General features: G+C 64.3%; 49 protein-coding genes and 2 pseudogenes (1 of these 51 cut by a window edge). 16 read left to right on the forward strand and 35 right to left on the reverse strand.

The window, feature by feature from the left end; all coding sequences use genetic code 11:
- On the reverse strand, window positions 1-253 hold a 253-nt coding region (locus tag JF290_RS00005), incomplete at its 3' end, for a transposase (protein ID WP_199023206.1).
- A 111-nt stretch (window positions 254-364) separates the two neighbouring features.
- Between JF290_RS00005 and JF290_RS00010 the strand changes: the two are divergent.
- Window positions 365-1,096, forward strand: a pseudogene (locus JF290_RS00010) (IS5 family transposase).
- A gap of 33 nt (window positions 1,097-1,129) precedes the next feature.
- Here JF290_RS00010 and JF290_RS00015 read toward each other — a convergent pair.
- From JF290_RS00015 to JF290_RS00030, 4 genes and pseudogenes are all read right to left on the reverse strand, one after another.
- Window positions 1,130-1,679 (reverse strand): annotated as a pseudogene (locus JF290_RS00015) (IS5 family transposase); the annotation flags it as partial.
- Between the two features lie 448 nt (window positions 1,680-2,127).
- Window positions 2,128-2,418: a DUF6522 family protein gene (locus tag JF290_RS00020; RefSeq protein ID WP_233155066.1), complete on the reverse strand. Its 291-nt coding sequence runs from the start codon at window positions 2,416-2,418 to the stop codon at window positions 2,128-2,130.
- On the reverse strand, window positions 2,400-2,633 hold the full coding sequence (locus JF290_RS00025) for a hexameric tyrosine-coordinated heme protein (RefSeq protein WP_199022667.1): 234 nt from the start codon (window positions 2,631-2,633) through the stop codon (window positions 2,400-2,402). The genes JF290_RS00020 and JF290_RS00025 overlap by 19 nt, the downstream gene beginning before the upstream one ends.
- 5 nt (window positions 2,634-2,638) lie before the next feature.
- Window positions 2,639-2,974 carry an Rrf2 family transcriptional regulator gene (locus JF290_RS00030; protein WP_199022668.1) on the reverse strand — a complete coding sequence of 112 codons (336 nt, stop codon included), beginning with the start codon at window positions 2,972-2,974 and terminating at the stop codon, window positions 2,639-2,641.
- Between the two features lie 87 nt (window positions 2,975-3,061).
- On the opposite strand from JF290_RS00030, the gene JF290_RS00035 reads away from it, so the two are divergent.
- From JF290_RS00035 to JF290_RS00060, 6 genes are all read left to right on the forward strand, one after another.
- Window positions 3,062-3,517, forward strand: coding sequence for a group III truncated hemoglobin (locus tag JF290_RS00035; protein WP_233155068.1), 456 nt, complete (start codon window positions 3,062-3,064; stop codon window positions 3,515-3,517).
- Window positions 3,518-3,537: 20 nt separating this feature from the next.
- Window positions 3,538-4,026, forward strand: a complete 489-nt coding sequence (locus JF290_RS00040) for a hemerythrin domain-containing protein (protein WP_199022669.1) — start codon at window positions 3,538-3,540, stop codon at window positions 4,024-4,026.
- On the forward strand, window positions 4,019-4,357 hold the full coding sequence (locus tag JF290_RS00045; protein ID WP_199022670.1) for a carboxymuconolactone decarboxylase family protein: 339 nt from the start codon (window positions 4,019-4,021) through the stop codon (window positions 4,355-4,357). The genes JF290_RS00040 and JF290_RS00045 overlap by 8 nt, the downstream gene beginning before the upstream one ends.
- Window positions 4,354-4,734 (forward strand): DUF488 domain-containing protein, encoded by a 381-nt coding sequence (locus JF290_RS00050; protein ID WP_199022671.1) that lies wholly within the window; start codon window positions 4,354-4,356, stop codon window positions 4,732-4,734. Before JF290_RS00045 ends, JF290_RS00050 begins: the two co-directional genes overlap by 4 nt.
- A complete protein-coding gene (locus JF290_RS00055; RefSeq protein WP_199022672.1) occupies window positions 4,731-5,108 on the forward strand; it encodes a hypothetical protein in 378 nt (125 codons plus the stop codon). Before JF290_RS00050 ends, JF290_RS00055 begins: the two co-directional genes overlap by 4 nt.
- A gap of 553 nt (window positions 5,109-5,661) precedes the next feature.
- Window positions 5,662-6,342 (forward strand): GntR family transcriptional regulator, encoded by a 681-nt coding sequence (locus JF290_RS00060; RefSeq protein ID WP_199022673.1) that lies wholly within the window; start codon window positions 5,662-5,664, stop codon window positions 6,340-6,342.
- Between the two features lie 9 nt (window positions 6,343-6,351).
- Here the strand turns inward: JF290_RS00060 and JF290_RS00065 are convergent, their stop codons facing one another.
- The 6 genes from JF290_RS00065 to JF290_RS00090 form a co-directional block, all read right to left on the reverse strand.
- The gene (locus JF290_RS00065) at window positions 6,352-7,224 is read right to left on the reverse strand and encodes a dioxygenase family protein (RefSeq protein ID WP_199022674.1); all 873 of its coding nucleotides are present in this window, start codon (window positions 7,222-7,224) and stop codon (window positions 6,352-6,354) included.
- A gap of 11 nt (window positions 7,225-7,235) precedes the next feature.
- Complete coding sequence (locus tag JF290_RS00070; protein WP_199022675.1) at window positions 7,236-8,540, reverse strand: TRAP transporter large permease; 1,305 nt, start codon at window positions 8,538-8,540, stop codon at window positions 7,236-7,238.
- Complete coding sequence (locus JF290_RS00075; protein WP_199022676.1) at window positions 8,537-9,088, reverse strand: TRAP transporter small permease subunit; 552 nt, start codon at window positions 9,086-9,088, stop codon at window positions 8,537-8,539. Before JF290_RS00075 ends, JF290_RS00070 begins: the two co-directional genes overlap by 4 nt.
- Before the next feature lie 32 nt (window positions 9,089-9,120).
- Entirely contained in the window at window positions 9,121-10,194 is a 1,074-nt protein-coding gene (locus JF290_RS00080) for a C4-dicarboxylate TRAP transporter substrate-binding protein (RefSeq protein WP_199022677.1), read from the reverse strand.
- A gap of 111 nt (window positions 10,195-10,305) precedes the next feature.
- Complete coding sequence (locus JF290_RS00085) at window positions 10,306-10,968, reverse strand: malonic semialdehyde reductase (protein ID WP_199022678.1); 663 nt, start codon at window positions 10,966-10,968, stop codon at window positions 10,306-10,308.
- 2 nt (window positions 10,969-10,970) lie between these two features.
- A complete protein-coding gene (locus tag JF290_RS00090; RefSeq protein ID WP_199022679.1) occupies window positions 10,971-11,852 on the reverse strand; it encodes a fumarylacetoacetate hydrolase family protein in 882 nt (293 codons plus the stop codon).
- Between the two features lie 101 nt (window positions 11,853-11,953).
- Between JF290_RS00090 and JF290_RS00095 the strand changes: the two genes are divergently transcribed.
- Window positions 11,954-12,340: a YciI family protein gene (locus tag JF290_RS00095; protein WP_199022680.1), complete on the forward strand. Its 387-nt coding sequence runs from the start codon at window positions 11,954-11,956 to the stop codon at window positions 12,338-12,340.
- A 335-nt stretch (window positions 12,341-12,675) separates the two neighbouring features.
- Here JF290_RS00095 and JF290_RS00100 read toward each other — a convergent pair whose 3' ends face one another.
- Window positions 12,676-15,111, reverse strand: a complete 2,436-nt coding sequence (locus JF290_RS00100; protein WP_199022681.1) for a GcvT family protein — start codon at window positions 15,109-15,111, stop codon at window positions 12,676-12,678.
- A 145-nt stretch (window positions 15,112-15,256) separates the two neighbouring features.
- On the opposite strand from JF290_RS00100, the gene JF290_RS00105 reads away from it, so the two are divergent.
- The 3 genes from JF290_RS00105 to JF290_RS00115 all read left to right on the forward strand — a co-directional run bounded on the left by JF290_RS00105 (window position 15,257) and on the right by JF290_RS00115 (window position 17,184).
- On the forward strand, window positions 15,257-16,222 hold the full coding sequence (locus JF290_RS00105; protein WP_199022682.1) for a LysR substrate-binding domain-containing protein: 966 nt from the start codon (window positions 15,257-15,259) through the stop codon (window positions 16,220-16,222).
- Between the two features lie 103 nt (window positions 16,223-16,325).
- Window positions 16,326-16,793 carry a VOC family protein gene (locus tag JF290_RS00110; RefSeq protein ID WP_199022683.1) on the forward strand — a complete coding sequence of 156 codons (468 nt, stop codon included), beginning with the start codon at window positions 16,326-16,328 and terminating at the stop codon, window positions 16,791-16,793.
- 34 nt (window positions 16,794-16,827) lie between these two features.
- Window positions 16,828-17,184, forward strand: coding sequence for a DUF1428 domain-containing protein (locus JF290_RS00115; RefSeq protein WP_199022684.1), 357 nt, complete (start codon window positions 16,828-16,830; stop codon window positions 17,182-17,184).
- Between the two features lie 226 nt (window positions 17,185-17,410).
- Here the strand turns inward: JF290_RS00115 and JF290_RS00120 are convergent, their stop codons facing one another.
- From JF290_RS00120 to JF290_RS00135, 4 genes are all read right to left on the reverse strand, one after another.
- Window positions 17,411-18,613, reverse strand: a complete 1,203-nt coding sequence (locus JF290_RS00120; protein WP_233155069.1) for a CaiB/BaiF CoA transferase family protein — start codon at window positions 18,611-18,613, stop codon at window positions 17,411-17,413.
- Window positions 18,610-19,386: an enoyl-CoA hydratase/isomerase family protein gene (locus JF290_RS00125; protein WP_199022686.1), complete on the reverse strand. Its 777-nt coding sequence runs from the start codon at window positions 19,384-19,386 to the stop codon at window positions 18,610-18,612. The genes JF290_RS00120 and JF290_RS00125 overlap by 4 nt, the downstream gene beginning before the upstream one ends.
- Before the next feature lie 99 nt (window positions 19,387-19,485).
- Window positions 19,486-20,169, reverse strand: a complete 684-nt coding sequence (locus tag JF290_RS00130) for a GntR family transcriptional regulator (RefSeq protein ID WP_199022687.1) — start codon at window positions 20,167-20,169, stop codon at window positions 19,486-19,488.
- 9 nt (window positions 20,170-20,178) lie between these two features.
- Entirely contained in the window at window positions 20,179-22,995 is a 2,817-nt protein-coding gene (locus JF290_RS00135; protein ID WP_233155071.1) for an FAD-binding and (Fe-S)-binding domain-containing protein, read from the reverse strand.
- A gap of 197 nt (window positions 22,996-23,192) precedes the next feature.
- On the opposite strand from JF290_RS00135, the gene JF290_RS00140 reads away from it, so the two are divergent.
- The 5 genes from JF290_RS00140 (at window position 23,193) to JF290_RS00160 (ending at window position 27,808) form a co-directional block, all read left to right on the forward strand.
- Window positions 23,193-24,380, forward strand: a complete 1,188-nt coding sequence (locus JF290_RS00140; protein ID WP_199022689.1) for a pyridoxal-phosphate-dependent aminotransferase family protein — start codon at window positions 23,193-23,195, stop codon at window positions 24,378-24,380.
- A 62-nt stretch (window positions 24,381-24,442) separates the two neighbouring features.
- A complete protein-coding gene (locus JF290_RS00145; protein ID WP_425503899.1) occupies window positions 24,443-25,393 on the forward strand; it encodes a TRAP transporter substrate-binding protein in 951 nt (316 codons plus the stop codon).
- A 108-nt stretch (window positions 25,394-25,501) separates the two neighbouring features.
- Complete coding sequence (locus JF290_RS00150) at window positions 25,502-26,044, forward strand: TRAP transporter small permease (protein ID WP_199022691.1); 543 nt, start codon at window positions 25,502-25,504, stop codon at window positions 26,042-26,044.
- On the forward strand, window positions 26,044-27,324 hold the full coding sequence (locus tag JF290_RS00155) for a TRAP transporter large permease (RefSeq protein ID WP_199022692.1): 1,281 nt from the start codon (window positions 26,044-26,046) through the stop codon (window positions 27,322-27,324). Before JF290_RS00150 ends, JF290_RS00155 begins: the two co-directional genes overlap by 1 nt.
- 64 nt (window positions 27,325-27,388) lie before the next feature.
- Complete coding sequence (locus JF290_RS00160; protein ID WP_199022693.1) at window positions 27,389-27,808, forward strand: GlcG/HbpS family heme-binding protein; 420 nt, start codon at window positions 27,389-27,391, stop codon at window positions 27,806-27,808.
- 411 nt (window positions 27,809-28,219) lie between these two features.
- On the opposite strand, the gene JF290_RS00165 is transcribed toward JF290_RS00160, so the two are convergent.
- The 19 genes from JF290_RS00165 to JF290_RS00255 form a co-directional block, all read right to left on the reverse strand.
- Entirely contained in the window at window positions 28,220-33,574 is a 5,355-nt protein-coding gene (locus JF290_RS00165; protein WP_199022694.1) for a hypothetical protein, read from the reverse strand.
- On the reverse strand, window positions 33,561-36,908 hold the full coding sequence (locus tag JF290_RS00170; RefSeq protein WP_199022695.1) for a hypothetical protein: 3,348 nt from the start codon (window positions 36,906-36,908) through the stop codon (window positions 33,561-33,563). The genes JF290_RS00165 and JF290_RS00170 overlap by 14 nt, the downstream gene beginning before the upstream one ends.
- Window positions 36,905-38,719 carry a hypothetical protein gene (locus tag JF290_RS00175; protein ID WP_199022696.1) on the reverse strand — a complete coding sequence of 605 codons (1,815 nt, stop codon included), beginning with the start codon at window positions 38,717-38,719 and terminating at the stop codon, window positions 36,905-36,907. The genes JF290_RS00170 and JF290_RS00175 overlap by 4 nt, the downstream gene beginning before the upstream one ends.
- Window positions 38,716-39,657, reverse strand: a complete 942-nt coding sequence (locus tag JF290_RS00180; protein ID WP_199022697.1) for a hypothetical protein — start codon at window positions 39,655-39,657, stop codon at window positions 38,716-38,718. Before JF290_RS00180 ends, JF290_RS00175 begins: the two co-directional genes overlap by 4 nt.
- 9 nt (window positions 39,658-39,666) lie before the next feature.
- Window positions 39,667-41,406: a coiled-coil domain-containing protein gene (locus tag JF290_RS00185; protein WP_199022698.1), complete on the reverse strand. Its 1,740-nt coding sequence runs from the start codon at window positions 41,404-41,406 to the stop codon at window positions 39,667-39,669.
- A 3-nt stretch (window positions 41,407-41,409) separates the two neighbouring features.
- Window positions 41,410-42,351 (reverse strand): hypothetical protein, encoded by a 942-nt coding sequence (locus tag JF290_RS00190; RefSeq protein WP_199022699.1) that lies wholly within the window; start codon window positions 42,349-42,351, stop codon window positions 41,410-41,412.
- Between the two features lie 18 nt (window positions 42,352-42,369).
- Complete coding sequence (locus tag JF290_RS00195) at window positions 42,370-42,825, reverse strand: hypothetical protein (RefSeq protein ID WP_199022700.1); 456 nt, start codon at window positions 42,823-42,825, stop codon at window positions 42,370-42,372.
- A 9-nt stretch (window positions 42,826-42,834) separates the two neighbouring features.
- Window positions 42,835-44,151, reverse strand: coding sequence for a hypothetical protein (locus tag JF290_RS00200; RefSeq protein WP_199022701.1), 1,317 nt, complete (start codon window positions 44,149-44,151; stop codon window positions 42,835-42,837).
- Window positions 44,148-45,887: a baseplate J/gp47 family protein gene (locus JF290_RS00205; protein ID WP_199022702.1), complete on the reverse strand. Its 1,740-nt coding sequence runs from the start codon at window positions 45,885-45,887 to the stop codon at window positions 44,148-44,150. Before JF290_RS00205 ends, JF290_RS00200 begins: the two co-directional genes overlap by 4 nt.
- A gap of 91 nt (window positions 45,888-45,978) precedes the next feature.
- The gene (locus JF290_RS00210) at window positions 45,979-46,461 is read right to left on the reverse strand and encodes a GPW/gp25 family protein (protein WP_199022703.1); all 483 of its coding nucleotides are present in this window, start codon (window positions 46,459-46,461) and stop codon (window positions 45,979-45,981) included.
- A 96-nt stretch (window positions 46,462-46,557) separates the two neighbouring features.
- Window positions 46,558-46,959, reverse strand: a complete 402-nt coding sequence (locus JF290_RS00215; protein ID WP_199022704.1) for a PAAR domain-containing protein — start codon at window positions 46,957-46,959, stop codon at window positions 46,558-46,560.
- 12 nt (window positions 46,960-46,971) lie between these two features.
- Window positions 46,972-47,661, reverse strand: a complete 690-nt coding sequence (locus JF290_RS00220) for a hypothetical protein (RefSeq protein ID WP_199022705.1) — start codon at window positions 47,659-47,661, stop codon at window positions 46,972-46,974.
- A complete protein-coding gene (locus tag JF290_RS00225) occupies window positions 47,661-48,683 on the reverse strand; it encodes a hypothetical protein (RefSeq protein WP_199022706.1) in 1,023 nt (340 codons plus the stop codon). Before JF290_RS00225 ends, JF290_RS00220 begins: the two co-directional genes overlap by 1 nt.
- A 136-nt stretch (window positions 48,684-48,819) precedes the next feature.
- Window positions 48,820-49,515 carry a hypothetical protein gene (locus JF290_RS00230; protein WP_199022707.1) on the reverse strand — a complete coding sequence of 232 codons (696 nt, stop codon included), beginning with the start codon at window positions 49,513-49,515 and terminating at the stop codon, window positions 48,820-48,822.
- Window positions 49,515-50,831, reverse strand: a complete 1,317-nt coding sequence (locus JF290_RS00235) for a hypothetical protein (RefSeq protein WP_199022708.1) — start codon at window positions 50,829-50,831, stop codon at window positions 49,515-49,517. Before JF290_RS00235 ends, JF290_RS00230 begins: the two co-directional genes overlap by 1 nt.
- Window positions 50,832-50,861: 30 nt before the next feature.
- Window positions 50,862-51,242, reverse strand: a complete 381-nt coding sequence (locus JF290_RS00240) for a hypothetical protein (RefSeq protein ID WP_199022709.1) — start codon at window positions 51,240-51,242, stop codon at window positions 50,862-50,864.
- Between the two features lie 22 nt (window positions 51,243-51,264).
- Window positions 51,265-53,553 (reverse strand): phage tail sheath C-terminal domain-containing protein, encoded by a 2,289-nt coding sequence (locus JF290_RS00245; protein WP_199022710.1) that lies wholly within the window; start codon window positions 53,551-53,553, stop codon window positions 51,265-51,267.
- Between the two features lie 760 nt (window positions 53,554-54,313).
- Complete coding sequence (locus tag JF290_RS00250) at window positions 54,314-56,854, reverse strand: calcium-binding protein (RefSeq protein WP_199022711.1); 2,541 nt, start codon at window positions 56,852-56,854, stop codon at window positions 54,314-54,316.
- A 266-nt stretch (window positions 56,855-57,120) separates the two neighbouring features.
- On the reverse strand, window positions 57,121-57,406 hold the final stretch of the coding sequence (locus JF290_RS00255; protein WP_199022712.1) for an HlyD family type I secretion periplasmic adaptor subunit. 1,091 nt of this gene lie beyond the right edge of the window; the window shows 286 of its 1,377 coding nt (coding positions 1,092-1,377); its start codon lies beyond the right edge, outside the window; it ends in the stop codon at window positions 57,121-57,123.

Raw genomic sequence — 57,406 nt, forward strand, 5'->3', positions numbered from 1 at the left:
AGTACGCCGTTGCTTTTTTTAGGATGTCACGCTCCTCAATGACACGGGCCAGCACCCACTTCAGCCGACGGTTCTCGGCCTCGTGATCGACGCCCGTCTTAGGAACTGGGTCCGCGAAAAGCTTCATCCATTCATACAGAGAATGCGTGCTCACGCCCAAGCGCCGGGAAACCTCCCCCACCGGATAACCGCGCAAAGTGATCTGACGCACCGCATCGCGCTTGAACTCGTCGCTGTTGTTGCTTGTTCCAATGGTCGCCTTCTCGGCTCAAAGTTAGGCGGCGAAGCGTCTATAAAAATAGGGTCTGGACCCATTGATTTTCTATTGAGAGCATGATTCACGGCTCGAAAACGAGCGGTGAACATGTCTGATCTATTCTTGTTGAGCGACGCGCAGATGGCGCGTCTGAAGCTCTATTTTCCGAAATCCCACGGTAAGCCACGCGTCGATGACCGACGTGTGTTGAGTGGGATTATCTTTGTCAATCGCAATGGCTTGCGCTGGCGCGACGCACCGGCGGCATACGGACCGCATAAGACGCTGTACAACCGTTGGAAGCGTTGGAGCGACAAAGGCATCTTTGCCCGGATGATGGCGGGTCTGGCGGCCGGGCATGGCGAAGAGAAGACCGTGATGATTGATGCAACGTATCTCAAAGCCCACCGAACAGCGACAAGTCTGGGCTTGAAAAAGGGGGGCGTGGACGCCTGATCGGACGGACCAAAGGCGGCATGAACACCAAGCTGCATGCCATTTGCGACAGTCAGGGACGACCGCTTGATCTGTTCGTGACCGCCGGACAGGTGAGCGATTACATCGGGGCCCGCGCTTTGCGCTGCTCGGGGATCGCGGTTATGATGCCGACTGGTTCAGAGAAGCTTTGCAGGACAAAGGGATACGCGCATGTATCCCGGGCCGAAGACAACGCAAGAAACCCGTCAAGTACGACAAGCGGCGCTACAAACGCCGCAACTGCATCGAGATCATGTTCGGCAGACTCAAGGAGTGGCGACGTGTAGCGACCCGATACGCAGGTGCCCAAAGGTCTTCCTGTCAGCCATCGCACTCGCGGCCATCGTGATCTACTGGCTTTGAAACTCAATGAGTCCAGACCCTAGGGCCAACTCAGTCTTTCGATGTTTCTCTGAGCCATTCAGCGTCATAGCCTCGATCACCCAACAGCCAATTGACCTATGTTTGGCCCGAGACGAGAGCCCGAGAGCCGATGTAATCACTGACCTGACCGGCGGTTACGAAGAAGCTCAGTGGGCGTCCAGCGCTGTCACAGATCGCGTGAAGCTTGGTGTTTATCCTGCGCTTTGTCCGCCCGATCAGACGGCCACGTCCCCCTTTTTCAGCGCAAGGCTCGACGCCGTGCAGTGGGCTTCGAGGTAGGTCGCGTCGAGCATGACGGTCTTCTCTTCACCGTGATCTGCGGCCGAACCGATCAACATCTCGGCAAAGATCTCCTTATCGCTCCATCGCTTCCGGCGATTGGACAGCGTCTTGTGAACCCGTATTCCCTGGGCGTATTGCGCAGCCGTAAGCCATTGCGATTGATGAAGATAATCCCATTCAGCACACGCCTGTCATCAACACGAGGCTTGCCATGAAACTTCGGAAAGCAAGATGCAAGCCGCGCCATCTGCACGTCACTCAACCAGAATAGATCTGACATGTTCACCGCTCGTTATTCGAACCGTGAATCACGCCGCATAACATAATTCAATCAGCCCTGATTCAAAGCAGCTTGGTCGATGTCCTACAGCCAATTCGAGGCCAATTTTAAGAGTGGTGTGGCCGGTAGCGCTTTTATCGTCGGCCACTTTGCTGAACTGCAGGTTAGCAAGACCGGGTCCGTCACGAACATTTGGGACACCACACGCGTCTCATCGGTGCATACCCCGCTGTTCTTCGTGGGATTCCGAATGTGCGCGATCCGGCAATTGGAAGCGGCATTTGGATCGGAGGCATGATGCCGATCGCCCTGCAAGGTTCCGTTCGGATCAAGAGCATGCAACGAAACGCTGGACGATCGAACACAAGCATCTCGACGGTCAATCGCGCAACTTGATCGACGGGGATTGTGGAAGACACGACCCGATCAATCTGTCAGCGCCTTCGCCTTACGAACCGGAGGTCGGCGATTTCGTCTTGATCGGAAAGATCGCTTTCTTGAGAATCTCCCCTGTTTCGTCGACGATAAACCGGCACGCGCGATCCCTGTGGTGGAAGGTCAGTCGCCAACAGCCGGCGTCCTCCTCGACGCCGGTCTCGCAGCGGGAAGTGATGGCGCCATCGCGCATCCTCACTTTGATCTCTTCCTGCGAAAGTCCGAACGTATCCGCCAACAGAGCGGCGTCGACGACGAAATCGCCGTTCTTTCGCTCAATCTTTGTCATGGGGTCTCGATCCAATAATTGTTGGCAGCCGCCACGGTGGCGAAATGCGTCGCCACGACCTGGCTCGAGGCGATAAGGGCATCCGCGTCTTTCGCGTAGACTGGGCGAAGCTTGTCGCGAACGTCCGCATCCGGTTGGGTCATCTTGATCGCGACGCGTGCCATTTTCACGGCGAGGTCATAACCCTCTTGCGGGGTCTCGGTCTTCAATGTGGTCAGCCAAGTCGTCATGTCATCTACCTTTCTGTTTTGGTGTGTGTTTTCGCGATGAAGAAATTTGGGGGCGAATTCAGCCGGTCATATCGTACACGCGGCTGCCTTTCTTCAAGCAGGCTCACCACGGCGCCCAGCCGGATCTCTGACGCCGGGTTGTCAAGAGCTGCACCTCCAACACTGCGACGGCGCGTATCGATCAGACCGGCGCGGGACAGGCGTTGCATGATCTGGACCAGATGATTGCATGACAGCCCGAACTCCTCGGCAAGGTCTGCGGTCGAGAAGGCAGGAGACGGCGCACTCGGCATGCGCATCAACATGCGCAATCCGCGGTCGGTGAAGGACGCAAGGCGCATCGCTGTGACGGTTCCACGCAAAACGGTATTTACAGTACCTATTAGCAGACCTAGTCTTCATTGCAAGATTTAAACCAAGAGGCCTCCATGCCCGTTCGCGACCCGTCCTTGAAAATAGTCTCCGCCCGGCCCGAGATGACGGCGGCGATCATGGGCGAAACGGGTCTGGACGAGCAACTCCTGCGCGATCTCGTTCACTCCTTCTACGAAAAGGTTCGTGATGATCCGGTGCTGGGCCCAATTTTCGATGCGCGCATCGAAGATTGGGGGCCGCATCTTGACCGCATGGTGGCGTTCTGGTCCTCGGTCGCGCTGATGACGGGACGCTACCATGGACGACCGGTGCCCGCACACACGCCTCTGCCTATCGAAGGCGCGCATTTCCGCCGCTGGCTGGCGCTGTTCCGGGAGACGGCACACGAGATCTGCCCGCCCGCCGGTGCTGCCCATGTCATAGAGCGCGCTGAACGTATCGCCCGCTCGCTCCACATTGCCGTCGAGCAGGCGCAGGCTTCTCCCGACGCCATTCCAATACTTCGCTGATAAGATAAAAGGATGTCCAAATGTCTGATGCTGTCCCGACCGACGACGCCTGCGAACTGACGCGCCATATCGAGACACGTTACCATGCGCGTCACCGCCAACAGCTGCCGCCGCTCGCCGCCATGGCCGAGAAAATCGAAACCGTGCATGCCGGTGACGATCATTTGCCCATTGGGCTGTCGGACCTTTTGCGCCGCATGATCGGCGAGATGGAGGTGCACATGAAGAAGGAAGAGCTGATCCTCTTTCCTGCCATCCGCAAGGGCGGAAGTCCGGGCATCGAGAACCCGATTGCCGCAATGCGCGCCGACCATGACGATCATGCGACCGAGGTTGCGGAAATTCGTCAGCTGACTGGAAACCTCGCATTGCCCGACGGCGCCTGCCGCACCTGGATCGCGCTCTATGCCGGGCTGGAAGAATTCATCATCGACCTCGAGGAACACATGCGGCTCGAGAACGATGTGCTCTTTCCGGTGTTCGAGACCCGGAGCGCGAACGATGTCTGATCTTCGCTTTCCGCAGGCAACGCGCGGCCATTCCGAGAGGCGTCACGGTCTGGCACCGGAGGCCGACGATGCTTTCCGAACCTTTTCAAAAGCAGTGTTCGCCGAGGGAGCGCTCGACTCGCGCACCAAGCAGATCATCGCTGTCGCCGTCGCCCACGTCACGCAATGTCTGTGGTGCATCGATGGCCATGTGAAGGCCGCCCGGCGCTCAGGCGCCACTCAAGAGCAGATCATGGAGGCAATCTGGGTCGCGGCCGAGATGCGCGCAGGCGCAGCCTTTGCCCATTCGATCAAGACGCTGGACTTTATGGAGGATGACGCAGCGGGATGACGAACGCGCCGGACATCGACATCGCACGGGTCTATGACGATCCGGATGCGACCTGCGGCGCGCGGCTGCTGGTCGATCGTGTCTGGCCCCGCGGAATCAGCAAGGACGATCTCGACCAGGACGACTGGATAAAGGAGGTCGCCCCGAGCACCGAACTGCGCAATTGGTTCGGTCACGATCCCGACAGGTGGAGTGAATTCCAGCGACGCTATCGGGGCGAACTGGACGACAACAAGGAGGCCGTGGAAAGCTGTCTGGCTTGGTGCCGAAAAGGCCCTGTTGTCCTGCTCTACGGCGCGAAGGACCGCGATCACAACCAGGCCGTGGTGCTGCGCGAGTTTCTGCGCGAGAGACGGTCCTCTGAGGACGTAACGTGACGGAGGATCCGAAACCCGCGCGGCGCATCGCGACTGACCGGCCCTTCGCGGTCAACCTGATCCCTGCGGCCACCGCCCCGCACCTGCTCGACGCCCAGATCACGTGCTGCTTCGACCTTGGCGTAAACGCGTTCTCATTCTTCTGGGATGTGGTGCTTTCGGCGGTAAAGCGCGCGAAGCAAGCCGTTGCATTGTTTGAGTACAGCGCTCCTCGGTCACCCCGGCCGACGCGCTTCAGTCGACGGTTCTCGGCCTCGGGGTTCACCCCTGGCTTTGGCGTCGGCCCTCCGGAAAGCTTCAGCCACTTGCAGTTAGAACAAGTCCTGACATCAACCGTCGAGACGCCGATCGCACCGGATACCCGCGCACCCTGATCTTATGCACCTCGTCCCGATTCAACTCGCGGGTGTCTTTGGTTGTCCCAATGTCGTCCTCTTCGCCTCAAAGCGTGGCGCCCAGCCTGTTTCACAACGGCCGAACATGACATCGCCGTGAGCACCTATGCCTTCAAGAACGACAAGACAGTTTCGTTGTGCTTCAAACGCCCTCCAATCCTTGTCATCTTGGCGTTCGCCTTATCCCATACACTTGAATTTCTGCACGACTGATTTGCACAATGGATTCCGGGTATCAGTTGTCTCCTCGCAAAGCGCATAAGCTGTTGTGACGATTGCATTGGGTTGGGCGCGAGCGCCAAGGAGGTCTGGGTTGCGTAGCGCCCGCCTTCTGCTCCAAGCTTTAAAAAATCCTCGGTCCGTAGCGGAAAAATATCGATTTTCTTTCTGTTGGGAGCATATATCGTAAAAGAGTGATTGGAAGACAGCTTTTTCAGCCCCGGATTTCCGGCGTGAAAACTGGGACTACATCATTTCAAGTCGGGACTGGCGATGCCGCCCGGAGCGATGACTTCGATCGACGGGAGAGCGTATGAATATTATTCCAAACGATGCCGAGCCGACGGAAGGGTCGGCGACGCACCGCGCCTATCTGGAATTGCGCGAGATGATCGTGACCGGACAGCTCAAACCGGGCGAGAAACTCAAGATCGACGTTTTGCGCAAACTGCTCGACACCGGGGCCTCTCCCATTCGCGAGGCGCTCAGCCTGCTCACGTCCGACAACCTCGTCGAACGGATTGATCAGCGCGGGTTTCGCGCCGCCGAAGTCAGTGCCGAGAATTTCGAAGAGATCCTCATGCTGCGTTCCACCCTCGAGGATCTGGCCCTTCGTGAAAGCATCGCCAATGCCACGGACGCGTGGGAAGAATGCGTAGTGCTTGCCCATCATCGCATGCAACGCGCCAGTGACACCGGTCCCAAGAGCTTCGAGCCATTGCACAAGGCCTTTCACATGGCGCTGCTGGCGAACGCGAAATCGCCGATCCTGCTGAAATTCTGCTCGCAGCTCTACGATCTCAACATCCGGTACCGCTTCTTGGCGGGCAACACGCTCAACTACAAGAAACGCGACGTCAGCGAAGAACACGCCGGCGTTCTGGAGGCGGTTGTCGCGCGCGATCCGGACCTGGCATCGAAACGATTGCTGCACCACTACCGGTTGACCGGAGAATTCCTCGCCGGTTTGATCGGCAAGGGGTTCTCGAAATGATGCTCCCGGTCAGGCTTGCCTGACCAGCGTCAGGTCGAATTCGACTTTCAGGTAGGGCTCATCGACCTGACCGGACAGTTCAAACCCTGCTTCGGGGAAACTGCCTGCGGGCATCTCCTGGTAGGACATGACCAGATCCTTTCGCACGCCAAAGACAGTGTCCTGATCGAGATAGGGATCATCTGCCGCGAAAACCTCGGTCACCAACGGTTTGAACCCCTCAGCCTCGACGATGAAATGCAGGTGCGAGGGGCGCCACGGGTGGCGGCCGCAGGCGCGCAGGATGTCTCCGACCGGGCCATCGGAGGGCACGGTGTATTCCACCGGACGCACAGAGGTGAACCGATAGCGGCCGTCGGTACCGACGGTCTGGATGCCGTGGAAGGAATAGGTGTCTTGATCGGGATCCTGGCTTGAATACAGCCCGTTCGGCGCGGTCTGCCAGATGTCGAGTGTCGCCCCCGGAATCGGAGTGCCGTCGGGATCGCGGATCGTGCCTTGGACCAGCAGCACCGTGTCGTCGAAATCCTTGCGCAGATCGCCACCAAGGGGCAGGGGCGGGGAGCCGGTGATGTGAAACGGCCCCAGCACCGACGACGACGTGCCTTCGGGGTGCGAATGCAGCATGTCGACCAGCGACGACAGGCCGAGCACGTCGGACAGCAGCACGAATTCATGCCGCTCCTTGTCCGAGATCTCGCCGGCCGCTTCGAGAAAGGCGATGCCCGTGTTCCATTCATCATGGGTCAGGTTCACCTCGCGGGCGAAGTCGTGCAGATGCCGCACAAGGCTGCTCAGAACTTCGCGCAGGCGCGGGTCCATGTCGGGGCTCATGTAGCCCATGAAGACATCGGTGATGTTGTCCTTTGTGACGTCGCGCATGAGATCACTCCTTAGATGAGGGCCAGACTTAGGATCGGGAATTCAATCAGGATGAGGAGGACGATCAGCATCACGAAGGCGAAGGGCAACGCCCCCATGAACACGTCCTTGAGCGAGATGCGGTCGTCATCGATGGTCGACTTGATGACGAAACACGATATGCCCAGCGGTGGCGTCAGCAGTCCGATTTCCGCTCCGACCACTGTGATGATCCCGAACCAGATCAGCGACATGTCGAGCGCCTCCGCCAATGGCAGAAACAGCGGTACGACGATCAGGATGATCGACGCGGTGTCCAGAAGCGTGCCGAGAAATAGCATGAGCAACACGTAGAGCAGCATGACCGTCCAGAACGACGCGGAACTGCCCGCCAGCAGGTCTTCGAGTTGGTTCGGCAGTCCGGCAAGCCCCAGCATCCGGCTGTAGATCGACGCGGCGGTGATCAGGAACAGGATCGCCGCCGTGATGTGGCCGGTTTCCAGCAGCGCATGCCAGAACGCCTTGAGCGTCATGGACTTGCGGAAGAATGCGATGATCAGGGCGACCAGCGCGCCCGCGGCACCTGCTTCGACGGCGGTGAGCCAGCCGGTGTAGATCCCGCCCAGAACGACGGTGATCAGGAAGAGGGTCGGCAGCGTCTTGGAGGCTATCTCGCCGCCCGACATCCATTCAGTGTCGTCAACGACCCGCCCGCCGACGAAGCCCGGGGTGAAACGCCCCATGACCCAGATGGCCGTCACATAGGCGATGGCGAGGAGTATGCCCGGAATGACACCGGCGAGGAACATGTCGCCGACGGATTGTTCGGCCACGAAGGAATAGATGATCAGCATGGCCGAGGGCGGAATGATCATGCCCAGAACCGACGATCCGGCTACGACGCCCACCGCGAAACGCGGGTTGTAATCCTGCGCCATCATCTGGGGGACCGATACCTTGGTGAAGACCGAGGCCGAGGCGATGGACGATCCGGTCACAGCGGCAAACACGGCGTTCGCGCCCACGGTCGCCATGCCGATCCCACCCTTGACCTTGCGGAACCGCATGGTCATGACCTCATAGATGTCGCGGCCCAATCCGGCCTTGGACACGATCAGCCCCATGAAGGTGAAGAGCGGGATGGTGGCAAAGCTGTATTCCATCGCGCTGTCGCCAACGGCAACCTTCAGCAGGTTTAGCGCCAGGGTGAAATTGTTCCGCATCAGCCAGATCGACACGAAGGAAACCATGCCGAGCGCGATCGGGATATAGACGCCCGAGTAGATCAGAAAGACGATGGCCACGACCGAGATGAGGCCGATCTCGATGGGGGTCATTGCGACGTCTCGTCATGTTCGGGCGTGCGGACCAGTTCCGAGCGGTCTTTCCCCGCGATCACCTTGAGCACGAAGATCAGGCAGGACAGCGCCGTGCCCAGCGTGATGACCAGCTTCACCGGCCACCACGGCAGGGTGAAGAGACCCCGCACACCGAAGTAATCCTGCGTGTTCCACATATGAAGAAACTCGGGGAAGGTGATATAGGCGATCAGACCCATGAAGATGGCCGAGAGCGCGTTGATGATGCGCCGCATGTTGGCGGCGACCCTGGGGCGACGTCCCTCGACGACATTCAGAAATCCGTCGGATCGTGTCAGCCGGTCCACCCGAACGACATCGGCCAGTTGCAGAAACACGATCAGGACGACCGAGAACTGCACTATCTCGTAGGTGCCCTTGATCGGGGCCGAGAATACGCCGCGCGCGATCACGTCGACATTCAGGATCACGACCAACGCCAGCACAACGAGGGTGCCCAGGGCATTGGACGCGATCGCAAGGGTATTGGCGATCCGGGACACGCCGGCAACGGCAGATTTGAGCATGGTTCAGGCCTCTTCCGGATCGCCGTTCGGGATTATTCCGCTGTCCAGTCGCGGACGCCGTCAAAGCCCGCATCCGACAGCTTGCCCAGATAGGCCGCCAGCATCTCGGTGCCGGGTTCGCCGCTGTTGTTCAGCGTTTCAGCCCATTCCTTCGCGATGTTCGGCATGCCGTTGGCCCACGCGGCCCGGTCTTCGTCGGAGAGTTCGACAATCGTGCCGCCTTGCTCGACATAGGTGTTCCGCGAGGCTTGGGCGAGGTCCATGGCGATGCCGGCCACGTGGTCGCGATAGTCGATGGCGACGGCCTGCAACACCTCCTTGACCTCGTCCGGAAGCCCGGCCCAATAGTCGGCGTTCACGGTCACGGTCTTGGTGTTGACCGCGCCCAGATCGGCTTCGAGCATGAAGGGCGCCACTTCGGCGATCTTGAAGGTCGAGGCCGCTTCGGGCCACAACATTGCACAATCCGTGAGTCCGGTCTGAACCATGTTGTAGAAATCGGTCAGGCCCCCGCGCACGCCGGCGGCGTCCTTGATCCCCTCAAGATAGCGCAGGTTCACGCCGGCGCCGGCGATCTTCTTGCCTTCCAGATCGGCGACAGAAGACACTTCGGACGAGCAGAATACCTGGTAGGTATCAAGGACGACGCCGGTCGCCAGGTAGACCTGGTTCTGGGCTTTGAATTCGTTGTTCATCGCCGGAAACTCGCGGGCGATCTCGTCCACGGCCTTGGCCACCGCACGCGCATCGGAGGACACGAATGGCGTCGACCCGGCGATCCCCTGGCTGGGCAGTTTGGACGAATGGAAGATCGTTGTGACGATGCCGATATCGCCAAGGCCAAGCTGGATACCTTCGAGAACCCCGCGCGGTTTCACGATGGAACCGCCATAGTTCTCCTGCCATTCCATCTCGAAATTGCCGGTTTCGGCAAGGCGGCGGTTGACCTCGGGGATGAAGAAGTTGGTGAATTCCTCGACCCAGAGCGCGCGCGCCGGGTAGCCGTCGATCACCACTGCCGAGATCTTTTCCTGCGCCACGGAAGGCAGCGCCACTGCGGTTGCCATCGCCGCGCCGAAAAGGCTGCGTTTCATCATATGTTTCATGTATTTCCTCCCAGAAAGTCGGGCCTTAACGCCCGGTTTGTTTTGTTCAGTCAGGCTTCATTCCAGTGCAGGTTCGCGCGGTCGTTGCGTCCTCCCTCGACTGCGTATCCCTCAGATCACCTCACACACATCGTCGAATTCGAAACGCGGAAGTTTTTGAAACAGCGCGGTTTCGTCCGCGTAGCCGATGTTGCACAGGAAGTTCGATTTCCACCCGTTCTCCGCAAAGAATTCTTCATCCACGATGGCGTTTGAAAACCCGGACATCGCGCCGACATCCAGCCCCATCGCGCGTGCGGCGATCATGAAATACGCGCCCTGAAGCGTGGAGTTTCGAAACGCGGTGTCATGTGCGTACTTTTCCTTGCCCTCGAACAGGGGTTTGCGGTCCTCGTGCGGGAACAGGAAATCCAGCCGCTGCCAGTAAAGCGGATCCCAAGCGATGATCGCCGTCACGGGGGCGGCCCGCATCTTGTCGATGTTCTTGGCCTTGAGCGATTTCGCCAGACGATCCTTGCCCTCGTCACTGCGCACGAAGACAAAGCGGGCAGGGCAGGTGTTCATGCTGGTGGGGCCCTGGATCGTGATGTCGAACAGGGTATTCAGCATCTCGTCGCTGACCGGTTTGTCGGTCCAAGCATAGTGCGAGCGGGCATCGCGCAGGATCACGTCGATGGAGTCGTCATCCAGGTGCGGCTTGCGCGCCCGCAGACCGCGAACCGCATCTTGGGCGCTCTGGCGCAGGTCGGTCATGGCGTCCTTTCCATCCGTCATCGTCAGGCCACCGTTCTGGTTGCCGCGGTGTCTTCGTCGATCACGGGGCTCGCGCAGATGCCGATGCCTTCGATCTCGATCTCGATGGTTTCGCCCGGGCGCAGCCAGCGCGGATCGGGTTTCTTGGCGTGGCCGACACCCGGAGGTGTGCCGAGCGCGATGTGATCGCCGGGATGCAACGTCGTGTATTCCGAGATGATCGCGATGGTGCGCGCGACGCCCCAGATCATGTTCGATGTGTTGGACGATTGCAGGATCTCGTCTCCGACACGGCTTTCGATCTTCAATCCGCTCGCGCCTTCGGGCACTTCATCCGGCGTCACGACGATTGGCCCCACGGCGCCCGTGTCGTCGAAGTTCTTGCCGGGCGTCCACTGGTGCGTCTTGCGCTGGTAGTCGCGGACCGAGCCATCGTTGAACACGGTGTAGCCGAAGACGTGGTCAAGCGCCCCGTCCTCGGGAATGTGACGCCCACCCTTGCCGATGATCAGACACAGCTCGGCCTCGTAGTCGAGCTTTTCCGAACAGGCCGGACGCACCATTGGCGCGCCTGCGGCCATCAGCGAATTGTGACCGCGCATGAACAAGGCGGGATAGTCGGGAATGTCATAGCCGCCTTCCTTGATGTGCTCGACATAATTGAGGCCAAGGCAGATGAACTTGCCCGGAACGCCGATCGGTAGCGCTGGCACGATGTCGGACAGAGCCACGGTCTCACCCTTGCCAAGCGCGCCCTTGGCCCGGTCCAAAAGCTCGGGAGACGCGGTGAGCGCGGACAGGTCGCGCCCGATCTCCGGCACGGCGAAGGTGAGATTGGTGGCCTGGTCGCCCTCCACGGCGAAGACACTTTGCACGTCTCCGACGGTGCCAACGAGAAAACGCATATCAGACTCCTCAAACTCTGTGTTGATCGACTCGTGTTTTGGCGATAAAGAAGCATCAAGTCAAATAAAATCGATATTTTGAAATACAACGGGAGACCGACATGCCAAGCTGGGATGACTACGCTGCCGAGGCTCGCGGGCGGGGGGGCTTGGCCCATGAACTCTACATGGTTCTCTCCACGCCCGCAGGCGATGCCGCCAAGGTCAAGGACACCCTGCCGGCGCATCTGGCCTATCAGGCAGAGCTTGAAGCCCGCGGTGCCTTGTTCCTCGCGGGGCCGGTTTCGGACGAGACGGGTAATCTCATGCAAGGCACCGGCCTGATCATATACCGCGCCGGTTCGTTTGACGAAGCCCGCGCGCTGGCTGAGGCGGACCCGATGCATGCCGAGGGCGCGCGCAATTTCGTTCTGCGGCGCTGGCTGATCAACGAAGGGTCTCTGTCGCTTTCCGTCGCGCTGTCGGCACAAAACGTGAAATTCGGCTGAGTTAGGTTCTCAACGCCGTTTTCGTCGTGACATGCTCGACAGGATCTTCGTACGAAGGCGTTTGCTCGGGGCGGTGAGGACCGTTCGATAAGAGTGTGCATGTCACTCGGGTTGCCGAAGGGCGGGTGTAGGGGATCAAGCAGGCCCAGGCCCTGTTCGGTCGCTATTCGTATCGGCGAAGCGATCATGAAGCAGCCGGAGATTCTTGCAACCGGGCGACCCATTGTCTGCTCCCTGACTGATCATTCGCTACCGAACGACACCCAGTTCGGTCGGATGGAGACCCGACGCAGAACCCGAAATGTCTCCCGGCGTTGCCCCGCGGGTTCAGTCGTTCAGCTCCTCATCCGCGCAAAACTCGGGTCATAGGGCGACGGTGCCATGACCTCGGCAGCGACGAGGTCTCCATACATGTCCAGCTGCACCCGGCTTCCGACAGCCGCGAGGGATGGATTGACGAAGGCATAGGCGAGGTTCATCTGCACTCGGTGACCCCAATCGGCGGAGGTGACGGTGCCCACGACGGTACCGCCCTGCATCAGCGAGGCACCGCCCCGCGCCGGTGCGTGATGCGCGTCGATCCGGAGCGTGACGAAGGACTTGCGCGGCCCGTCTGCCCTGCGCTTTGTGAGGGCTGTCTTCCCGACGAAATCGGCTTTGTCTATCTTCACGAAACGGCCGAGCCCGGTCTCGAACGGGTCGAACTCCGTGATCAGGTCGGACTTCCAATGCAGGAAGCCCTTTTCCATGCGCATCGACTCGACGGCACGGGCGCCGAACAGTTTCAGACCCTCCGTTTCGCCCGCTTTCCGCAACGCCAGCCAGGCGGCGTAGGCAGATGCGTTGGGGACGTGGATTTCATAGGCCAGTTCTCCGGAAAAGCTCACGCCCATCACCGTCGCGGGGGCGAAACCGATGAAGCATTCCCGCACCGAAAGCCAGGGAAACGCCTCCTTTGACCAGTCGCCCCGGGCGCAGGCCGACAGCACCTTGCGGGCCTTCGGCCCGGCCAGGACGAGACTCGTGTAATCGTTGGTCAGGCTGCGCAACTGCACGTCTTCGCCCGCCACCAGATGTGCCGCCAGCCAGTCCATGTCGTGATATTCGCTCGCCGCCGCCGATCCGTACCAAACCCGGGCAGGCCCACGGTCGGATTGTGGCAGGTTGGCCACCGTCGCCTCGGCCTTGATGCAGCCGTATTGGTTCAAGAGGTATCCCAGCCCGACGCGGCCGTCGCGCTTTGTGACGGTGCCACAGATCATCCGGTCAAGGAAAGCGTGGCGGTCGGCGCCGGTGATCTCGATCCGGTTGAACCCGTTGACCTCTGTCAGGCCGACGTTCTCTGCGACGTTGCGCACTTCGGCTCCGACAACGTCGAAGGCTTCGTCGAAATCGAACGTGAGGCTGGGGTGAAAATCGGGCGAAGGTTTGATGTAGTCCACGCGTTCCCAGCCATTCACAACCGTGAATTCAGCGCCCTCGGCCGCCAGAACGGGCGTCAGGGGCGTGGTCTTGGCGGGCCGACCGGCGGGACGGTGTTCATGAGGGAAATGAAAGCGGAATTCGTTCTGGTAGTCTTCGATCGCCTTCAGAGCGGTCAGTTCGACATTCGCGTGCCCAGAAAACCGGCGGGGGTCGATGACCCAGGTGTCATAGCAGGCTTCGCCATGGACGATCTGCTGGGCCAGCAGCCAGCCGTGACCGCCGCCTTCGCCCAGCCCCGCGCGCAGGCCGATGATGCAAAAGGCGTTCCGCTTGCCAGGGATCGGGCCAACGAGCGGCGCGCCGTCGATGCTGTAGGTGATCGGGCCGTTGACGACCGTATGAATGCCCACCTCCTGTAGCACGGGCATCCGCTTGAAGACATTTTCCAGCACCGGAATGATCCGCTCCAGATCGTCGGGGCAGAGCGCATTGACAAAGCCCGGGTCGATCCCGTCCATCCCCCAGGTCTTGCAGTCCTGCTCGTAAAACCCCACGAGCAGCCCCTGCTTTTCCTGCCGGGAGTAGAAATCGTCGATCGGGCAGCGCAACAGCGGTACGCGTTTGCCGAAATCGGTGATCGCCTGGATCGGCTCCGTCAGGAAGTACTGGTGCTCCATCGAGGCGACGGGGTGATGCACCCCCATCATCGCGCCGACCTCGTTCACCCGGTAGCCGCAGGCATTCACCACGATGTCGCAGTCGATTTCCCCGTGGTCTGTATGCACCGTCCAGGTGTCGTCCTTGTGCTGGGTCAGGGCGGTCACCGGGGTGTTGCGATAGATCTCGGCCCCCGCCTTGCGCGCGCGCCGCGCCAGCGCCTGGCACAGTTGGGCGGGGTCGATGTCGCCATCCATCCCGTCCCAGAGACCGCCCAACAGGCGGTCGGTCGAGATCAGCGGATGGCGGCGGGCGCATTCCGCCGCGTCAAGAATCTCGTACTCCACGCCCATCCCCCGCGCCATCGACGCAAAATGCCGATAGCCTTGCATCTGCTCGGGCGTATTGGCCAGCCGGATGCCGCCGTCGCCATGATGGTAGTTGATCGGGTACTCGGGGTCGGCGGCCAGCTCCTGATAGAGCTTGATGGAATGCGACTTCAGCCCCACCATGGTCTGGGTCATCCCGAAGTTCGTCACCTGCGCTGCCGAGTGCCAGGTCGTGCCGCTGGTCAACTCGTTGCGTTCGACAAGAACGATGTCCGTCCAGCCTTCCTGCGTCAGGTGGTAGAGCGTGGAACATCCCGCGATGCCCCCACCGATCACGACGACCTTGGTTCTGGATTTCATCTGATGCCCCTATCTGGATGCGGATATCGACCGGCGGGCCATCGCGGAGACTCGCTGCCGCGGTGCAATCAGATTGACAGAGAGTGCTTCCATGGAAAAACAGTTTAAACGGCGGTATATAATCTGAAAAACACAGGTTATGATCATGACCCTTTCCGTGCGCGCGATGCGCTACGTTCAGTCGGCCCTACAACTCGGTAGCATCGCCGCGGCCGCAGAGGCGATGCACGTCGCCCCCTCGGCCATCGCCACGGCACTGAAGCAGGCGGAGGACACCTTCGGCGTGGTCCTTGCGACGCGGGCGCGGGCGAAGGGGATCTTTCCGACTCGGGCCGGCCGCGACGTGCTGCGCCGCATCGACGACCTGTTGGAGCGATACGACAGCCTGCTGTGTGACGTGGCCGACCTGAAATCCGGACTCTCCGGCACCTTGGCGATCGGCTACAACGCCCCGATCGCACCGGCTTTCCTTCCGGCGATCTGCGCACCGATGCTGGCCGCGCATCCCGATGTGGCGTTGTCCTTTGTCGAAGGGGACAATACCTCCGTTCAGAAGGGCCTTCTGGACGGGCGGTTCGACGTGATCCTTTTCGTTGCCGACCTGCCAAATCCTCAGATCGCGACGCGACCGCTGATCCACGCGCCGACCTATTGCCTGTGTCCGGCGGACCATCCCTTCGCGGCAAGCGGGGCGGTGCCGGTCAGCCAGATCGCGGGCGAGCCGCTGATCCTTTTGGACCGACCGGCCGCGCGGGGCTACTACATGGAGCTGCTGGAACAGAGCGGCGAGACCTTCCGCATCGTGGCCACCGCAAATTCGACCGAGATGGTGCGCTCGCTCGTTGCTGCCGGGATCGGGGTGTCGCTGCTGAACATGCGCCCCCGTGACGTGCCGCCCTACGCAGGCTCCGAGGTCAGATGCCTGCCGGTATCCGGCGCATCTTCGGGAGTCACTCTGTCTCTTGGGTTCCCGCCGGGACCGAAGCGCCGTTTGGTGCAGATGTTCGTCGACGGTTGCGCGGATTTCTTGCAGGGGCCGAAGGGAGTCGAGTTGATCGTGCCAAATCAATTGCGGGAACTGCCGACCGGATCAGAACTCCGCCCCCAGTGACCGAGGTGCTGCCGGCAAATTCAACGTAATCAATGACACAAAAAATCTGGTATGTTGTTTGCCATGGCAGATGCGGTCGCCCAGGTTTCATGAGGAAAAAGACATGGAGTTCAATGCGAAGGTCCGCACCTGTCTCGGCTTCAACGGCAACGGCCATGAAGCCGCTGATTTCTATGTCTCGCTGCTGCCCGACAGCAGTATCGAGAACACCGTGCACCCCGACCCGGATGGTCCTCCGCTCGTGATCGAATTCACCTTGGGGGGCGCACCCTACATGATCTTGAATGACGGGCCGCCCTTCATCCCGGGACTCGCGGCGTCGATCTCGGTTCTGACCGAGGATCAGGACGAGACCGACCGGCTTTGGACCGCTCTGACAGAGGATGGCGGTGAGGAGAGTTACTGCGGCTGGCTAAAGGACCGCTGGGGCGTGTCTTGGCAGATCGTGCCGAAAATCATGCCCCGCATGCTCGCCGATCCCGACCGCGCCGCGGCGAAACGTGTGATGCAAGCGATGAGGCAGATGGGCAAACTGGACATCGCGGCGCTGGAGGCCGCATCTCGCGCTTGAATGATCGTCGCGCCCGCAACTAAGGAGAAACCCAATGAGCTACATTCAGGGAGTACTGATTGCCTGCCCCACCGACAGAAAAGACGCCTATCGCGATCTGGCTGAAAGAGCGGCGCCGATTTTCGCGGACTACGGAGCGACCCGGATCGTGGAATGCTGGGGTGATTCCGTCCCCGACGGCAAGGTCACCGATTTCAAACGCGCGGTGAAGGCGAAGGACGACGAGACAGTCGTGTTCTCGTGGATCGAATGGCCTGACAAGGCAACCTACGAGGCCGCCGCGCAGAAGATGGAAACCGACGAGCGTTGGCAAGACATGCCCGAGATGTGCTTTGATGGGAAACGGATGATGTGGGCCGGCTTCGAACCGATATTCGAGTGGGGCGGCTAGGCAAGCTTCGCGACATATGCCTTCGGCCTATCGAAACGCAAACCAGTTCGGGTTTGATGTCCCGATCCCGGTCGAGGCCGTTGCCGACCTCGGGTTCCCTTGTCACTTCTCCCAGTCAACCCGACGCCCGACGATTTCGGTCGTGCGTCAACCGCAGCCGTGTCCACCATGGATGCGCAAAACCCATGGGCACAAACCTGGGGCGCCGCTGTTTCGCGCGGACATGTCACGCGACGATCAAGGTGCCTTGCTGTGTCAGTGCGTCGATCTGCGTCTGTGAATACCCATGTTCCGACAAGACTTCCGGCCCATGTTGGCCGAGGGTCGGGGCCGGGCGCACAACCCCGCCAGGCGTGTCGCTGAATTTGATCGGCAATCCTATGGCCTTGACCGCACCCGCGACAGGATGGTCGGTTTCGACGATCATGTCCCGCGCAAGCGCCTGAGGATCGCGGTGCATTTCGCAGATATCCATCACCGGTCCGGCGGGCAGACCGGCCGCTTGCATACGGACCATCCAGTCGTCCGTGTCCCGCTGTTCGAGGTGGCTTTCGAGGAGCGGGACCAGCTCCTGCAGATTGTTTATTCGGTCGAAGTTGCTGGAAAATCGCGGATCCTCGGTCAATTCGGGTGCTTCGATCACCTCAAGCAGACGCAACCAGTTGCGTTGGTTGGCAGCTCCGATGTTGATCCACCCATCTCGGGTCCGAAACGATTGATACGGTGCGTTGAGCGGATGGGCGGATCCCATCGCGCCGGGAGCCTCGCCCGTGGCAAACGCAATCGCCGATTGCCAGTAGGTCAGCGAAATTCCGGCCTCGAAGAGCGATGTATCGACCATCTGGCCTTGCCCGGTGGCCCGCGCATGGGAATATGCCGCCACGCAGCCCAAAGCAGCAAGAAAGCCTGCGGTGATGTCGGCGATCGGCGCACCCGGTTTGACGGGTGGGCGTCCAGGCCCTTCGCCGGTGATCGACATGAGGCCGGACATGCCTTGGGCGATCAGATCGAACCCGCCGCGTTCGGCATAGGGTCCGGTCCGACCGAAGCCCGAGACCGCGCAGTACACGAGCTTTGGGTTGGTCTTGCGCAGAGTTTCATAGCCGAGGCCAAGCCGCTCCATCGTGTCGTGGCGATAGTTTTCGATCACCACATCGGCGCTGTCGAGCAACTTGCGGAGGACCTCGATGGCATCGGGGGTTTTCAGGTTCAAGGCAATGCCCCGCTTGTTGCGGTTCATCATCATGTAAGCCGCGCTCTCACCGTTGATATCCGGTGGCAGGAAGCGGCGACTGTCGTCGCCATCGGGTTTCTCGACCTTGATGACGTCAGCGCCCATATCGGCCAGCATCATGCCACAGGCCGGGCCAGCCATGATATGCGCCAGCTCGATCACCTTCATTCCTGCCAGAGGGCCTTGTCCGCTCATGTCCCGCTCCATTCTGGCTTGGATTTCGTGAGGAAGGCCTCGAGCCCGTGTTTGAAGTCATTGCTCATGTAGCAGAGCGCAATCAGGTCGGCGTCTTGTGCGGCAAGTGCTGCCCGGTTGCGGCGCATCGCTTCTTTGGTGGCGCGCAAGGTCAGCGGGGCCATGGCTGCCAGATGCTCGGCCAACGTCTCAGCCCGTTCCATGAGCGTGTCCTCATCCGGCAAAACCTGGGAGACGAGGCCGGCGGCCAAGGCCTCTTCCGCTCCCATCAGGCGGGCCGTGAAGATCATCTCGCGCACGCGTCCCGCGCCGATCAACTCGCTCAGGCGGGCCAGATTCCCCGCGTTCAGGCAATTGCCAAGCGTGCGCGCGATCGGGAAACCGAATTTCAGCTGGGCGCTGCTGATCCGGATATCGCAGGCCGCCGCGATGGACGCCCCTCCACCGGTGCAGGCTCCATGGATCGCCGCCACCGTCGGGACAGGACACTGATCGACCGCAGTCAGGACCCGGGTGATCTCGTCCTCGTAGTCGAGCGCATCCTGTTCGGTCTCGAAAGCGCGGAACTGAGTCATGTCAGTGCCCGCCGCGAAAGCCTTGCCCCCGGCACCCTTGACGACCATCGCCCGCACCGATCCGTCGGTGGGAACATCGGCGCAGAGGCGCGCGAGGTCCTCGTACATGCCAAATGTGATCGCATTGCGCGCTTCGGGGCGATTGAACGTAACCCAGAGTGTCGTTCCGCGCTGCTCGGATATGAGTTCGTTGGTCATCTGTCGTCTGTCCTTCCTGGAAGCGCCAAAATGCTGCTGAGATAAAACGTCTGCATCAGGGCCACACCCTGCGGTCTTGCCTATTGACGTGGCCGCATGTCAGCTCTGGTCGGAGTGTTCGGGTTTGTCCGACAGCGCTTTGATATGGGCCGCGTATTTGTTCATCATGTGCATCTTCATGAGTCGACCCAACCCGTCTGCGTCGCGCTCGCGCAGCTTGTCCATCATCTGCTCATGCTCCTGAATGGCCTGCGCCCAGCGTTCGTCGGACAGGTTCACCATGAACCGCGCGCGGCGGACGCGGGCGGCAAGCAGGCGATGGTGCGATTCCAGGATGTCGTTCCGTGCGCCCTCGATCAGGGCGGCGTGGATGTCCTGATTGGCCTGAAAATACGATTTGATATCCCGCGCGTGGAAGGCTTTGACCATCGCCTCGTGACGCTTTTCAATACTTGCGATCCCGGCATCGCTGAGATTCTTGCAGGCCAGTTCACCAGCGAGTTGTTCAAGCATCGCGATCACGGGGAATGTCTTTTCAAGCTCTTCGGGGGTCACCTCGGCCACGCGGGCGCCACGGTTGGCCTGCAACACCACCAGCCCCTCGGACGCCAGCACCTTCAACGCTTCGCGCAAGGGTGTTCGCGACACGCCGAAGGACTCGCATAGGTCTTTCTCCGGCACTTTTTCGCCCGGTTTCAATGCGTCTTCGACGACAAGGTTGCGTAGCCGTTCAACCAATTCTTCGTGCAGTGTCGGGCGTTTGATGCGTTTCGTAAGGTTCATGTCCGCATCCTATCCATCAATGGCCTGATCCAGCAAGCGCGCGACATGCATCGCGCGGCGGGCCGTGCCATCGGCGATCTGGTGGCGGCACGAGGTCCCATCCGCCACGATGATCGCGTCGTCCGGTGCGGCCTGCAAAGCCGGGAACAGATCAAGGTTCGCCATCTTGAGTGACACGTCGATCGTATCGGGCGCGTAGCCAAATGCGCCGGCCATTCCGCAGCAACTGCTTTCAATCATGTGCACGTCCGCGTCCGGAATCCGCTTCAAAAGATCCAGCATCGGCGTGACCGCATCCTGCGCCTTCTGGTGGCAGTGGCCGTGCACGAAGATCGGGCGGCGCAGCGACTTCATCGGCAGGTCCGGCCGATTGGCCAGGAACTCCTCGAACGTATGCGTCACCTCGGACAGCGCCTGCGCTTCGGGACCGGGACAGAGCGCCAGAAACTCATCGCGGAAGGTGAGGATGGAGGAGGGCTCGAGGCCGACCACCGCAACGCCCTTCGTCACGGCATCTTTGGTGGCATCGATCACGCGCTGCGCCTCGGCGCGTGCGTCATCGACACAGCCGACGGCCAGCAGTGTACGCCCGCAATCAAGCGCAGTGCCCGAGCCATCCCGCGCGACAGCGACGCGCAATCCGGATGCGCGCAGTACCCGAACGGCAGCGCGCAGGTTCTCCGGCTCGAAGTAGCGGTTGAACACATCGGCAAAGAGAAGGACATCCGGATCGGCCTCCTGCGCCTCGTCATCCCGAAAGGGCTTTGACGACCAGATCGGCAGATCGCGGCGATGCGAGATACCGGTCAGCCCTTCGGCCAAACGGCGCACCGGGCCGATCTTGTTGCGCAGGTTCATCAACCACGCCAGTTTGGCAACTTTGGGCGCGTATCGCGGCAGATATCCGACGAGCTTCTCGGCAAGTGTCAGTCCGCTTTCCTTGCGTCGGGCCGCCAGCACCTCGATCTTCATGCGTGCCATGTCGACACCCGTCGGGCATTCCCGGCGGCAGGCTTTGCAGGACACGCAGTATTTCATCGTGTCCGCCATCGCGTCCGAGGTCAGACCTCCGGGGATTTGGCCGCTGATCGCAAGGCGCAGGGTGTTCGCCCGACCGCGCGTCGCGTCGCGTTCGTTGCGGGTGGCGCGGAAGGATGGGCACATCACGCCGCCCTTCAGCTTGCGGCAGGCGCCGTTGTTGTTGCACATTTCAACCGCGCCCTGGAAACCGCCAGCCGATCCGGGCCAGGCACTCCAGTCGAGCGCGGTTTCGAAATCCGGCACGTCGTAGTTCGGTCCGTAGCGGAAGACGCGGCGATCATCCATGGCCGGCGCGTGAACGATCTTTCCGGGGTTCATCAGTCCCTTCGGGTCGAAGCGGGCCTTCACCTCTTCGAAAGCCGACACGATACGGCGACCGAACATCCTTTCATGGAATTCGGAGCGCACGATGCCGTCGCCATGCTCGCCGGAATGCGAGCCCTTGTACTGCTTGACGAGGTCGAAGGCCTCTTCGGCAATGGCGCGCATGGTTTTGACGTCCTTGTCCTGCCGCATGTTCAGTACCGGTCGTACATGCAGACACCCGACGGACGCGTGCGCGTACCAGGTGCCCTTGGTGCCGTAACGCGTGAAGATGTCGGTCAGACCCTGAGTGTATTCCGCGAGGTCCGGCAAGGCGACGGCGCAATCCTCGACGAACGAGATCGGTTTTCCGGCCTCCTTCATCGACATCATCACGTTGAGGCCGGACTTGCGGTACTCTGCGATCGCGCCCTGCAGGCCGTTGTCGGTGACAGGGACGACGCCGCCCCAAGTACGCCCCGAGCCGGTGAAGGCGAAACCCATATCGCCCATCAGTTGCGACAGCTCGCCGAGCTTGGCCGCGTTTCCTTCTGCGCTGCCCTCCGCGAATTCGACCAACAGCAAAGCCGCGGGCTTTCCCTGGACAAAGGCCTCGATGGTCTTGCGGAACAACGGGATATCGCGCCCGAGGGCGATCATCGTATCGTCGATCAACTCGACGGCTTGCGGATTCAGTGTCACCAAATGCTGCGCTGCATCCATCGCGGCGTAGAAAGTGGGGAAGTGGCAGACACCGGTCACCTTTTCCCCGGGCAAACGCGCGAGGCCGAGGTCCAATTCCGTGAAATAGGCCAGCGTTCCTTCGGACCCGACCAGGAGATGCGCCATGTTCACTTCGTTGCCGGTCAACGCATCGATGTTGTATCCGCCGACACGGCGCTGCACCTTGGGAAACCGCGCGTCGATCTCGGCGGCTTCGCGTCGCCCGAGCGCGCGCATGTCGGTGACGAGGTCGGCATAGGGGCCCGGTTCCGGGTCGGTTCCGTTGAACCGAGCTTTCGTTCCATCCGGCAAAATGGCCGATATCGCGCGGACGTTGTCGCGCATGATGCCATAGCGCAGGGACTTGCCGCCTGACGAGTTGTTCGCAGCCATTCCGCCAAGCGTGCAGCGTGAGGCGGTGGACGGATCGACCGGGAACCACAGACCATGCGGTTTCAATGCGTGGTTCAGTTCATCAAGAACCAGCCCCGGTTCCACCCGCGCCGTCAGTTTCTCGGTGTCGATGTCCAGAATACGGTTCAGATGTCGCGTGTTGTCCAGCACCACGGCGCGGTTCACGGTCTGGCCGCATTGAGAGGTGCCTCCCCCCCGCGGAAGCACCGGCGTTTCCTCTTCCCGCGCGACGCTCATGGCCGCTTCGATATCCTCAACCGAGCGTGGCACAACGACGGCTTGGGGAATCATCTGGTAGATCGACGCATCCGTTGCATAACGTCCCCGCGACGCGGGGTCGGTCATGACCTCACCTGCGACCGCAGAACTCAAGCGGTTGGAAAGACGGGCATTCTCACGCATGAGACTCTGATTATCCTCCCCTGTCGGCGCCTTGTTTCCGGAGCCCGATTTTTATGTTGACTGAATTATGAATTCATAATTACGTTTTATCAACAGTTAATCGCGCCGACTCAACGGTGCTTTCGGGAGGACCAGAATCGATGCGCCAGGCTGGCAGACACTTCTTGCAAATACCGGGGCCAAGCGCGGTTCCCGACCGAATTCTCAAGGCCATCGGCCAGCAAACCATTGACCACCGCGGACCCGATTTCGCCGAGGTGGGGCAAAAGGCGCTGGAGGGCATGAAGACCATCTTCAAGACCAAGCAGCACGTGTTCATTTTTCCCTCGTCGGGGACGGGGGCATGGGAAGCCGCGCTGGTGAACACTCTGTCTCCGGGGGACAAGGTCCTGATGTTCGAAACCGGGCATTTTGCGACCCTGTGGAACAAGATGGCGCGCAAGATCGGGTTGGAGCCCGAGTTCCTTGAAGGTGACTGGCGCGGCGGGGCAGAACCCGATCGCATCGAAGCGCGTCTGCGCGCGGACACCAACCACGATATCAAGGCTGTTTGCGTGGTTCACAACGAAACCTCGACCGGTTCCGTTTCGCCCATCGCCGAGGTTCGCAAGGCCATCGACGCGGCGGGTCATCCGGCGCTGTTGATGGTCGACTCGATCTCGGGCCTTGCCTCGATCGACTTCCGCTTTGACGAGTGGGGCGTGGATGTCTGCGTCTCCGGATCTCAGAAGGGATTGATGCTGCCGCCCGGGCTGAGCTTCAATGCCGTCAGCGAAAAGGCGTTGGAGCACGCGAAATCGGTCACCATGCCACGCAGCTACTGGGACTGGCAGGACATGGTCGGACCCAACGCCAACGGCTATTTTCCTTACACGCCGGGAACGAACCTGCTTTATGGTCTGAACGAAGCCATCGACATGCTTCACGAGGAGGGGTTGGACAATGTCTTTGCCCGCCACGCCCGCCACGGCGCGGCAACCCGTGCAGCGGTGCGCGCCTGGGGGCTGGAGGTGCTCTGCGCGCGGCAAGGTCAGGAATCCGGTGTGCTGACAGCGGTTCTCGTTCCGGAGGGGCATTCCGCCGATGCGTTCCGGGCGACCACGCTCAAGTATTACGATATTTCGCTCGGCAACGGCCTGTCCAAGGTTGCCGACAAGGTGTTCCGCATCGGACACCTCGGGGATTTCAATGACCTGATGCTGATGGCAACATTGTCCGGCGTGGAAATGGGCCTGGCCAAGGCCGGCATCCCGCATCGATCCGGCGGAGCGCAAGCCGCGATGGAGCATCTCAAGGAAACGACAGAAGAGCGGTTCGCCGCTGAATAACGCCCGGGAGGGGCATCAAAGGGAGGAAAACCATGAAACTGAAAGCAACCATACTCGCCAGTGTGGCCGCCATTGCCTTGCCGCTCGCCGCAAGCGCTGCGGATATGACACTGCGCTTCGGTCACGTCGGCAATCCCGGTTCGCTGTTCGAGGCATCGGCCAACGCATTTGCCGAATGCGCCAACGGCAAGCTGGGCGATCGCGCCGAAGTCCAGACGTTCGGTGCAAGCCAGCTTGGCAACGACCGCGAACTGCTGCAGAAGCTGAAACTCGGTCAGGTCGACTTTTCGCTGCCCTCGTCGGTGATGTCATCGGTCGCCCCGGAATTCGGCGTGTTCGAGATGCCGTATATCGTGCAAGACCGCGACCACATGCGCCGCATCCAGGCTGAACTGGGCGACGTTTTTCAGGACGCGGCACTCGGCGAGGGCTACCGGATCATCGGCTACTTCGAAAACGGTTTCCGCCACATCACCAACAACACTCGACCGATCAACACGCCCGAAGATTTGCAAGGCGTGAAGCTGCGCACTCCAAACGCTGAATGGCGGGTGAAGATGTTCCAGCTGTATGGCGCCAATCCGACGCCCATGGCGTTCTCGGAAGTGTTCACCGCGCTCCAGACCAACGTCATCGACGGGCAGGAAAACCCCTACGCGCAGATTGCATCGGCCAAGTTCCAGGAAGTGCAGGAATACCTGTCGATCACCGGCCACGTTTACACGCCCGGCTACGTGCTGGTCGCCGAAAACCAGTGGCAGAAGCTGCCCGAGGACGTGCGCGCCGACCTTGAAGCCTGCGGATCCGAGACGCAGGACTTCGTTTACGACCATGCCGCAAAGCTCGAAGAAGAACTCTTGCAGGTGATCCGGGATGCCGGTGTTCAAATCAACGAGGCCGACAACGCAGCTTTCATCGAAGCCTCGGCACCGATCTACGAAGAGTTCGCAAACACCGTGGATGGCGGGGCGGAACTCATCGAGCGAATTCAGAACCTCGCATCCGGGTCCTGACCTGAACCGTGCAGGGGGCCAACCATGGCCCTCTGTCGACGTCGCGATAACCAACCATGACTGCTTTTTCTGACATCACCGGGCCTCGTGCCCCGGCGGGGGCCACCTATGCTCAACTCACTGCGCAACTTCTTTGAGGTCGTTCTCGAATACTTCGTGATCTTCCTCATGGTGATCCTGACAACCATCGTTGTGGTTGCAGTGATCTACCGACTGCTCGGATCGAGCCTCGCCTGGTACGATGAGGTCGCCGCCATCCTTCTTGCATGGATCACCTACTACGGATCGGCACTGGCCGTCCTGCGGCGTCGGCACATCGGATTTGACTCCGTACTCCTGTCGATCCCGATGCCCGCACGGATGTGGGGTGTGATGCTGGCCGAAGCGATCACGGCCGGGTTCTTTGTCTTGCTCGCTTGGGCTGGCTACACGGTGATGACCATTCTCGGTGGCATGTCGTTGACGTCACTCACATGGGTGCCGATCAGCTTCACGCAATCCGTCATCCCGATCGGCGCTGTGCTGTTCCTGATCTGCCAGGCGCTGAGCCTGCCGGAATACTGGCGCATGACCGCAAACGGCGTATCCCTCGAACACGCCGAAATCGAAGAAGAAGTTGAAACCGAGATGAAGAAAGCGGGGAATGCCTGATGCTTATGCTGGGTATCTTCATCGCGATGGTTGCGATGATCTGTCTGAACGTGCCGATCGGCGTGTCCCTGGCCGTTTCGGCCATCATCGGGCTTCTGGTTCTCGAAGGTCCCGGATCTTTGGTGAATGTCGCACTGGACATGTACAGCGGTGCAACGAAGTTTTCTCTGATTGCGATCCCGATGTTCGTTCTGGCCGGCGCCATCATGAATGCTGGCGGCATCACGGACAGGCTGATCAACTTCGTCGCGGCCCTTATCGGGTTTGTCCGGGGCGGTTTGGCGCACGTGAATATCGGCGTTTCGCTCTTCTTTGCCGAGATCTCCGGCTCGGCCGTCGCGGATGTGGCCGCCATGGGATCCGTCATGATCCCGCAGATGAAGAAGCGCGGCTACTCCGCGGCATTCTCTGCGGCGGTAACGTCATCCTCCGCATCCCTTGCGATCATCATTCCGCCGTCGATCCCGATGATCCTCTACGCCACCTCGGCCAACGTCTCGGTCGAGCAACTTTTCGTCGCCGGTCTGATCCCTGGGTTCATGGGCGCGGCCGGTCTGATGGGCGTGGCCTACTATTTCGCCCGCCGCTACGATCTCCCATGCGAAGAGGCCTTCTCCGGTCGTCGTCTGTGGGTCGCTTTCGTCGACGCGCTACCCACCTTCGCGCTTCCGGTCATCATCCTCGGCGGCATCTTCGGTGGCTACGTCACCGCGACAGAAGCCGCGGGTCTCGCCGTTCTCGCCGCCATCGTCATCAGCTTCTACTACCGACAGGTCGATCTGAAGCACCTGCAACGCTCGATGCTGGACGGCGGAATGCAGACCGCCGTGGTCATGCTTCTGGTTGCCGCGTCCGTCGTCATGGGAGGTTTCCTGACACGCGCGCAATACCCCCAAGAGCTTGCGCAAGGCATTCTCGCGATCACCGACAACAAGTGGCTGGTCCTGCTGATCCTGAACTTCTTTTTCTTGGTGATCGGGTTTTTCCTGCACTCCGCAGCCGCGATCATCCTTGTGGTTCCGATCGTGATCCCTCTGATCGAAGCGGTCGGGATCAACCCGATCCATTTCGGTCTTGTGGTGACGCTGAACCTCGCGATCGGCCAGCAAACCCCACCGGTCGCGAGCGTGCTCATTACCGCCTGCGCCGTGGCGCGCGCGAATATCTGGGACGTGACCAAGGTCAACGTGTACTTCATTGCCGTCCTTCTGACTGTTCTGCTGATGTGCACATACATCCCGTCGATTCCGCTCTTCCTGGTGGATTACTTCTACAACTAGAGACCTTCTGCCTGCCCGCGGTCCTCCGAAGGGCAGGTCACTTGACACGTCGGAGAAGCCCGTCATGAACCTTGAACTGGCAAACACGCTCATCAATGCCGCGCTGGAGTATCGCCGCAGAACGCAAATGAAACCATTGACTGTTGCAGTGATCGACGCGGGCGGCCATCTGGTGGCACTGAACCGCGAAGACGGCACGAGCAACCTTCGGGCCGAGATCGCACAGGGTAAAGCCAAGGGGGCCGTGGCGATGGGGCTCGGCTCGCGCGCCCTGTTTAACCGCGCGCAGGAGCAACCCTACTTTATCACCGCCATGAACGCGCTCAATGGCGGTGACCTTGTCCCTGTGCCCGGCGGGGTCTTGATCCGACAGAACGGTACGCTTCTAGGCGCAATCGGTATCACCGGAGACAGCTCCGACAACGACGAAGCCTGCGCGATAGCAGCCATTGAAGCACAAGGATTGACCGCTGAACCTGGGTGACGCGCAAAAACGATGGATGAGACGTCGAGGCAACGCTTATGGCAGATGGACCAACCGACCGGGTCAGGGACTGATCTGCTGGAGCGCCCCGCCGAGTGACGTGGTCTGGCAACCGGGATAGTTTTGTCCCGTGTTCAGGAGGACGATGAGATAGCGAAACCGGCACCGCCCGACGGAGATAGTTCGAGTAGGGAATGTCATCTTTTCGGTAGAGGATAACTCAAGCTGAATTTTTGCACCGCTCATGCAGACTGACGGCAGCTTGATCCTTGTTGAGCTATGGGGCTCTCGGAAAACCGAGACCAGTTTGCATCCAGAATTGGCCCGACAGCACCGCTTTGCGCAGTTTTCAGCGCGGAATGCCCGAAACCGGACCGAGCCACTCGCCGCCGAAGATGGCGAATGAGATGCTCAGGTCGGCGTCACCTGCACTTGCAGCGCCATGGTTTTGCGTGCCGCCGCCGGGAACCCGGCGGGGTCGAGCCCGAAGCGAAGTTCCACATCCACTGGCCCGGCTGCCGTCACCGCATCGGGCGCAAAGAAAGTCAGCCGCGCGGGGCGCCCCGCCGCGATGGTCACCCGTGCATCGGTGCTCGCGCCTGCTGGCCGTGCCGAAGTCACCACCGCCTCGCGCGGTGCGATGGGCAGTTCGAATTCCACGCTCGCCCCCGCTGCCACCGGTCCGACCGCGGGCAGCGTGATCTCGCGGATGGTCAGTGTGAAGGCCCGCACGAGGTTGGTGCGCTGCGCCTCCGTCAGCCGGGCGTCGCCCTCCTGGCCCGGGCCGGTGAACACCGGATGGGTCGCGGGATAGCTTGCCGTCATTTCGAGCGCCTGGCTCGTCGCGGCGGAATGCAGCGGCGCGGTGTAGCTCAGCCCGTCCACCTGGCCCTGGCCGGCCGCCCCTCCGGGAAAGCGCAGGGCATAGCTGGCAGACGTATCGCGCGCCTGCATCGCATAGGTCACGCGTTCTGTCTCGAAGATGTCGCGCGTGGTGGCGGGCTCGGTGACCACATCGCGCACGATGACCCGGTCGCGCTCGGTGAAGGCGGTGGGCATCGCTCCGGCCAGCACCACGTCGTCGGGCAGCGCGCCGCTATCATCGCGCAACTGTCCTGGCATCTCGAGCAGGTAGGTCCCCGGTGACGAGGCCGCGAAAAGCCCGCCCACCACGTTTTCGACCCGCGGATTGAACGAGAGCAGCCAGTTCTGCCTGAGCCGCACAAGCTGCGTCGTGCCGTCCGTGCCGTTGTCGGCACCGCCGATCACATCCGCCACATTGCCACCCGCGGGCAGACGGATGCTCAGCAGCGTCGCGGGATCGCCGCGTTGCGCCACGCCGCCGAACCGCGCCTGCACGAAACCAACGAGGCGCGAGAACTGCCCGACGAAGACTTCGCGCGGCTCCGACAGCGGGATCGAGGTATAAAGGTCGCCCGAGTGGAAAGCCGCGTCCTGCTCGAAGGGCGAGCGGCTGTCGTCGGTGTTTTGCGCCGAGGTGATGTAGAACCCCAGCAGGTAGAGCCCCAACCCCGGAAACCAGCTGTCCCGGTTCAGAAGGCTCGACAGCGCGCGACCCCAGGCCACTGGAATGTGGTCCGCCCAGAGCTGTTCGAGGTTGAAGCTGAACCAGGTCTGGATCGTCTTGCGCACCTGTTCGAATTCGCTCTTGACCAGCGAGACCTCGGATCCTGCCGGGAAGCGGGTCTCGTTGGGCGCAAAGCGCAATGTCACCGTGCGATTTTCGGTCGACAGGGTCTCGACCGCGTTCAAATCCTCGAAATCGTCGCGGGTGATGTCGATGCGCGAGCCCGCGTCGAACTTGGCCAGCCGCCCGGCATCGACATCGGGCGGCATCTGCACGATCCGGCGGTCCGCCTGAAGGTGGCCGGTGATCGTGGTGGGCGATTTCGCCCCGCCGATCCCCCAGGCGATCAGCGCGATCACCGAGTCCAACCCGCCGAGCGAGATGTGACGCATGATCTTGGAATTGCGGTCGGCACTGTCGTCGCCGAATGCCGCGAAGCCCAGGTGGAACAGCCATGGGATCGGCATCGAGATGAAGAACGGCCCCCAGAGCGCCTCCTGGAAGACGTGGCGCATTTCGTGGTTCTGCAGCGCCTCCTGCCGGGTGAGCGGGTCTTCGTCCATCGCGGCTGGGATCATCACCATGCCTTCGTCGAGTCCGGCATTGGCAGCGGTCTGTCCGGTCGCTGCAACGCGGAAGGCCAGCACGGTGTTGGTGGCGGGAAAGACCTGCGGCTCGTCCAGCACGGCGAGGTTGCCATTGATCGAGGCGATGCGTGCGATCATGTCCTCGTCGCCGCCGGGCACTGTGTCCTCGCCGTGGATCAGCACGTCGTCGCCCACGGCGACCGGCGGCGGCCCGCCGTAGTCAAGATGCGGGCGCACCGCGACCACCGCCGCATTGGTCAGGCTGGCGGCGGTGTCGGGCACCATACGGGTGACGGAAAGCGCGCTCGTCGTGGCGCCGGCGAGCGTCTCGGTCAACTCGGCCACCACGACCGGGTCGGCAGAGAGACGGCGCACCGCGCCACCATCGGCGCTGCCGGCGGGACGGATGCGCAGAAGGTTGCCATTGGCGGGCGAAGCGGGGTTGGCCGGGATCAGCAGCACTTCGGCGCCCGCCGCATGGACCTGGTCAACGGGGACCTGGCGCTGCACGGTCAGGCGGCGCAGGGTGACGGCGGTGGTGTCGGGAATGGCCGTGGCCTCGGTCAGGGTGATGGTGTGGGCGGCTGCATCGACGCTGTCGATGACGCCGGTGCCGCCGCCGCCGCCGGTCAGCGACACGGCCTGACCGGCGGCGAAGCCCTCGGTGTCGCCCTCGGCCGTGGTAAAGACGCGCCCGCCACCGCTTGCCGTCGCCGCGGTGGAAGACGCCGGGTCGGGGACCATCAGGTCGGCCTCCACCGTGCCGCTCTGCAGAGCGGCCGGCAGGGCGGAGACGGTGACGTTCAGCAAGACCCGCTGGACGATGCGGATCTCGGGCTGCGCTGTTCCGGTCCCGCCGATCTCGACCCCGTCATCGGCGCGCAAAGCGGTCAACCGCCCGGCGGTCAGCCGTCGGTTCGCGGCGCCGGGCAAGGTACCGATGCTCTGCCCGGCCGCCGCCGAACCGTTCGTCTGCAGCCGCACCACGTCGACTGGCCCGGGAAAACCACCCAGTTCGGCGTCAAGCAGGATCTCGCGCGTGCCACGTGTCCGATCCACCCGCCGCCCGCGCGCGCTGGTGCCGTTGCGGATGCGCAAGGGGTTGCCGACGGCAAAGGTTGCGACACTGGCGCCGGTCCCCGCACGCAGCATGAGCGTCAAGGACGGAAAGGAGACCGGCGGAGTGCTGGTGGCGTTGCGCTGCTGGCGATCGGCGGCGGGCAGAAACTCGGTGATCGTCAGCCCGCTCGTGGGGATCTCCTCGGGGATCTGCGCGCCGACATGCAGCACGTTGCCGGACAGGAACTGGATCGGCCGGGCGATCCGGTCGGTGCCGCTTTCGATGCGGATCCAGGGGCGATCGAGCCGCCGTACCTCGACCACCTGTCCGTTGAACGCGGCGGGCAGCGGCGGGTCGACATCCACGGCGCCCGCCGCAGTCGGCCAGGAGGTTAGGCGGGTAAAGTGATCCTCGTTGCCGCCGCCGGGCAGTCGGACCGCCACCGCGTCGCCGTTCCAGAATACGTCCGTCAACGGCGCCGTGGTTCCGGTCAGCCCGGTCAGCGTGGCCGGGCTGCCGGCCGTGTAGGTGCCGCTCACCTGCGTCGCGGTGTTGGCCACCAGCAGCGCGTTGCGCGTCGTCGTGCCGGTCCCGAAAGGGTTCGTCCCGCCGCCGGTCGCCACCGGGTTTGCGCTGACGAAGCTGGTTCCCGAGGGCAGGGTGACGAGGTCGCGCTTGGCTCGCTCGCCAATCTCGCGGAAGTCCGAGCCGCGCTCCCACACGACACTTCCCAGCGTCCAGGCGCGGTCGGGCTGGATCTTCATCACCCCGTTCAGCCACAGCGAGAACGGCACCATCAGCCGATAGGAAGCGGCGGGCGGCGCGAGGTTGAAGATCGACCAGCGCCAGTACCAGTCACGGAACCCTTCGTCGAGCCAGCCTGACACGCCGATCATCCCGAACACGCCGGCCAGCGCGAAGATCACCTCCATGATGATATTGATCACCTCCATCTGCAGCGCCACGGAGGTCAGCTGCATCTGCCACAGGAAGGCGGAGATGGTGGTGAAGATCAGTCCGACCCAGTTGTGGCCGTTGAGGTCGAGCGCGTTCACCGGGTCGAGCGCGCACCATTGATAGGCCGTGGCGGGAGACAGGAAGCGGTCGGTGCCGCCGGGCATGGTGCGCAGGATACGTTTCAACCGCCCCGCGGCGGCGGCATCGGGGATCTCGCCGAACCAGCTGTCCGGGGTCAGGAACTCAGCGAGAACCGGGTCGAGCCAACGCGCACCGGACAGCAGCAGCCCGGTTTCCGGATCGCCGAAGAGCCCGGCGTGACCCGGCCCCTCCGCCGGGATGGGCGTATCGGCGCCGAACGGATCGCCGGCCAGCAGAGTGAGCCGCCCCTTCGCATCGCCCGTCACCAGCCGCCCGGCATGGGCGCGGTGATAGCTCGCCTTGAGCCGCCGCCCGGGCGCGCCGTCGATGCAGGCAACCGGCATCTGCCCCAGCCAGAGATAGCTGCACGCGACGCGGCCCGCGCCATCGATCTCGGCGACGCGGCGGTTTTCGGCGTCGACCATGTAGTAAACCGCGCCTTCCGGCGTGACGCGTCCCACCAGCCGGCCGAACCCGTCGTGGATGTAGCGGATGCGCCGTCCGTCGGGCAGCGTGACGGCACAGAGCTGGCCAAGCAGGTCGTAGGCGTAGCGCGTCTCGCCCTCGGGTCCGGACTTGGCGATGCGCCGCCCTTGCGCGTCATAGCGATAGGTCGTCCTTTCGCCGTCCGCCTCGTGCCAGAGCGCCATCGGTGCTGCGCCCCGGCCGATCGTGCGGGGGCAGGGGCCGTCCGCCCTGGTGAGAAGCCCGTCACCATGCGAATACATCGTCCGGCCCGCCGCGGTCTCGGCCTCGGTGAGCCGACCCTCTTCGTCATAAGCAAAGCGTTCCCGCCCGGCGGCGGTGATCCGTCCGGCTTCGTCGTGGTCATAGTCCCAGCCGATGGTGTGATCCCCGCTCACCGAGAGCGACAGCAGCCGCGGCTGCGCGTCGTGCCGGATCGTCTCTTCCGCCGTGACTCCATTTGCAAAGGCGATGCGGCTGCGTCCGGTTTCCGGGTCATGCTCCAGCGTGTAATAGGCGCGCAACCCGCAGACCAGCCGCCGTCCGCCGCCCGGCGCATCGGTGAAGCGGAGCGGTGCCGCAGCACCGGGATAGTGCCACCCGGTCTCCGCGCCCTCTGCGTCGCGCATCACGCGCCATGTCCATGTCTGCCCGGCGACGGTCTGGGTAACCGTCTCGGGCCGGCCCTCGGCGTCGCTGTGGATCGTGGTCTCGGTCTCGGCGGTGATCGCGGTCAGGCTGCGTGGCCCGTGGCGGAACCGGATTTCTTCATCGCCGCCCGTGATGGCGGTCAGCCGGCCCTGCGCATCGTGGGTGTAGCGCCGCTCCGTTCCGTCCGGGAATTTCTGCCGCTCCAGCCGTCCGGCGGCATCGTAGCGGTCGATCCTCACGGCGCCATTCGGCAGGGGAACGCGGCGCTCCTCGCCCGCCTGCGGCACGGGTAGCGGGGCCATGTCACGCGGCGACATTGACACCTCCACTGACGGAAACCGACCCTGACACCCCGCCGCCGGACAGCGTGTCCTGAAGTGCTGCGAGCACGGCGTCGAAGGCCTCTTCGATGCGCGAGATGCAGATCGGCAGGTCGGCGCGGATCTCGGCAATCAGGTCGATCAGGGGTTGGATCAGCACGCGCGGGTCGAGCCGCCCAAGCGCGTCGGAAAGCGCCTGCATCTCGACCAGCGCCCCGCCCAGAAGCTGGCTCGGTTTCAGCGCGGCAAGTCGCGCTTGCAAGTCACGAAACGGCGCGGGGTCGGGCAGCAATTCGCCCACGAGGCCCGTCAGCATGTCGGCCAGGGCGTCACGTTCAGAATTCAGATCGTCCGCAAGCCGTCCGAGGTCGATCTGGTCCAGAAGCCCTTTCACCGCGTCGAAAAGCGGCTGCAAGTCTTCTTTCAGCGCCGCCGGCCCCAGCGCCAGAAGCTGCGCCTTGAGCTCGGCATGGATGTCACCGGCAAAGCTCAGCAAGTGGTTCGGGGTGAGCGGCAGGAACAGGTCCTCAACTCGCGCGAAGGCCGCATCCATCGCGTTGAACAGCACCTCGGAAAACCCCAGCAACCGGGTGCCGAACTCGTCGAAGGCGGCGTTGATCTCGTCGCGCAGCGGGCTCGGATCTAGCGCCTGCATAGCCGCCTTGAGCCCGGTGCCGTCGACCCCTCCGTCGAGTGCGGCGGGCAGCAGGTCGGCAATGCCCGGCGCGCGCGTGGCATAGGCGATGCGCAGATGGTCAAGGTCGAGCCGCGCCCTTGCCCGGCCCAGAGCGGCCTCGATCTGCGCCGCTTGCGCGGCGGAGGGCGCAAGCGCCATCGGGTCCACCCCTTCGAGCCGCGACTGCGCCCGGAGTGCCACTATCTGGGTGTCGCCCGCCGTCACCCGGACCGAGGCGGAAATGCTGGCCGAGAGCGTGCGGTAACATTCCACCGGCACCGCGAGGCGCAGGGCATAAGCTGCCGGGTCGCAAAGCGTGCGCACGCCATCCAGTGCTTCGTCCAGCCCGCTTTCGATCCGCGCCGGGTCGAGCGCGGCGAGCGCGCCGTTCAGCTTGTCGTGCAGTTGCGCCGCCGCCGCGTCCATGATCCCGCCGTCGAGTTCGTCCAGCGCCTCAAAGAGCCGGTTGTGCAGGTCGATCAGCGGGATCAGCAGGTCGCCGGGGCGAAAGCCGAAGAGGTCGTCGTCGGTGTCCACATTGCTCGTCAACTCGGTCTTCAGCACGCCGCCCGCATCCGCCAGCGCAGCGGGCGGGCCGGCACGCTGGCCGGCGCTCTGGCCCATCCGCTCGCCCTCGCCGGCGATGCCGCCCATGTATTGCGTGGGCTCCAGCGCGTCGATTGCGGTGATGATGGGTTGGAACGCCTCTTCCAGGGGATCAAGCAGGATGCCCGGATCGAGGATGCCTTCGATGCGTCCGCGGATGTCGTCCTGCACGTCGATCACCGGTTGCAGCAGGGTGCGGAAATCGACCGACGCGATGGCCCCGCGCACCGGGGCCATGGCTTGGTCCATCAGGGCCTGCAATCCCTCCGGCCCGAACTCGCCCAGCTTGGCCAGAACCTCGTCGACCGGCCCGTCGAGCTGTTCCACCAGCGCGACCGGATCGAGCTTGCGGAGTTCGTCGAGCAACCCGCCGAGCGCCTCCGCTGCACCCTCCAGTAGCGGCGTCGGGTCGATCACCGCCAGCACCTCGTCCACCGGACCGTTGATGCTCACGGCGACCTCGATTTGCTCGAGCTCGCCCAAGAGCGACGAGAGCGGCGCGCGGGCGGGTTCGGGAATGATGGAAATGTCGATACCGCCGATCTTGTCGGCCAGCCCGGCGAGGAAATCGACCACCTCGGCGCAGGGCGTATCGAGGTCGAACTCGTCCAGAACGCGGGTGATGTCGGCGATGGCGGACTCGACTTCGCCGATCGCCTCGGTGATTTGCGACAGGAAACCGGCCACCTTGTCAACCGCGCCGCGGAGCGCCGTCTCGAGTTCGGCGACTTGGGTCGCGACGGTGTTCAGGGCGCTTTCCACCTCGTCCCAGAGCGCGCCGACCGAGGCGCCAATGGCGTCGCCGGCCTGCTCCTCTACCGTTTCGCGGGCGCTGCGGATCGGTTCGAGCGCCTGCTGCCGCAGCCCGTCGAGGTCGATCCCGTCAAGCGTGGCGGCGGCATCGCGGAGCGCGGTCTCGATGGTCTGTGCAAGGTCGGCGAGCGGCAGGTCGCGGATCGCGGCGATCAACTGGCGTTGCATCGTCAGAAGCCGCGCGCGCAATTGGCCGAGGCCGCTGTCTTCGAGGCAGCCGAAGAAGCCGTCGATCAATTCGAACAGCAGGGCCTGCAACTGCTCCTCGGTGGGGGCGAGCCCTTCGAGTCCGTCGGCGAAGCCGCGGATCGTGTTGCGCAACTGGTCGAGCACCGGGGTCAGCCGCGCCGGCTTGACCCGAGCCACACCGCTCAGCGCCTCGGCCACCGGCCGGAGGTCGGGCGGCTGGAACCCGTCCACCGCCTGCAGGCAATCGGCGATCACCCGGTCGCGCAGGCCGGTCAGTTCCAGTTGCAGCGCCTGCGCCCGTGACAACGCCGCGTCAAGCGCCGGCCAGTCGATCTCACCCGTGGTATGGCCCTCGATCTCGGCCCAGAGCGCCGTGAGTTCGACCTCGATCCCGGCGAGGCGGGTGGCGTCGGGTCCGCTCAGGCGCAGTTCGGCGAAGTCTGCCTCGATCCTGCCGATCTGTGCGCGCGGCGCGTCGAGAAGGGTGCTCGGGGCGCCGACAAGCGCGTTGGCCAGAAGCTCCACCACCTCGTCGACCTGCGGCGCCTGATGCCGCCACCGCGTCATCGAGGTGAAGAGGTGGAGGAAGCGCGAGAACTGCGTGGCGATTTCCTCGATCTCGCCGCCCGACCCGGTGCCCAGCTGGTCAACGAGGTCGATGTTGCGATCAAGAAGCGTGCGAATGGTGTCTTCGGCGCTGCCGCGTGCGGCGGCCTCGATCACCGGTTGCAGCATCTGCACCATCTGCGCGACGGTGCCCGAGACACGGCCGATATCGGCCACCGCATCGGCAGGCAGCCGGCCCAGCAGGTCCGAGAACGGCCCCGTCGCGTCGCCGAGGTCAGGCAGGTCCAAGAGCCCCTCGGCCATCCCGCCAAGCACACCGAGTAACCCCGAGAGTGGGTTGTCGGCCTGCGATCCCTCCTCGATCTGCCGCATCAGCGTCAGGATGGTCTGCAGCGCGGTGACGATCTCTGACGGTGTCTGGTTCAGCACCGCCACAACGTCGCCCGAGATCCCGACCTGTCCGGTAAGCACATCGCTCATGCCGCCGCCTCCCCGCCGGTTGCCTGTCCCGGCGCTGCCATCGGGTCGTAAAAGAGCGCCGCCTCCTCGATGGTGAGGTCCATCAGCGCGCGCGAGAAAAACCCGACCTCCGTGCCGATGCGTCCCTCACCGGGGACGTTCCCAAGTGCGCCCGCGAGGGCTGCAGGCATTGCGCCGGACCAGCGGAATTCCCGGTCCGACGCGCGGTCCCAGGTCCCGCCCAGCGGCCATACACCAGCGGTTAGACCGCTGAGGACGGGGGCAGGCTGCGGGTCAGGCACATGTTCGAGTGCAGCCAAGGAGAGCGGCATGTTGGTCAAGGCGCCCGATGGCGGTGCCCATGTGCGTGCGTCGTCGCGGGTAACGACGGGTGCACGCGCATCCGCCGTTGCGGGGCCTGCGAACCAGCGGACGGTGCCGAAGGTGCAACGTGCCCCGATCCAGAGCGGCGTCTCGCCCGGCGCAGGCGTGAACGGTTCGGGCAGATCGACGATCAGCCAGCCGGGCGCGCGCTTGTTGAACCGTGCCACGGTGGGCGGCGCAACGGCGGCGCCGGGCAACCCGCCGGCATCTGCGCGCAGAAGGAGCGTGATCTCCGCCTCTGCGTCCGCCGCGATCTGTAGCGCCAGTGCGACGGTGGGCTGTGGTGTTTCTGCGCATACGAGTGTCAGCGGCGCGGCGGCTTCGGCGCGCGCCGTGATCGTCAGACCCGTGATTGGCCGCGACGGGTCCGGATCGGGCGAACCAGCGTTGAGCCGCCGCCCCGCCATCCGCGCCACCAGCGTCATGCGCGTCTCGGCCGGCAGGCGTTCCGCTGCGGCCTCGAACCGGCAGCGCGCCCAGCCCGGCCCGAGCGGAACCTGCCGCTGGTCCTCGGCGACCGCGTCGAGCCGGTAACGTGCGGACAGCCGGCTTTGCAGAATCGCGATCCGCCCACGCGTTGCGCTGGTGATGTTCAGCGGCAGCGACAGAGTGGGACCATCACCCTCCGCAAGCTCTGCCGTGAGGTGCCGCCCGGCCAGCGGCAGGAAGGCGACCTCTTGCGTGCCCGCCTCGGGCGCCAGCACCGGCGGATGGTCAAACAGTGCCACCGTCTTGCCGCCGGTCTCCAGCGCCACGGACACGCCTTCGGGCAGCGCGTCGATCTGCACGTCCGACACGCTCGCCTCGAACTCCACGGGCTGCAGCGCATCGGGGCTGTCGCCATGGGCAAGTTGCAACAGCACGCCCTCCACCGGCAGGCCGGGCAGGGTCACCAGCAACCCGTCCGTCACGCGCCGGAACCCCGCCCCGGCCAACAGCGGGTCGTAAAGCGGGCTGTCGAGCGCGAAGGTCGGCACGGAATAGACCGGCGGGCCGAACCCGCCGCCGCTCTTGAGCCGCACGACAAGACGCAAGGGGGTGCCGCCGCCCGGCAGGTCGGCGTCGAGCGCCTCGCCCAGCAGAAGGAACTTGCGCGGATCCTGGGTCACCGCGTCGGGGAAGACCGGCGGCGCGAGTCGGATCTGCGTGGCTCGTGTCGGGCGTGGGAAAGCGATGGCGACGCCCGTGTCGGCGCCCGCGGGCAGCGTCACGGCGTGGTCTTCGGACGCCATCTGCCGGCTCTCTGCCCGGAATGTCAGCCTGGCCTCGGCGACTTCGATCCCGTCCATCCCGGCCAGTCGCGGCACAGCCAGCGCGCGGCTCAGCGTGCCCGGCGCGTCAAAGTCGAGCCGATCCGCGGGTACGGCCTGCCAATAGCCCTGCACCGCGGCCTCTGCAACCTGCATGGTGCCCGTCAAAAGCAGCGCAGTCTGGGAAAAGCCGATCATGGCGCCACCGGGGACAGGCCGATGGTCAGCCCGCCGAGATAGAGCCCGCGTCCACCGGCATCGGTGGCGACATGCACCGCGACGGTTTCGGAGCGCGTGGTCCCGAGCGCGCCCACCGGCGCAGTATAGCGTGCGATGAAGGCACCGTCCGCGGCGCTCACGAGGCGCAGGCCGGTTTCGGCGCCGTCGGAGCCGGTGGTGATCCGCCCGCGATCCGCCGGCGGCAGGGCGCTCTCGACTCGGAGTGCGAGCTGCGCGGGCGCACGGGCGCCGGCATCGACCTCGGCGAGCCGGTCGAGGGGCAGACCGGTGATGGTAATGTCGGTGCTCTCGCCGGTGCGAAGGCGCAGCCGGTCGGCGGTCAGGCGCAGCGGCGCGGCGGCGACGAAAACGTCCACAGCATCGATCAGGCCCAGCGTCTCGGTCACGCCCACCGGCCAGATATCCGCGCGAATCTGCCAGCGCAGTTCGGCTCTGATCAGGTCGTCATCGGCTTCGCTCAGAAAACCGCCGGTCTCCAGCCGGAAGGCCCGCACGGCGTAGCCCGGATCGGGCGCCGTGGGCGCGAACGCGCGGCCATCGCTGAACCGTGCCGCCGAGAGCGTGTGCATGAGGACCGACAGATCGGCCAGCAGCGTAGCACGCCCGGCGGCATGGTCAGGGTTGCCCGGCGGTCCGGGCGGGGCCAGTGAAAAAGTCGCCACGGCAGCGGTGTCGAGCGGCAACACCCGGCGTTCGGTATCGGGTGGGACGCGCTCGGCAAATCGTTCGGCGAAATGCTGCGACGGTGCAACGTTGTCGATCCGCACCGCGACCCGGCCCTGTCCGGGCCCGAGCCCCGACCCGTCCGGCATGCCCGCCACGACCGACAGGTGCGCCTGCGTGGCAAGGGCGTCTCCGATCAGGGCCGTGAGGCGGGATTCGAGCGCATCAAGCAAGGGCGCCTCCTAGCGGGGCACGACGACACGTCCGTCGCCCCGGATGACGGGCCGGTCGCGCAGGGTGACGGTGGCTTCGTTGATGGCCGACAGGCGCGCGGTCTCGATCTCGGTCCGGAGCGCCTTGGCGTTCTCGTTCAGCAGCCTCGTCTGGTCGGCGCGCAGCCGACTTTCGGCAGAGGCAACGGCGCTGGCCACGGTATCCTGCTGCGCGCGGGTCATGGTGGCGAACCGCGCGTCGATGTCCAGTTTCGCGACCCGCTCGTCCACGGCCTTGGCGATGGTTTCCTCCAGCCCGGCGAGGCGCGCGTTCACTGCCGAGTCCAGCCGCCCGTCGAGCGCCGCGAACCGTTCCTCGAGGCGCTGGTCGATTTGGGCCGAGAGGTCGGCGGTTTCCTCGGCCACCGCCGTGCCGATCCCGGCGCGCAGATCCTCGCTGATCGTCTTCTGCACCTTGGCGGTCTGGCGGGCGATCTCCTGCTGCGCGAAAGTTTCCAGCGTGCCACGCGTCTCGGCGGTGGCGGTTTCGACCGCGTCGACGATGTCGTTGTCGAGCGCGGCAAGCCGTGTGTCCATTGCGCCGAGCCGTGTATCGAGGTTTGCGCTCAGCGCGGCGGTGCGCGTGTCGATGCGGGCCTCGGTCGAGGCCAGCACCTCGGCGGCGATCTCGGTGCGCAAGGGCGCGACGGCGGTCCGGGCGGCGGTCATGACCTGTGTTTCCAGCGTCCGGCTCTGTTCGGCGAAACGCGCGTCGAGCCCGGTCTTGAGCCGCGTCTCGATCCCCGCCGTCGCGTCGGCGACGGCTCCGGGCAGCGCGGCATTCATGCCGGCCTCAATGGCGGTGCGGGCGGCGGCGATCTGCGCCTGGTTCTCGCTGCGAAAGGCATCGAGCGCGGACTCGCGCTCGGCGGTGACAGTGGCGAAGCGGGTGTCGAGATCTTCCTGGAGCGCCGTGCGCGTTGCGGTATCGGCATCGGCCACCGAGGCTGCCACCTCGCTCTGCATGTCCGAGCGCAGAACAGCGAAGCGATCGTCAAGCGCGTTGCCCGCATCCTCGAGCCCGGCCAAATCCTCGACTTGGCGCAAACGCAGTTCCAGGTCGCGCGTCCGCAGGATGTCGCCGTCCACGCCCAGAATCGCGTCGCGCAGGGCGGTGGCCTCCTCGATCTGCTTGGACAGGGCGGCGATGTCGATCGGGTTGCCGTTGGGGTCGGTCAGTCGCGCGGACAATTCGCGCGCCACGGCGATGTCGTCGGAGACCGCGCCAAGCCGCCCGTCGATCCCGTCGAGGCTGAGACGCACCGCGTCGATCTCGTCGAGTTTCGGCTGAAACGACTCCACTTCGCGCCGCGTGTCGAACTGGCCGACGGCAAAGCGGTCGACCTCGCGGCGCTGGCTCTCGACGCTTTCGCGCAGCCGCGCCACCTCGGCAGAGAGCGCCTTGACCTGACGCGACAGCGCGCTGAGATCGCGTTGCGCCGTCAGTCCGCCTGCGCCTTCAAGCCGGGCTGCCAGAGCGGGTTCCAGCCAGCGTTCGGTGATCTCGCCCTCGTGACCATGATCGGCGGGGGCGAACTTTGACTTGAGCGCCTCGTTGCGGGCCAGGTCCTGGTCGCGCACGATGTCGACCAGCACCTGCACCGCGCCGACAAGCGCGTTCCATGACGCCGCCTCGATCGGTCCGCCACGGGCCTTGTCGTCGATCTCGTCCAGCGCGTCGGTGATGCCCGCGAGTTTCTCAAGAACCATGGCTCAGACCCCCTTGAACGCCTTGACGGTCGTGCCGCCCAGCGTGCGGTCGCGTTTCTGCTGCTCGGCCAGCTCGGCGGCGTAGGAGGTGGCCTTCGTCGTGCGCAGCAGGTCGGAATAGGCGCTGGCCTCGGCGACGGATTTCGCATCGACAAGGTCGGGCTTGTCCTGCAGCACCTTCTCGATCTGCGTGGCCAGTTCCACCCCCGCGGTGCGCGACACGCGCGAGAACTGCGTCGGGCTCTTGGAGGCCTCCTTCTCCAGCCGGTCGACGATGTCGCGCCAGGGCTTGGCTTGCGTGCTCTCGCGGTCGATGCCCGCGCTGTCGAGCACGTCGTCCACCGTCTTGCGAAAGCTCAGCGTCTGGATCTGGCGCTGCAGCTCGACCATGGCGGTGTTGAGGATCTCGAGCGCGGAGCGGAAATTGCCGGTCACCTCATCGAACTTGTCTTCAAGTTCCGGGTGGTTGTGCCCGGTGGGCGCGACAAGCCGCGTCAGCTCGGTCACCGCCTCGGCGGTCTGCCGCAGGTTGTCGACCAGCGCATTCCAGTCCTCCGCCTTTATCAGCTCGCCCGCCTCCTTTTCGCCCAGCTGCGCCATCAGAGCGGCGACCCCCTCGGTCACCTGCCGGACGGGCGAGAGGTCGGCATCGGGAATGTCGGCGATGGGCGTGTCGCGGAACTGTGACGGGTCGATGATCATGGTGATCTTGGTCGGACCCTTGGGCAGCACGCGGATCGGCCGTCGCGCCACGGGCAACGCGAGGTTGGGGTGCTTCAGCACGACCTCGTAGGAGCCGGGCCGCATCCGTGGGAAGGTTACCGTGCCGTCGAGGAAGGGCTTGCGCTGCTGCACCACGGCATTGGTCAGCACGTCGCGGATCTCTACGTCGATATCCTTGTTGACCGCTGGAAAGCCCAGGATGTTCATGCTCAGATTGTTCATCTTGCGTCTCCTTGACAGTCAGTCGCCGAATGGGATGTCGATGTCCCAGAAGAAAGTGACCCGTTGGCCGGTGCGAAGTGTTACCGGCTCGAAGACCACCTGGTTATAAAGCGTGTCGCCGGCGAAGAGCCCCGCCTCGGTGACGTCCTCCAGATCGGCAATGGGCGTGAACTCCGCCGCCACCGAGACCCGCACGATCCCGTCAAGATCGGTGACGAAACTCAGCGCTTCCTGCGGCAGGGGCGCGCTCAGCGCATCGGCGGCGATGTCGGTGTCGGGGGGGGTCAGCTTGGTGGCGTCCGCGTCGGCGCTGTCGCGGGCGAAGCCAAGGCCCACACGGTCGACCGGCGCGGCCTCGGCACCGAAGAGCCGGCGCGCCACGATCTCGCCGCCGCCACGAGTGACGAGGTTCGTGCCCGCCCGAGTGGCGGTGGGGGTGATGAGCCTGAGATGCCCCGTGATACGTCCCGGCATCCTGTCCTCCTACTCAAAACGCGACCGGCCGAGCGCCGTGTCGTCAAAGCGTCCGCCCTGCGCGATGCGGGTGCGCGCCGCGCCGGTCCGTTCCGGCGGCAACGTGTGAAACGAGGTGCGGAAGCTGTCCCGCACGGCCATGCGTTCCGTGAAGCGGTCGTGCCTGACCCGGGCGCGCACCCCGGCGGCGCGCAGCCGCTCGATCATCAGCCCAAGTGCGCGGGCGACCAGCACGTGCGGCGCGTCGCCCGACAGCGCGTTGATCGTCTCGGGTTCGGCCACGAGATGCTGCGGCACACCGATCTCGAAGCTGGCCGGTGTGCTCTCGTCCCAGGTGAGGCTGAGACCGGCCCTCGTGCCGCCGGCAAACACCGCCTCGCCGAACCGGGTCCGGTTCCAGACGCCTTCGCGCAGAGCGTCGGACGCCAGGGCGAAGAAGGCGCGCGACAGGCTTGGCTCGCCGAAATGGCCAACCAGTAAAAACACCCAGTCGTTCGCGCCGCGGGCGATCTCGGGCAGGGCGGGCGTTGTGTCGAGATCGTCCGGTGTCCAAGGCGTGCCGAGCTGCACGGCGCCCAGCGAATAAAGCCCGTGGGTTACGTCTCGATCGTCGATGCGGGCGCGCGCCTTACCGTCGGGTCCGCCGGCTTCAATAACCAGCCGTTCGCCGAAGCGCACCGTTCCCCTGTAGCCGATGGCGGCGCCGGTGGTGATGTTCACCAGCACCGGCGAGGCGGTGGCACCGTCCGGATAGCCGGCGATGACGATCCTTGGCCGCGCCAGGTCGAGCCCGGCATTCGTGTCGCTCCAGCGAAAGAGGTAGGGCACCCGCCCCCGCCGCGCGGCCAGGGCCCTGGAGCGCACGCGTCGGGGTGGCGTCTCGACGAAGCGAAACGGCCGGTAAAGCGGCCGCGCGGCGATTGGCCCATAGGCGTCGGCATCAGCACTCTCGGTGAGGCCGGGCGCCAGAGTGAGCCCATCGACCGCACCTTGCACCCCGCGCAGGTAGTCGAGCACGAAGCGCTTGATCTCCTCGGGCCCCACCGCGCCGCGGAGCCGTGCCGCGACCAGTGCCAGCAACCGGGCGCGGAAAAGCCGAAGGTGTTCCCATTCGAAACGCTCGATGCCCAGAAGCGCGGCCAGCTTGTCGAGATCTTCGACCCGGTAGGCGAAGTTCACCCAATGGGTCTGCCGCATCCGGTCGAGATCCTCGTTGAACGCGTCGATCTGCAGCGAGATCGCGCCCAGCACCTGCCCGATGAGCGACTCCGGCGCATCGGTCAGCGGCGGCGGCAGACGTGCGGATATGCGCGAATAGGCAGTCATGCCATCACCTCCACCGTCCCGGTGGCGAGCGCCAGCCCGTCAGGCAGGGTGAAGGGGGGGCCAGTGGAGACCACCTCGGCGAAGAGATCGCCCGCTTGCACGGTGACGATCACCGAATCCGGGTCAAGCGTGAAATCGCCCGACAGGGCTGTCAGGACGGCAGAATGCGCCAGCGTGTCTCCCGGGCGGAGCGCAGCGACGAGCGCTTCGAAGGCGGTGCGGATCGCGCTTTCCGCCTGTTGCAGCGTGGCACCGGCATCCGGGATCGCCCGCAGCGAAAGGCTTGCGGTACCCTGCGTGCCGGTCGCGTCGGCGGGGGCGTCCTCGAAGGCCACCGGATCGAACACGATGTCGGACCGCGCGACGATGACAGAGGCCTGCGGCTCTATGGTCAGGTCGGCTCCCTGACTGCCGGTTTCACCCTTCAGAGACAGTGCGATCTTTACGTCGGCGATCCGGCCGTCTGCCAGCACCGCGGCCACCAGCGGGCCGTTGCGGATGCGCGTGGCGAGTCCCGTCGCGTTCACCTTGGTCTCCAGAACGTCCGTCACGTCCGACAGGATGCCCGCCACCACCGCTTCGGTCTGCGGCGCGCCGGCGAGCAGCAGCGTCAGCCGGAGCGCCACTTCGGCCCGCGCGGCGGAGGCGGTCACGACGCGGATTCCCGCCGGGCGCAGATCCTCGATCGTGTTGGCGACAACCGGGGGCAACGGGTCGCCGGGGGACTGGCCGTCGATGTCCAGCGCGATCTCGATCTCGCCGGGCAGGCCGTTGGGTTCCTCGTGCACCGCGACGCTGCGGATGTCGGGCAGGGCCATGAGGCCGTTCTTCAGCGCCGTGACCGTGCCCTTGTTCGCCGCCAGAAGCGCGCCGGCCACGCGGCGGCGCAGGTCGTCGTCGCTTTCGTCGGTTGTGGCGCGGGTGGTGGGGCGCGGGTTGGTCACCGCGTCGATGCCCGCAATGGTACGCTGGGTCACGGTCAGCACGTTCGCCTCCACCGCCGGCACCGCCGCGTGGGTGCCGCGCACGCGCACCTCTGTCACGCTTTCGCCGGCGAGCATCTGGCGCGGCTCCACCGTTTCGTAGCGCGCGGTGTCGGCGATGTCGGTCACCGGCGTGCCGACGGGGATGGTGATCGTGCCCTGTGCGCCGGCGCGGCGCGAAAACCGCACGCTGCCCACGGCCGCACCGGCCCGCGCGCGTTTCTGGGCCAGAAGGGCCACCACCCGGTCCAGGGCGGCGCCTTGAGCGGTTTCGAGGAAGGCGCTGTCATAGGCGAGGTTGAGCTGGGCGTAGAGCTTGGCCATCTCGGTCGAGACCGCCTCGACCAGCGTACGGGCGACAGAGCCCACGTTGACATCGGTGATCGGCGTGGGCTCGGACGTGGCGGGGTAGTAGTTGATCGACAGGTCGGTGTCGGGCGCGGGCCGGCGGTCGGGGCGCACGAAGCGCAGGACGGAACTGTCGTCCGGGTCCTCCGGTCCGCCGACCAGTTCGTATTCGTCGAGCCGGAAGACATGCGGCAGCGGTTCCCCCGTCGGGTCGGGATTGGGCAGGAAGCCGCGGACCATCGAGACGCGCGACACCGGGCGCTTCTTCAGGGTGACGGTGACGGGTTGCGGCGGGCTTGCATTGGGGTCGTAGCTGACGCGATGGCTCTCTTCGGCGACCCCGGCGGTGAGCGTCGTCAGGACGTCGACCACGATCTGGTCATAGGGGCGGTTGACGAAGGTCATGGCCTGCCCTCCGGGGTGCCTTGAGCGCAGATCGGCAAGAGAAACCCCGGCCTGGTCGGCGCGACGGTGGGCGAAATGCCAAGAGCGCCTCTCAAAGTGCCACCTCCAGCCCCAGCGACATCGCCTCGTCCTCGCCCAGCGGGCGGACCGAAAAGGCGATGCGCACGGTCTCGGGGCGGTCGTCGACCGTCACGACGCTCAAGCCCAGAACCTCCGCGACGCGCCGTTCCTGCCGCAATGCCTGCAGCACGTAGAGCCGGGCGCGCAGCCGCGACAGGTCGGTGTTGCCCATGCCGATCAACTCGGTCAGCCGGCAGCCATAGCGCGGATGGCCAAGCCCCTTCAGCGACCCGACCGGCGTCAGCAGCCGCAGGATCAGCGCCTGTGCGAGGTTCTCGCGGCCTGAGACCCGGGCAAGGTCCTTCGGTTCGCGGTCCTGCGCCACCCCGCCGCGCATTCCCGGCACCAGGCCGGCGTCGAGCGTGCCCCAGGAATCCGCTTCGGTCAGCCGGATCGCCGAGGGCACACCGGTGAAGCGCGTCAGGCCGATGTCGCTGCGCAGGACGTCGGTCACCGGCGCCTCCTCGATGTCGGGTGCAGGAGCGCCGTAGTGCAGGACGCGGGCGGGGCGACCATCCAGGGCGCTTTAAGTGAGGAGCCCTTGCGCATATCAGCCCCCCACCAGCACGGTTCCGGCGGCGATCACCTGGCCCACTGGCTGATCCACGGGGTCGTTGCAGGTCTTGGCCATGTCTCCCATCCGCGCCGCCTGTTTGCCACCGATCATGACCGTGGCCGAGCCCATCACCACCTCGGCCTTGTTCGTCGGCGGTTTCTGAAAGGCGGTTCCGGGCGGTGTTGGAAGGTGCGGCGGCGTGTTGTCGGCGGTCGAACCCACCACGGCGGCGGCCTGTCCCGCCACCTTCACACTGGGATCGAGCCCGCCGGTCAGGAGCCCCGAGAACGGGTGCGGCAGCGGTGTCGGCACCAGCGACGGTCCCGCCGGCACCATGACGATATGGGTATCGACCGCCACGATCCTGTCATTCGCCTTCGCCGCCGGGTTGCCCATCAGTTTCCTCCTTCAGTTCAGTTCGACCGTGGCGCCGTTGATCTTCACGCCCGCATCGCCCGCGATCTCGACCTCCGTGCCCTTGAGCGACAGTTTGCCCGCCGTTTCGATGGCGATGTCGCCGTCCTGCTCCAGCGTGATCTTCGCGGTGCCGGCGGCGATCTCGACCTTGCCGTCCGAGGCACCGGACTGCGTCAGAGTCACCTGCGTCTTGTCGCCCATGGTCAGCGCGATGCGCCCGTCGGACACTTCGACCTGCACAGCCACATCGCCGCCGAGCGCCACGGTCAGCGATCGGCTGTCGCCCGGCGTGTCGGCCGTGACGATGAGTTGGTCGTCGGGCGTCTCGGCGCGCGGGGGCAGGGCGACGACGACCTGGTCCGGCCCGTGCGGTGGCGGCGCCACATCGTCAGAGTACAGCCGCCCGGCGATCACCGGCGCGTGCATGTCGCCGTCAAGGAACAGAACCACCACGAGGTCGTTCTCCTGCGGCAGGCCGACTGCACCGATCAGCCCGGTGGCGATCGGCACCTTGGGCAGGACGATCTCGCTTTCACGCAGCCGCACGGTACAGGCATGATCCGGCTGGCCATTGGCGCCATGCACAGAGGTCACGATGGCGAGCCGGGGGGCGGCCTGCTTGCCGACCTCGTGGCGCGCAATGGCCTGAACGGTACGAAGGATGCCCTGCACGTCCGACATCAGAACACCGCCGAGAGCGCGCCGCCGAGCGAGCCCAGAAGCGCCAGCGGGTCGAACCCGTCCGGGTCGCGGTTGGCGGTGACGTGGCTGCGCGCGCCGGAAGGTGTCACCACGTGACGTACGGTCTCGGCCCAGGCGGCGCCGGTGGCGACGGAGTCGGGCAGGCCCTGCAGCTCGATCCGCTGGCCGGGGCGAAGCTGCGGCTGCAGCCAGCCTTGAAAGACGAGCTGGCGCGACGTGGCCTGGTGCGCCCGGGTCAGTCCGGCGCCGGCCATGGATGCGCCGTCGGGCGTGCGCAGCGCGGGGCGAAACAGGATTCGGCGGTCGGGGGCGGGAGCATCACCGTCGAGTGGATCGATGATCGGGCGCAGTGCCTCGGGCGCGGAGGCCGTGCCCGCCATCGCTTCGCCGCAGACCCGGAAGGCCGTGCCGGCATCGTCCCGCTCCCGGTGGGTGAGGCGCAGCAGGTCGCGGCCATGGGCCAGCGCGGTGTCGGCGGTCCCGGCGCCGATCTCGAAGACCTCGAGCGCGCCGTCCGCGCCGACCCGGGCGAAGGCGGCCGACATTGCGGCAAGCCGGGCGACGTGTTCCCACGCGGTGCGCGCGGGATCGGCGACGTAGAAGGCGAGGTCGACCCCATCGGTGACCGCGCCGGTCTCCACCTCTGCCTCGGACGCGAGGTCGCGCACCACTCGTCCGGCCGACACGCCTTCGAAGGTCACCGCCGGACGGATCGCGGACATGCGACCGCCGGCATTCACGGCCACAACTCGCCAGCCATGCAGCGATGGCGCGACGCTGCGGATCACCCCTGTAAACACCGCCTCCTCGCGCTCGCCATTGCCCAGCGTCAGGCTGCAGGGCTCGCCCGGCGCGGCATCGAACGGTGCCTCGGGCGGCAGCACCGCCTCGAGCCGGTCGATCCCCGGCGCCAGCGTCAGCGTCAGATCCAGCGCCAGCACCTGCCGGTCCCACAGTCCGTTTCCCAGCGTCAACGCGTAAGTGGGGCGCAGTTGCGGCATCAGACCCTCCCGTGCCGCAGAGCGCCGCGATTGAAAGCACGGCAAGACTTTGCGCGTTTCGGTTCAAATCCCAGAACGCGATCCGAAACCGCCGGGCCCGGTCGGGATGTTGCGGGACGGATGCAACAGACCTGGCTCATGATCCGCCCCCGCCGGTTATCCGGCCGATTGCGTCTCCAAGCCCGGCCGTTCCGCTGCCGGCCTCGCCCAGTCCGGCGATCTCGTCGGTGACCGGGCCGAGCACATTGCCCACGCTGCCAAGATCCACAAGACCGGTGAGACCTTCGAGTTGTTCGAGCACATCGAGCGCATCGTCGAGGGCGCCCATCACGCCGGCCGCCTGGTCCTGCAAGTCGCTCGCGAGATCGCCGAGCGCGCCCGCGTCGAAACCCAGATCGTCGAGTCCAGGCAGCCCCGCATCGCCGAGCCCGGGCAGGCCACCGAAGGACGACACCTCTGCCGGTGGCGGCAGTTCCGGGCTCTCTTCCAGTACCACGCGGTAAAAATACTGCGAGGCAGGGCCGACGCGCTGCTCGGCTTCGAAGGCCGCGATCACCATGGTCTCGATTTCGAGCGCGACCGTGATGTCCGAAACGAACGCCACTTCTTCACCCCCGGCGGCCTTTTCCTGCAACGCGGCCAAGTCGTCACCAGCCGTTTCGCCAAGCAGCAGGCCCGACAGTTCGACGCGGTGACCGCTGCGGCCGAAATTCTGGTGCACCCGGCCGGCAAGCCCCATCACCTTTGCCGGAGCGAGGTCGAGTGAAGTCGACTGGCGGATCACCTGCACTGCGGAGAGCGCGATGTCGTCGATCATCGGCACGGCGGGCATCAGCGCTCCTCCAGCAGGCCGAGGTCGCGCGCGGTCTCTTCAAAGGCGCGTTCGAGCGCGTCGATCACCTCTGCGACCGGGTCGGCCGGGGGAACGGAGGTCTCGACCAACGGCGTGGTGTCGAATGCGGGCGGCGCGCGGTCGGGCAGGGGCGAGACTGGGCGCGCCGTTTGGCCTTGCTGCGCAAGCGTGGTGGGCGCTTCGAACGCCGCGGGCAGGGCGGTCGCTGTGCCCCGCTGCCAGGTATCGTATCTAGGGGGGCTGAGGTGGGCGTCAGGAAAATGCGCGTTGCCCGCAACCGCGCCGAAAGCCGGCCCGGGCGAGGTCGGTGCAAACTGCCGGCGTCCTGCCTCCGATGGCGGCGCAGCGGTGGTGGCGGACGGGGTGTCCGGGTATGCCGCGACAGGTTGCGAGACCTGTGGAGGTTCCGTTTTTCGGTCGGGGGACGCGGTGGTCGGCCTGTCAGGGGCCGGGGCGGCCATCGTCTCGGGTGTGACCGGCACGACCCTGAACACCGGTTTGCGCCGGGTCGCAGGCGTCGCAGGCGCGGGCGGCGCCGCACTCCGTGCAGTCTCCTGTATACCGGGTTTAGTCCGATCCGACGTCTTGGTGCTCGTGGCACCCCGCTCCGGTTCGGATTGTGTGGCGTCGATCTCTGTCACGCGGTGCGGTGTAACAGCGGATGTGGTCGGTCCGGCGCTGGGATGGCCGCCCGGACCCTGACCGGTCGTAGCGCGGTTCGCGGACGGCTCGGTCGTATCGGTCGTTGCAGACCTCTGAACCGCATCCGTGCCTAGCGGTGGCGCAGCCTCTGCCGGATCGGGCAAGACGTCGATTCGGGTGAAACCGGGCGGCGGATCCGCCCGAGCGCGGGTGACAGGCGCTTCATGTGTTGGCTGTACTCCGACATGGCGCAGGAAGGCGTCGATCTCGCGCGCGGGGCGGGCGTCGATCTCGGCCAGCGACCAGCCCGTCGCACGGGAGAGCCCCAAGGCCTGCGCCGCCAGTTCAGCTTCGTCGAGCCCGCCGCCCTGCGGCCGGTCGAGCCATGCGGCGAGCTGGGCCGCGGCCTGCGCTTCCGTGCCGTCGAGGTCTCGGCCGGTTGCAAGTTCAACCAATGCGCTTTGAAGCCCCGACAGTCCCAGTTCGGCGAACCGTGCGAGACGAACCCGCTCTGCCCAGGTCAACGGCCGCACCACGACGGGATCATCGGGCAGGGCCAGCGTCACGCCTCCCGTCGCCGGGTCCGGTGCGAAGGGATAGGTCTGCCCGCCGGCGCGGACCACCATGCCCTCGGTATCGATTGTCGTCGGCATTCCGGCCGCCCCCCGCCGTGCCCGAGACGCCTATTCCTCTCGGACGGCGCTCGATGTGAACTCGTAGATCGCCTCGCCATGCCCTTCGGCGGACATCCCGAAGCTCTTCTGGTCAAGGTAGCAGTCCTCAAACGCCAGTTGCCGGCTTTGCTCGCCGTGGCGCAGCGTGGCCGAGATCGCGAAGGCGGTGTTGCCGTCCAGCAACCCGTCCAGCGTCGCATTGCCAGAGGCGATGCGCAGCCGTCCCGTCACGCTCTTGGTGCCGAAATAGACCGCGATGCGGCGGTCGGTACCGATGGCGCCGATCTCGGATCGAGCCTTTGCGTGGCTGTATTCGATGGATTGCAGGCCCTCGATGGTCTCGTCGTCGATTTTCACCTCGGACGCGAAGGCGGTGTAGATCTGCGGCATCTCTCAGGTCCCCCGGGCCGGATCAGTTTTGAACGAAAATCGTCACGTAAATGTAGTCGATCGCCCGCACCGGGCGTAGCGCCACGCTGACCCTGACGATGCCCTTGGCGAAATCGTCCTGTGTCGCGCTGACTTCGGTCTTGAAGGCCGGATCGCTGCCATTGGTCGACGGCACCAGCGCACCATCGCGCTCCATCTGGCCCAGAAGCGCGAACACCTGCTGGTTGAGCGCAGTGCGGTTGCCTTCGTTGTTGAGCTTGCCGATGAACTTCTGCGCAATGGCGTCGATGTCGCGGACAGCCTTGTTCACCGTGCGTTGCACGTTGATCTGCCGCCCCGAGGTCAGGATTCCCTTGATCGCGATGGTGCCGCGCTGGCGGCGGCTGTTGACCGCGACCACGTTGGCGGAGACGAGCTGTTCAAGCTCGGCATCGGAATAGGCACCCGGCGGCGCGGCGGGATTGGCGAGCGTCTTGAAGGTGGGCGACTCGAAGACCTCGAGCCGACCGAGCAGTCCGACGAAGGCCGGCGCGATCCCCGATGGCGCCACCAACGCGAAATGGTCGGACCTCACGTCGTTGGCGTGGTCGATCATCGCCGCGGTAGAGCCCTGCTCGGACGCTGTGACCGAGCCGAAGCCGATCCGGTTGCGCGCCGGCCCGGCCATCTTTGAACAATGCGCGACGATCTGCCGGTGCACGGTCCGCACGCCGGCATCGTCAAGCTGGTTGGCGACGGAGGCGAGCACGAGGTCCACTTCCTCGGCCTGCTCCATCCGTTCCAAGGCAGCGAGGTAGTCATCGGTCGAGACCGCGTCGCCGCCGCCGTCAAAGCTGCGTGGCCGCACGAAGCCCATCGGAAGCGCGGTGGTGCCGGAGCGCACGAAGAGATCCACCGCCTCGACCAGGCCCGAGCCCTGCAGTACGGCGGGCAGGTAGTTTTCGTCGTCGGGATCCATGGTGAGGTTGGCGAAGGTCGCGGTCAGCGTGCCATCGACAAAGACGTCGAGATCGATCACCGCAGTCGTGTTGTCGAGCGTCGACACGCCCCGCCGCAACCGCACGGCGATGGAGTCAGGCGCGTTGTCGGCAGGCACGAATTCGACCAGCGGCTGGGTCGGGGCCTCGGCCTCCACGGCGAGCGCCCGGCCACGGGCGCGTCCGCCGGACAGCGGTGCGCCGGGCGCGGTATCGGGCAGGGCGGTCGCGCCCTCCACGGCGGTGAAGCGTATGACTGAATCGTCGATCGCCTGAATTGCGGCGAGGTCGGGTAGGTCTTCGTAGCGGCGGGTGTCCTGGCCCTCGGTGACCACTTCCAGCGTGACCTGGCGGGCCAGCGGTGCGGAGGCCGCCACGGCAGGCAAGGCGGTCCCGATGGCCGCGGCAGACAGATCCGGATCGGCATCGAAGCCCGCGACCAGTTCGGCCAGCGTCGTCGCCGGACCGATATTGCGCGGCGCGGCCCCGCCCGGCGGCGTCACGACCAGCGTCGTGCCCCCGGGGGCAGCGCTCACCGTGACGCGGAAACCGGTGCCCGCTGTGCCGGGGGCCCGCGCAGTGACCTTCATCATCGGCTCGTCGCCCGCACCGGTCAACACGAGCCCGGCGCGCCCGTCCCGCACCGTGACCGATGTCCGGTTGCCGGCGCGCCCCTGCCGCCGTGCGGCCACGGTCACCACGTCGGCACCCCCGGCCTGCAGGACCAGCTGTGCCGCACGCCCGTCGGCTTCGGCCAATGCAGTCTGGGGAACGTCCGGCGGCAGCGCGCGGCCGAAGACCGGGTCGATGGCCGTGACCAGCGCGGAGCCGTTGTTGATCCGCGCGAACATGTAATCCGGGCTGTTCGGATCGGAGACCAGGCCGTCGTGACGCTCTACCACCGCGCCATTCAGCAGGATCTCGAGGTTGATGTATTTCACGCCCTGGCCGCCGAGCGTGCGCACCTCCGTCACCTTCGCGGCGAGTGTGCGGCCCCAGGCACCCTCGGCGCGCGCCTCCAGGACCATCGCCGCCTCGCCATCGGCATCCATCAGCGTGAGCGTCGCCTTGCGTCCCGCCGCGGGTGCCAGTCGGCAGACCACCGCACGGGTGATTCCATTGGCCAGCGCGTCGCGCAGTTCCGGCAAGGTAAAGCGCGAGGCCGGGCCGAAGGTTTCGATGAATTCGGCATAGGACCCGATCCGGACCGGGGTGAGTGGGCCGCGGTCGGTGACCCCGACAACGCCGAGAACGCCCGCCACGCTGGGCAGGGGCGGTACCGGTTCGAATTCCGTTCTGACCGAGACGCCGGGGATAATCAGATCTTTCGCCATGCCCATCTCCCATTTCAACGCCAGTTCTTCGCGGCAGGGCAGGACCAGCCATCCGAACGGTCGTCAAATCGCTCCGCGGCATCGAGACGGGCAAGTGCCCGCGAAAAAAGAAATCGGGTGGGTCGAGCGATGCCGCGGATAGAACTCGTTGCGCGAGCAACGGTCGTGCCGAAGCCTGACCGCGAACCTCCCCTCAATACCTTGATCTACATGACAAAGCGTAGGCTCGCCGTTAACTACGTGTCAACGGTTTTCTCACACGTTAAAGGTGAGTGGAGTATGCACCAATCCTGTCCGACAGATGGGGAGGTGCTCATTCGGGGGCCGCGGTTAGCCAAGAAACGGGCTGCTGGCTGAACATCGAGCTAAGTGTTCGCACTGGCCGTTTTGAGGATTTGAACGGGTTGTGCAAAGGCCGACAGGGAATACGAAGCCTGCAAAACCTCGTCTGCGTTCACGCCTGGGTCGTTAACCATTTCGCCCATGTACGCCATCTGTGCTTCCGAACGAGTTCTAAACGGAACTGCACTGCTGCTCTTGCCAAGTAGCGTCAGATTTTTCTGCGGTCTGATTTTCCCCGCTTGTGGGAAACCGAGACTGGTTGAAATTGTCTGAAACTATCTCTTTTGGCATCGTTGCGGCGTCCTGCTTCCAATCCTCCCTTCCAGACCCATCGCAACGGGTGTGGTCACCTTCGGTTGGAGCAGGACGCCAAGCCGCCGAAAAACATGAGTGGGTTTCGGCGGCCAAGCTTTTTCTATTAGACCGGGACTGCCGAATCGCACAGCCAGTCTTCTTCTTGCGGCAGCGGCGGGCAGTAGAGGTCGTTTTCCACATCCCAGGAGCCGACGGCGGTATAGCCACCCGAATCCAGGCCGTTTGCCGTGGCATTGATGCCGACACCACCCTGGATGTTCGCATCCTGACCCAGCGAGCTGAACTCGGTGAACGCAAAGTCTGCGTCGGTCACGCCCTGCCAGTTGATGTCCTGCAGGATCAGTGTGTGACCGCCGATTTCGATCGTGGTGTCAGTTGCCGATGTGCCGACGCCGGCGTCGCCCTCCGTGACGGTCGCCGCGGCATCGAGCAGTTCGAAGATCCTGGTGCGGATCTGCGCGACGGTGTCGCCCAGGGTGCCTTCGGCGCTTTCATCCACGGTGACACGGAAGCCGAGCACATCCTGATCTTCGTTGAAGTCGAAGTCTCGGATGATGTCGGTGCCGTCGCCGGAACTGAAGGCGTAGTCTTCACCGTCATAGGTCAGGGTCAGATCGGAGAAGAAGACATCCTTGCCTTCGCCACCGGTCAGGTCATCATCACCGGCACCGCCGAGGATGTAGTCATCACCGTTGCCGCCATCGATGGTGTCGTCGCCTTCACCGCCGCTGACGAAGTCGTGACCTTTGCCGCCGAGCAACGTGTCGTCATCTTCCATTCCGAAGATCACGTCATCGTTGTCTCCGCCGTCGACATAGTCCTCGCCGACACCGCCGAACAGGACATCGTCGCCACTTTCGCCATACATGGAGTCATTGCCGTCCTGACCCAGCATGATGTCGTTGCCGGACCCACCGAACATGATGTCTGCGGCACCTTCACCCGCGGGTCCGGAGACATCGGGTCCGTCTTCGCAGTCATAGGGACGCTGGAGTTCAGGACGCGGGCTGTAGCTTTCACAACTGCCATTCTGATCCAGATCCGCGAGGCCACCGGTATCGCCCCACATGATATCGTCCCCGGCTTCACCATACATGGTATCGGAGTCGGCGTTGCCCTGCATGGTGTCATTCTCGGACCCGCCGAACATGGAATCGCGCCCGTTGTTGCCTTCCATCCAGTCATCACCGGACCCACCATACATGCTGTCGTCGCCGTCGTTGCCTTTCAGGGTGTCATTGCCATCATCGCCGAAGACCTTGTCGTTGCCGGTGCCGCCGTAGGCTGTGTCGTTGCCGTCACCGCCCTTGATCTTGTCGTTGCCCTGGTCGCCGACAAGGAAGTCATCGCCACGGTTGCCTTTGACGATGTCGTTGCCTTGGCCGCCGGAGACGAAATCATCGCCCGCCTGGCCATAGAGACGGTCCCTGGCGCCTTCACCGAAGATCCAGTCGTCGTTGCCACCACCGGTGATGATGTCACAGCTTTCGAAATCGCTGTCGCCTTCCGGTGCCAAGCCTTCCGGAATGTCGCCGTTGTGCTTGCTGGACTGCGGGCCGAACGACATCGGCGAGCAGGTCCAGTCTTCGTCGCAGTCATAGGCAGGATGGTTCGGAGGGAACGTAAACCCGGTGATGTTGCCGTTGTCGCCGAACAGGATATCCTTGCCGGCAGCGCCATCGAGAATGTCGGCATCGCCGCCGCCGCGCATGACGTCGTGGCCCTGGTCACCGTTCATGGTGTCCTTGCCTTCGCCACCGCTCATGCGGTCCTTGCCACGGCCGCCGAACATCAGGTCGTCGTCATCGCCACCGAACATGGTGTCGTTGCCGCCCTGACCGTCCATCTCGTCGTTGCCGCCTTCACCATACATGCAGTCGTCACCATCCTTGGTGGTGTCGGTGCCGTAGTTCAGGTTCGGCCCCAGGCCCACGCGGACGTCGCCATACATCTCGTCGGCTTCTTCACCGCCGAGCATCAGGTCATGGCCCAGGCCACCGGCCATCTTGTCTTCCCCGGTTTCGCCGTCCATTCGGTCGTTGCCGGAGCCGCCGTACATGAGGTCGAGGCCTTCGCCGCCCCACATGACATCGTCGCCGCCTTCGCCGTCCATGCAGTCATTGCCGGACTCACCGTCCATCCAGTCGTTTCCGTCAAAGATGCTGTCGGTATCGATGGTGGCGTCGTCACCCGACATGATGTCGTTGCCGGAGCCGCCCCACATGACGTCGGACTGGAAGCCGCCGATCATGCTGTCGTTGCCGTATTCGCCCCAGAGACAGTCATCGCCGGTTTCGCCGTTCAGGTAATCGTCATCATTGAAGCTGAAGGGCAGGAAGTCGAAGTCGCCGTCATAGCCGTAGATATAATCGTTTCCGGACCCCCCGTAGATGTAGTCGGCGCCATCGAGGCCCCAGAGACTATCGTGCCCCTGTTCGCCGTTGATGTAGTTCCAATTCTCGTTGCCGAAAATGGTATCGTCACCACGGCCTGCTTCGACGTGATCCGCGTCGAAATCCGATGAGAGCGTGCCAATGTCATCATCGTCTTTCAGCTGAAGCACCGGATCCTTCGGATCGGGGAATGGTTTGTTCGGATCGCATTCGCCCCAATAGTCATACGGTGTTTGAATATTGTCAGCCATAACTGTCTCCTTTTCAAAAAACGCGGACCGATGAATCGATCCCTTCACACTCTTCCCGTTTCGTGTGCCTCCGCGAGAAGCGAGCGCAATTCGGCGCTCAGCTGCGAGTAAACGATCATTCCCACTTTCCAACTGCCCCCATTCGGGGACAAATGGCACCTTCGAGAGGATATTCGGACGACGGGCAAAACGTTGCTATGATTGAGAGAATGCCAAGCCGGCGACATCCTGCGCCGCCAGCTGGAAACATGACTGATTGAAAAGGGTCAGTCGCTTTCGCGCATCGCGGTCTCGACGCCAGACAGCACCGGACCGAGGATATAGTCCGCTACCGTTTGTCCCCCGGTCGCAATCATGATCTGAGCCGGCATTCCGGCCTGTACATCGACCTCTGGCAGCGAGGCCAGCGCCTCGTCGGACAATTCGATCTTGGCAAGGTAGTATTCTTGCCCGGTCTCTTCATCGCTCAAGGCATCCGCGGACACATAGCGGACGGTTCCATCGACCGGCGGAGTCGTGCGGAAATTGTAGGCCGTCAGGCGGACTCTGGCT

The sequence above is a fragment of the Sedimentitalea arenosa genome, assembly GCF_016428585.1.
Lineage (GTDB): Bacteria > Pseudomonadota > Alphaproteobacteria > Rhodobacterales > Rhodobacteraceae > Sedimentitalea > Sedimentitalea arenosa.

What these genes read in the sequence shown, in the direction of transcription:
- JF290_RS00025 (WP_199022667.1), bottom strand. Translation starts at nt 2,633, where the DNA reads ATGACGACTTGGCTGACCACATTGAAGACCGAGACCCCGCAAGAGGGT.
- JF290_RS00030 (WP_199022668.1), bottom strand. Translation starts at nt 2,974, where the DNA reads ATGCGCCTTGCGTCCTTCACCGACCGCGGATTGCGCATGTTGATGCGC.
- JF290_RS00035 (WP_233155068.1), top strand. Translation starts at nt 3,062, where the DNA reads ATGCCCGTTCGCGACCCGTCCTTGAAAATAGTCTCCGCCCGGCCCGAG.
- JF290_RS00040 (WP_199022669.1), top strand. Translation starts at nt 3,538, where the DNA reads ATGTCTGATGCTGTCCCGACCGACGACGCCTGCGAACTGACGCGCCAT.
- JF290_RS00045 (WP_199022670.1), top strand. Translation starts at nt 4,019, where the DNA reads ATGTCTGATCTTCGCTTTCCGCAGGCAACGCGCGGCCATTCCGAGAGG.
- JF290_RS00050 (WP_199022671.1), top strand. Translation starts at nt 4,354, where the DNA reads ATGACGAACGCGCCGGACATCGACATCGCACGGGTCTATGACGATCCG.
- JF290_RS00060 (WP_199022673.1), top strand. Translation starts at nt 5,662, where the DNA reads ATGAATATTATTCCAAACGATGCCGAGCCGACGGAAGGGTCGGCGACG.
- JF290_RS00065 (WP_199022674.1), bottom strand. Translation starts at nt 7,224, where the DNA reads ATGCGCGACGTCACAAAGGACAACATCACCGATGTCTTCATGGGCTAC.
- JF290_RS00070 (WP_199022675.1), bottom strand. Translation starts at nt 8,540, where the DNA reads ATGACCCCCATCGAGATCGGCCTCATCTCGGTCGTGGCCATCGTCTTT.
- JF290_RS00075 (WP_199022676.1), bottom strand. Translation starts at nt 9,088, where the DNA reads ATGCTCAAATCTGCCGTTGCCGGCGTGTCCCGGATCGCCAATACCCTT.
- JF290_RS00080 (WP_199022677.1), bottom strand. Translation starts at nt 10,194, where the DNA reads ATGAAACATATGATGAAACGCAGCCTTTTCGGCGCGGCGATGGCAACC.
- JF290_RS00085 (WP_199022678.1), bottom strand. Translation starts at nt 10,968, where the DNA reads ATGACGGATGGAAAGGACGCCATGACCGACCTGCGCCAGAGCGCCCAA.
- JF290_RS00090 (WP_199022679.1), bottom strand. Translation starts at nt 11,852, where the DNA reads ATGCGTTTTCTCGTTGGCACCGTCGGAGACGTGCAAAGTGTCTTCGCC.
- JF290_RS00095 (WP_199022680.1), top strand. Translation starts at nt 11,954, where the DNA reads ATGCCAAGCTGGGATGACTACGCTGCCGAGGCTCGCGGGCGGGGGGGC.
- JF290_RS00100 (WP_199022681.1), bottom strand. Translation starts at nt 15,111, where the DNA reads ATGAAATCCAGAACCAAGGTCGTCGTGATCGGTGGGGGCATCGCGGGA.
- JF290_RS00105 (WP_199022682.1), top strand. Translation starts at nt 15,257, where the DNA reads ATGACCCTTTCCGTGCGCGCGATGCGCTACGTTCAGTCGGCCCTACAA.
- JF290_RS00110 (WP_199022683.1), top strand. Translation starts at nt 16,326, where the DNA reads ATGGAGTTCAATGCGAAGGTCCGCACCTGTCTCGGCTTCAACGGCAAC.
- JF290_RS00115 (WP_199022684.1), top strand. Translation starts at nt 16,828, where the DNA reads ATGAGCTACATTCAGGGAGTACTGATTGCCTGCCCCACCGACAGAAAA.
- JF290_RS00120 (WP_233155069.1), bottom strand. Translation starts at nt 18,613, where the DNA reads ATGAGCGGACAAGGCCCTCTGGCAGGAATGAAGGTGATCGAGCTGGCG.
- JF290_RS00125 (WP_199022686.1), bottom strand. Translation starts at nt 19,386, where the DNA reads ATGACCAACGAACTCATATCCGAGCAGCGCGGAACGACACTCTGGGTT.
- JF290_RS00130 (WP_199022687.1), bottom strand. Translation starts at nt 20,169, where the DNA reads ATGAACCTTACGAAACGCATCAAACGCCCGACACTGCACGAAGAATTG.
- JF290_RS00135 (WP_233155071.1), bottom strand. Translation starts at nt 22,995, where the DNA reads ATGACCGACCCCGCGTCGCGGGGACGTTATGCAACGGATGCGTCGATC.
- JF290_RS00140 (WP_199022689.1), top strand. Translation starts at nt 23,193, where the DNA reads ATGCGCCAGGCTGGCAGACACTTCTTGCAAATACCGGGGCCAAGCGCG.
- JF290_RS00150 (WP_199022691.1), top strand. Translation starts at nt 25,502, where the DNA reads ATGCTCAACTCACTGCGCAACTTCTTTGAGGTCGTTCTCGAATACTTC.
- JF290_RS00155 (WP_199022692.1), top strand. Translation starts at nt 26,044, where the DNA reads ATGCTTATGCTGGGTATCTTCATCGCGATGGTTGCGATGATCTGTCTG.
- JF290_RS00160 (WP_199022693.1), top strand. Translation starts at nt 27,389, where the DNA reads ATGAACCTTGAACTGGCAAACACGCTCATCAATGCCGCGCTGGAGTAT.
- JF290_RS00165 (WP_199022694.1), bottom strand. Translation starts at nt 33,574, where the DNA reads ATGTCGCCGCGTGACATGGCCCCGCTACCCGTGCCGCAGGCGGGCGAG.
- JF290_RS00170 (WP_199022695.1), bottom strand. Translation starts at nt 36,908, where the DNA reads ATGAGCGATGTGCTTACCGGACAGGTCGGGATCTCGGGCGACGTTGTG.
- JF290_RS00175 (WP_199022696.1), bottom strand. Translation starts at nt 38,719, where the DNA reads ATGATCGGCTTTTCCCAGACTGCGCTGCTTTTGACGGGCACCATGCAG.
- JF290_RS00185 (WP_199022698.1), bottom strand. Translation starts at nt 41,406, where the DNA reads ATGGTTCTTGAGAAACTCGCGGGCATCACCGACGCGCTGGACGAGATC.
- JF290_RS00190 (WP_199022699.1), bottom strand. Translation starts at nt 42,351, where the DNA reads ATGAACAATCTGAGCATGAACATCCTGGGCTTTCCAGCGGTCAACAAG.
- JF290_RS00195 (WP_199022700.1), bottom strand. Translation starts at nt 42,825, where the DNA reads ATGCCGGGACGTATCACGGGGCATCTCAGGCTCATCACCCCCACCGCC.
- JF290_RS00200 (WP_199022701.1), bottom strand. Translation starts at nt 44,151, where the DNA reads ATGACTGCCTATTCGCGCATATCCGCACGTCTGCCGCCGCCGCTGACC.
- JF290_RS00205 (WP_199022702.1), bottom strand. Translation starts at nt 45,887, where the DNA reads ATGACCTTCGTCAACCGCCCCTATGACCAGATCGTGGTCGACGTCCTG.
- JF290_RS00215 (WP_199022704.1), bottom strand. Translation starts at nt 46,959, where the DNA reads ATGGGCAACCCGGCGGCGAAGGCGAATGACAGGATCGTGGCGGTCGAT.
- JF290_RS00220 (WP_199022705.1), bottom strand. Translation starts at nt 47,661, where the DNA reads ATGTCGGACGTGCAGGGCATCCTTCGTACCGTTCAGGCCATTGCGCGC.
- JF290_RS00225 (WP_199022706.1), bottom strand. Translation starts at nt 48,683, where the DNA reads ATGCCGCAACTGCGCCCCACTTACGCGTTGACGCTGGGAAACGGACTG.
- JF290_RS00230 (WP_199022707.1), bottom strand. Translation starts at nt 49,515, where the DNA reads ATGCCCGCCGTGCCGATGATCGACGACATCGCGCTCTCCGCAGTGCAG.
- JF290_RS00235 (WP_199022708.1), bottom strand. Translation starts at nt 50,831, where the DNA reads ATGCCGACGACAATCGATACCGAGGGCATGGTGGTCCGCGCCGGCGGG.
- JF290_RS00240 (WP_199022709.1), bottom strand. Translation starts at nt 51,242, where the DNA reads ATGCCGCAGATCTACACCGCCTTCGCGTCCGAGGTGAAAATCGACGAC.
- JF290_RS00245 (WP_199022710.1), bottom strand. Translation starts at nt 53,553, where the DNA reads ATGGCGAAAGATCTGATTATCCCCGGCGTCTCGGTCAGAACGGAATTC.
- JF290_RS00250 (WP_199022711.1), bottom strand. Translation starts at nt 56,854, where the DNA reads ATGGCTGACAATATTCAAACACCGTATGACTATTGGGGCGAATGCGAT.